This window comes from Larsenimonas suaedae, assembly GCF_023712105.1.
In the GTDB taxonomy this organism is placed as follows: domain Bacteria; phylum Pseudomonadota; class Gammaproteobacteria; order Pseudomonadales; family Halomonadaceae; genus Larsenimonas; species Larsenimonas suaedae.
On the sequence record NZ_JAMLJI010000003.1, the window covers coordinates 57,672 to 115,342 of the forward strand.

Annotated in this window: 54 protein-coding genes (2 of these 54 cut by a window edge); 23 read left to right on the forward strand and 31 right to left on the reverse strand. The window is 58.3% G+C overall.

Translation table 11 applies throughout. The features are described from left to right. Positions 1-337, reverse strand: the 5' end (the start) of a protein-coding gene (pdxB, locus tag NAT49_RS09835; protein WP_251593683.1) for a 4-phosphoerythronate dehydrogenase PdxB. Its footprint begins 812 nt before the window's first position; only the first 337 of its 1,149 coding nucleotides appear in the window; it begins with the start codon at positions 335-337; its stop codon lies beyond the left edge, outside the window. A 147-nt stretch (positions 338-484) separates the two neighbouring features. Here pdxB and NAT49_RS09840 point away from each other — a divergent pair, with 147 nt between their 5' ends. After that, positions 485-763: a hypothetical protein gene (locus NAT49_RS09840; RefSeq protein ID WP_251593685.1), complete on the forward strand. Its 279-nt coding sequence runs from the start codon at positions 485-487 to the stop codon at positions 761-763. Here NAT49_RS09840 and rlmKL read toward each other — a convergent pair. Next, positions 739-2,925 carry a bifunctional 23S rRNA (guanine(2069)-N(7))-methyltransferase RlmK/23S rRNA (guanine(2445)-N(2))-methyltransferase RlmL gene (rlmKL, locus tag NAT49_RS09845; RefSeq protein ID WP_251593692.1) on the reverse strand — a complete coding sequence of 729 codons (2,187 nt, stop codon included), beginning with the start codon at positions 2,923-2,925 and terminating at the stop codon, positions 739-741. The two genes, NAT49_RS09840 and rlmKL, sit on opposite strands and share 25 nt — an antisense overlap. Positions 2,926-3,141: 216 nt before the next feature. On the opposite strand from rlmKL, the gene rmf reads away from it, so the two are divergent. After that, on the forward strand, positions 3,142-3,348 hold the full coding sequence (rmf, locus tag NAT49_RS09850; protein ID WP_251593694.1) for a ribosome modulation factor: 207 nt from the start codon (positions 3,142-3,144) through the stop codon (positions 3,346-3,348). A gap of 148 nt (positions 3,349-3,496) precedes the next feature. On the opposite strand, the gene NAT49_RS09855 is transcribed toward rmf, so the two are convergent. The 6 genes from NAT49_RS09855 to murI all read right to left on the reverse strand — a co-directional run bounded on the left by NAT49_RS09855 (position 3,497) and on the right by murI (position 13,555). Further along, positions 3,497-4,510, reverse strand: a complete 1,014-nt coding sequence (locus NAT49_RS09855) for a quinone-dependent dihydroorotate dehydrogenase (RefSeq protein WP_251593696.1) — start codon at positions 4,508-4,510, stop codon at positions 3,497-3,499. Positions 4,511-4,601: 91 nt separating this feature from the next. After that, the gene (locus tag NAT49_RS09860; protein ID WP_251593697.1) at positions 4,602-5,627 is read right to left on the reverse strand and encodes a hypothetical protein; all 1,026 of its coding nucleotides are present in this window, start codon (positions 5,625-5,627) and stop codon (positions 4,602-4,604) included. Between the two features lie 70 nt (positions 5,628-5,697). After that, positions 5,698-6,549, reverse strand: coding sequence for an MOSC domain-containing protein (locus NAT49_RS09865; RefSeq protein WP_251593699.1), 852 nt, complete (start codon positions 6,547-6,549; stop codon positions 5,698-5,700). 111 nt (positions 6,550-6,660) lie between these two features. After that, entirely contained in the window at positions 6,661-11,502 is a 4,842-nt protein-coding gene (locus NAT49_RS09870) for an NAD-glutamate dehydrogenase (protein ID WP_251593701.1), read from the reverse strand. Positions 11,503-11,625: 123 nt separating this feature from the next. Further along, positions 11,626-12,741 carry a tRNA (uridine(54)-C5)-methyltransferase TrmA gene (gene trmA / locus NAT49_RS09875; RefSeq protein WP_251593703.1) on the reverse strand — a complete coding sequence of 372 codons (1,116 nt, stop codon included), beginning with the start codon at positions 12,739-12,741 and terminating at the stop codon, positions 11,626-11,628. A 10-nt stretch (positions 12,742-12,751) separates the two neighbouring features. Then, positions 12,752-13,555 (reverse strand): glutamate racemase, encoded by an 804-nt coding sequence (gene murI / locus NAT49_RS09880; RefSeq protein ID WP_251593705.1) that lies wholly within the window; start codon positions 13,553-13,555, stop codon positions 12,752-12,754. A 201-nt stretch (positions 13,556-13,756) separates the two neighbouring features. On the opposite strand from murI, the gene NAT49_RS09885 reads away from it, so the two are divergent. Beyond that, entirely contained in the window at positions 13,757-14,341 is a 585-nt protein-coding gene (locus NAT49_RS09885) for a DsrE family protein (RefSeq protein ID WP_251593707.1), read from the forward strand. A 128-nt stretch (positions 14,342-14,469) separates the two neighbouring features. On the opposite strand, the gene NAT49_RS09890 is transcribed toward NAT49_RS09885, so the two are convergent. The 4 genes from NAT49_RS09890 to NAT49_RS09905 all read right to left on the reverse strand — a co-directional run bounded on the left by NAT49_RS09890 (position 14,470) and on the right by NAT49_RS09905 (position 20,844). After that, complete coding sequence (locus tag NAT49_RS09890) at positions 14,470-15,012, reverse strand: hemerythrin domain-containing protein (protein ID WP_251593710.1); 543 nt, start codon at positions 15,010-15,012, stop codon at positions 14,470-14,472. 142 nt (positions 15,013-15,154) lie between these two features. Then, positions 15,155-16,489, reverse strand: coding sequence for a replication-associated recombination protein A (locus NAT49_RS09895; protein ID WP_251593711.1), 1,335 nt, complete (start codon positions 16,487-16,489; stop codon positions 15,155-15,157). Next, positions 16,486-17,118, reverse strand: a complete 633-nt coding sequence (gene lolA, locus NAT49_RS09900; protein ID WP_285836104.1) for an outer membrane lipoprotein periplasmic chaperone LolA — start codon at positions 17,116-17,118, stop codon at positions 16,486-16,488. Before lolA ends, NAT49_RS09895 begins: the two co-directional genes overlap by 4 nt. Before the next feature lie 21 nt (positions 17,119-17,139). Beyond that, positions 17,140-20,844: a DNA translocase FtsK gene (locus NAT49_RS09905; RefSeq protein WP_251593721.1), complete on the reverse strand. Its 3,705-nt coding sequence runs from the start codon at positions 20,842-20,844 to the stop codon at positions 17,140-17,142. A 217-nt stretch (positions 20,845-21,061) separates the two neighbouring features. On the opposite strand from NAT49_RS09905, the gene aat reads away from it, so the two are divergent. The 3 genes from aat to infA all read left to right on the forward strand — a co-directional run bounded on the left by aat (position 21,062) and on the right by infA (position 22,873). After that, on the forward strand, positions 21,062-21,769 hold the full coding sequence (gene aat / locus NAT49_RS09910; protein WP_251593724.1) for a leucyl/phenylalanyl-tRNA--protein transferase: 708 nt from the start codon (positions 21,062-21,064) through the stop codon (positions 21,767-21,769). Between the two features lie 24 nt (positions 21,770-21,793). After that, positions 21,794-22,531: an arginyltransferase gene (locus tag NAT49_RS09915; RefSeq protein ID WP_251593726.1), complete on the forward strand. Its 738-nt coding sequence runs from the start codon at positions 21,794-21,796 to the stop codon at positions 22,529-22,531. A gap of 123 nt (positions 22,532-22,654) precedes the next feature. Further along, positions 22,655-22,873: a translation initiation factor IF-1 gene (gene infA, locus NAT49_RS09920; RefSeq protein WP_251593728.1), complete on the forward strand. Its 219-nt coding sequence runs from the start codon at positions 22,655-22,657 to the stop codon at positions 22,871-22,873. A 107-nt stretch (positions 22,874-22,980) separates the two neighbouring features. Here infA and clpA read toward each other — a convergent pair whose 3' ends face one another. Continuing rightward, complete coding sequence (gene clpA, locus NAT49_RS09925; RefSeq protein WP_251593730.1) at positions 22,981-25,248, reverse strand: ATP-dependent Clp protease ATP-binding subunit ClpA; 2,268 nt, start codon at positions 25,246-25,248, stop codon at positions 22,981-22,983. Positions 25,249-25,278: 30 nt separating this feature from the next. Next, on the reverse strand, positions 25,279-25,647 hold the full coding sequence (clpS, locus tag NAT49_RS09930) for an ATP-dependent Clp protease adapter ClpS (protein ID WP_374708811.1): 369 nt from the start codon (positions 25,645-25,647) through the stop codon (positions 25,279-25,281). Positions 25,648-25,922: 275 nt separating this feature from the next. Here clpS and NAT49_RS09935 point away from each other — a divergent pair, with 275 nt between their 5' ends. The 13 genes from NAT49_RS09935 (at position 25,923) to brnQ (ending at position 37,341) form a co-directional block, all read left to right on the forward strand. Continuing rightward, complete coding sequence (locus tag NAT49_RS09935; protein WP_251593732.1) at positions 25,923-26,519, forward strand: pseudouridine synthase; 597 nt, start codon at positions 25,923-25,925, stop codon at positions 26,517-26,519. Continuing rightward, positions 26,516-26,983, forward strand: a complete 468-nt coding sequence (locus tag NAT49_RS09940) for an NUDIX hydrolase (RefSeq protein ID WP_251593733.1) — start codon at positions 26,516-26,518, stop codon at positions 26,981-26,983. The genes NAT49_RS09935 and NAT49_RS09940 overlap by 4 nt, the downstream gene beginning before the upstream one ends. A gap of 66 nt (positions 26,984-27,049) precedes the next feature. Then, on the forward strand, positions 27,050-28,180 hold the full coding sequence (mnmA, locus tag NAT49_RS09945; protein WP_251593736.1) for a tRNA 2-thiouridine(34) synthase MnmA: 1,131 nt from the start codon (positions 27,050-27,052) through the stop codon (positions 28,178-28,180). Then, on the forward strand, positions 28,177-28,791 hold the full coding sequence (gene hflD, locus NAT49_RS09950; RefSeq protein WP_251593739.1) for a high frequency lysogenization protein HflD: 615 nt from the start codon (positions 28,177-28,179) through the stop codon (positions 28,789-28,791). The genes mnmA and hflD overlap by 4 nt, the downstream gene beginning before the upstream one ends. Before the next feature lie 40 nt (positions 28,792-28,831). After that, on the forward strand, positions 28,832-30,199 hold the full coding sequence (gene purB / locus NAT49_RS09955) for an adenylosuccinate lyase (protein WP_251593740.1): 1,368 nt from the start codon (positions 28,832-28,834) through the stop codon (positions 30,197-30,199). A 50-nt stretch (positions 30,200-30,249) separates the two neighbouring features. Then, entirely contained in the window at positions 30,250-31,434 is a 1,185-nt protein-coding gene (locus NAT49_RS09960; RefSeq protein ID WP_251593742.1) for a cupin domain-containing protein, read from the forward strand. Beyond that, positions 31,424-31,861 (forward strand): GNAT family N-acetyltransferase, encoded by a 438-nt coding sequence (locus tag NAT49_RS09965; protein WP_251593743.1) that lies wholly within the window; start codon positions 31,424-31,426, stop codon positions 31,859-31,861. Before NAT49_RS09960 ends, NAT49_RS09965 begins: the two co-directional genes overlap by 11 nt. Positions 31,862-31,918: 57 nt before the next feature. Next, positions 31,919-32,389 (forward strand): outer membrane lipoprotein, encoded by a 471-nt coding sequence (locus NAT49_RS09970; protein WP_251593744.1) that lies wholly within the window; start codon positions 31,919-31,921, stop codon positions 32,387-32,389. A 112-nt stretch (positions 32,390-32,501) separates the two neighbouring features. Next, on the forward strand, positions 32,502-33,470 hold the full coding sequence (locus tag NAT49_RS09975) for a lipid A deacylase LpxR family protein (RefSeq protein ID WP_251593745.1): 969 nt from the start codon (positions 32,502-32,504) through the stop codon (positions 33,468-33,470). 116 nt (positions 33,471-33,586) lie between these two features. Beyond that, the gene (locus NAT49_RS09980; protein WP_251593746.1) at positions 33,587-34,324 is read left to right on the forward strand and encodes a lipopolysaccharide kinase InaA family protein; all 738 of its coding nucleotides are present in this window, start codon (positions 33,587-33,589) and stop codon (positions 34,322-34,324) included. Between the two features lie 147 nt (positions 34,325-34,471). Beyond that, complete coding sequence (locus NAT49_RS09985; protein WP_251593747.1) at positions 34,472-35,041, forward strand: OmpW/AlkL family protein; 570 nt, start codon at positions 34,472-34,474, stop codon at positions 35,039-35,041. Between the two features lie 235 nt (positions 35,042-35,276). Further along, positions 35,277-35,912, forward strand: coding sequence for an OmpW/AlkL family protein (locus tag NAT49_RS09990; RefSeq protein ID WP_374708812.1), 636 nt, complete (start codon positions 35,277-35,279; stop codon positions 35,910-35,912). Positions 35,913-36,024: 112 nt separating this feature from the next. Next, complete coding sequence (brnQ, locus tag NAT49_RS09995) at positions 36,025-37,341, forward strand: branched-chain amino acid transport system II carrier protein (protein WP_251593748.1); 1,317 nt, start codon at positions 36,025-36,027, stop codon at positions 37,339-37,341. A 17-nt stretch (positions 37,342-37,358) separates the two neighbouring features. Here the strand turns inward: brnQ and NAT49_RS10000 are convergent, their stop codons facing one another. Beyond that, entirely contained in the window at positions 37,359-37,688 is a 330-nt protein-coding gene (locus NAT49_RS10000) for a YqcC family protein (RefSeq protein WP_251593749.1), read from the reverse strand. Positions 37,689-37,875: 187 nt separating this feature from the next. Between NAT49_RS10000 and NAT49_RS10005 the strand changes: the two genes are divergently transcribed. The 4 genes from NAT49_RS10005 (at position 37,876) to NAT49_RS10020 (ending at position 40,854) form a co-directional block, all read left to right on the forward strand. Then, entirely contained in the window at positions 37,876-38,901 is a 1,026-nt protein-coding gene (locus NAT49_RS10005) for a DUF3549 family protein (protein ID WP_251593750.1), read from the forward strand. A 7-nt stretch (positions 38,902-38,908) separates the two neighbouring features. Continuing rightward, a complete protein-coding gene (locus NAT49_RS10010; RefSeq protein WP_251593751.1) occupies positions 38,909-39,346 on the forward strand; it encodes an ATP-dependent zinc protease family protein in 438 nt (145 codons plus the stop codon). 27 nt (positions 39,347-39,373) lie between these two features. Further along, positions 39,374-40,282, forward strand: a complete 909-nt coding sequence (gene rimK, locus NAT49_RS10015) for a 30S ribosomal protein S6--L-glutamate ligase (RefSeq protein ID WP_251593753.1) — start codon at positions 39,374-39,376, stop codon at positions 40,280-40,282. 77 nt (positions 40,283-40,359) lie between these two features. Beyond that, positions 40,360-40,854: a hypothetical protein gene (locus NAT49_RS10020; RefSeq protein ID WP_251593755.1), complete on the forward strand. Its 495-nt coding sequence runs from the start codon at positions 40,360-40,362 to the stop codon at positions 40,852-40,854. Positions 40,855-40,883: 29 nt separating this feature from the next. Here NAT49_RS10020 and NAT49_RS10025 read toward each other — a convergent pair whose 3' ends face one another. From NAT49_RS10025 to NAT49_RS10100, 16 genes are all read right to left on the reverse strand, one after another. Beyond that, positions 40,884-41,543, reverse strand: a complete 660-nt coding sequence (locus tag NAT49_RS10025) for a SanA/YdcF family protein (protein WP_251593757.1) — start codon at positions 41,541-41,543, stop codon at positions 40,884-40,886. Positions 41,544-41,584: 41 nt separating this feature from the next. Continuing rightward, positions 41,585-42,151: a putative Fe-S cluster assembly protein SufT gene (gene sufT, locus NAT49_RS10030; protein WP_251593759.1), complete on the reverse strand. Its 567-nt coding sequence runs from the start codon at positions 42,149-42,151 to the stop codon at positions 41,585-41,587. Between the two features lie 9 nt (positions 42,152-42,160). Further along, positions 42,161-43,405, reverse strand: coding sequence for an aminotransferase class V-fold PLP-dependent enzyme (locus NAT49_RS10035; protein WP_251593761.1), 1,245 nt, complete (start codon positions 43,403-43,405; stop codon positions 42,161-42,163). Then, complete coding sequence (sufD, locus tag NAT49_RS10040) at positions 43,402-44,733, reverse strand: Fe-S cluster assembly protein SufD (RefSeq protein ID WP_251593763.1); 1,332 nt, start codon at positions 44,731-44,733, stop codon at positions 43,402-43,404. The genes NAT49_RS10035 and sufD overlap by 4 nt, the downstream gene beginning before the upstream one ends. Further along, positions 44,730-45,482, reverse strand: coding sequence for a Fe-S cluster assembly ATPase SufC (gene sufC, locus NAT49_RS10045; protein WP_251593765.1), 753 nt, complete (start codon positions 45,480-45,482; stop codon positions 44,730-44,732). The genes sufD and sufC overlap by 4 nt, the downstream gene beginning before the upstream one ends. Positions 45,483-45,544: 62 nt before the next feature. Then, complete coding sequence (sufB, locus tag NAT49_RS10050) at positions 45,545-46,987, reverse strand: Fe-S cluster assembly protein SufB (RefSeq protein WP_251593768.1); 1,443 nt, start codon at positions 46,985-46,987, stop codon at positions 45,545-45,547. A 52-nt stretch (positions 46,988-47,039) separates the two neighbouring features. Beyond that, positions 47,040-47,507 carry an SUF system Fe-S cluster assembly regulator gene (locus NAT49_RS10055; RefSeq protein WP_251593769.1) on the reverse strand — a complete coding sequence of 156 codons (468 nt, stop codon included), beginning with the start codon at positions 47,505-47,507 and terminating at the stop codon, positions 47,040-47,042. A 206-nt stretch (positions 47,508-47,713) separates the two neighbouring features. Further along, the gene (locus NAT49_RS10060) at positions 47,714-49,009 is read right to left on the reverse strand and encodes an adenylosuccinate synthase (RefSeq protein WP_251593770.1); all 1,296 of its coding nucleotides are present in this window, start codon (positions 49,007-49,009) and stop codon (positions 47,714-47,716) included. A 48-nt stretch (positions 49,010-49,057) separates the two neighbouring features. Then, a complete protein-coding gene (locus tag NAT49_RS10065; protein ID WP_251593771.1) occupies positions 49,058-50,254 on the reverse strand; it encodes an ATP phosphoribosyltransferase regulatory subunit in 1,197 nt (398 codons plus the stop codon). Positions 50,255-50,430: 176 nt separating this feature from the next. Further along, a complete protein-coding gene (gene hflC / locus NAT49_RS10070) occupies positions 50,431-51,381 on the reverse strand; it encodes a protease modulator HflC (protein ID WP_251593773.1) in 951 nt (316 codons plus the stop codon). Beyond that, positions 51,382-52,608, reverse strand: coding sequence for an FtsH protease activity modulator HflK (gene hflK, locus NAT49_RS10075; RefSeq protein ID WP_251593775.1), 1,227 nt, complete (start codon positions 52,606-52,608; stop codon positions 51,382-51,384). 39 nt (positions 52,609-52,647) lie between these two features. After that, positions 52,648-53,955, reverse strand: a complete 1,308-nt coding sequence (gene hflX, locus NAT49_RS10080; RefSeq protein ID WP_251593784.1) for a ribosome rescue GTPase HflX — start codon at positions 53,953-53,955, stop codon at positions 52,648-52,650. 17 nt (positions 53,956-53,972) lie between these two features. Continuing rightward, positions 53,973-54,224 (reverse strand): RNA chaperone Hfq, encoded by a 252-nt coding sequence (gene hfq, locus NAT49_RS10085; RefSeq protein WP_251593788.1) that lies wholly within the window; start codon positions 54,222-54,224, stop codon positions 53,973-53,975. A gap of 121 nt (positions 54,225-54,345) precedes the next feature. Further along, the gene (gene miaA, locus NAT49_RS10090; protein WP_251593790.1) at positions 54,346-55,290 is read right to left on the reverse strand and encodes a tRNA (adenosine(37)-N6)-dimethylallyltransferase MiaA; all 945 of its coding nucleotides are present in this window, start codon (positions 55,288-55,290) and stop codon (positions 54,346-54,348) included. Next, positions 55,290-57,257, reverse strand: coding sequence for a DNA mismatch repair endonuclease MutL (gene mutL, locus NAT49_RS10095; RefSeq protein WP_251593792.1), 1,968 nt, complete (start codon positions 57,255-57,257; stop codon positions 55,290-55,292). The genes miaA and mutL overlap by 1 nt, the downstream gene beginning before the upstream one ends. A 6-nt stretch (positions 57,258-57,263) precedes the next feature. Further along, positions 57,264-57,671, reverse strand: partial view of an N-acetylmuramoyl-L-alanine amidase gene (locus tag NAT49_RS10100; protein WP_251593794.1) — the 3' end only. The gene runs 1,020 nt beyond the window's last position; the window shows 408 of its 1,428 coding nt (coding positions 1,021-1,428); the start codon falls outside the window, past its right edge; its stop codon occupies positions 57,264-57,266.

Genomic DNA, 57,671 nt, shown 5'->3' on the forward strand with positions numbered 1-57,671 from the left:
GACACTGCTCGCGCTGACACGCAAGCAACAGACTCGAGAGCACGTAGTCCACCACACCTTCCGCGTTGCAGCCCGGCGCGTGCACCGCAGGGATACCGGCGGCGCGCAAGCCCTCGAGGTCGAGATGGTCGGTGCCTATCGTGGCCGAACCGACAAACCGAACCGGCGTCCCCTCAAGCAGCGCCGGGTCGACCTGCGTCACCGAACGCACCAGCAGCACATCGGCGTGTAAAAGCTGGTCTCGGCTCACGTGGCGGCCATCCACACGAGTCACATGACCATGGCGCCCGAAGGTCGCTTCGATGCCGGGCATGTTCTGATCGGCGATGATGTTCATGGGGTTATCCTTTGCATGCGCAGGCTTGAATCGGTGTGCCGGCAGCTCAGGGTTTAGAGTGGCCGACAATGAAGTTACAATTCAGACGGTTATAATCAAAACGACGATGGCGACCCGCTGACGGCCCGCCCCTGTGGAGTGACTTGGGTGATTATTCGCTGGGAAAATGAACATGACTACGTGCTGGTGCATGTCCATCAGGACATGTTCGGCGACTGGATCGTCACCCGCGCCTGGGGCCAGATCGGCACGCAGTTCGGCGGCCTGAAGCATATGCTCGCCGACGGCTACGACCAGGCCATGCTGTGGGTGGAAGACATCGATCATATTCAGCTGTCGCGCCACTTCAAGAAGGTCCTGGAAACCCAGGACCACACGCCGGAAGCGCAGGACGCCATGCGTCAGCTCTCACTGCTCGACCCGTGACGAATGAAGAACACGTGATGAATGTTCGGCCGGCGCTTGAAGTCCGGGTCGAGCATCGAGGCCCCACCGGGCGTCACCGAGTACTGCCGCTCAATGGCTTCATCGAGCTTGAAGCGGCGAAGATTGTTTGAAAACAGCAGCACCCCGCCCGGCGCCAGCCGCGCCATCGCCCGCTTGATCAGTTCACCATGATCGCGCTGAATATCGAGCACCCCGGCCATTTTCTTGGAATTCGAAAACGTCGGCGGATCCATGAAGATCACATCGAATTGAGCCCGGGCACTTGAGAGCCACTCGAAGCAGTCAGCGCGCTCGAGCACGTGGCGCCTCAAATCCAATCGGTTCAGACGGTAGTTCTCTTCCGCCCAACTCAGGTAGGTATTGGACATGTCGACGCTGACCGACGACCGGGCACCGCCGAGAGCAGCATGCACCGTCGCGGTGGCCGTATAGCAGAACAGGTTCAACACGCGCGCGCCGTCGGCGTGCTCGCGCAGCCAGCGTCTGGCCGGACGGTGATCCAGGAAAAGCCCTGTATCCAGAAAGTCCTTCAAGTTGAGCTTGAATCGCGCGGGGCCTTCGGTTGCGATCACGCTGTGACGGCTTTTTCCCTGACGCTCATACTGCTCGCGGCCTTTCTGGGGTTTGCGGGTCTTCAAGTGGACGTTTTCAGGCGCCACCTCGAGTACCTGCGTCACGGCGCTGACGGCGTCCAGCAACCGGCGCTCGGCCTGAGCCGCATCAATGCTCTTGGGCGGGGCGTACTCCTGGATGTGCACGTGATCGCCGTAGATATCCACGGCCACCGCGAATTCGGGCATATCGGCGTCATACAGCCGGTAGCAGCCGATCTCCTTCGTGCGAACCCACTTCGAGAGCTGCTTGCGATTCTTGATCAGCCGATTGGCAAACATCTGCGCCTGCTCGCTCAGGCGCAGGCGGGGCGTCTCGGCTTTTTGAGCCGCGCCGTCCGTCTGGACAGGCTGCGGGCGCACGGAGCACAGAAGCAGCTTGCACTCGAGCGCGCCGTTTCGAAAGCTGTAGCGCTTGTCGGCCTTGAGCCCCATGCGGTGGCCAAGCTCGGGGTTGCCGGTAAAGACCGCCAGCTGCCAGTGCTCTCCGAGCGCCTTGGCCAACTGCCCCAGTGTTTCATACAGCGGAATCAGTTCGGGCACGTCACCGATACGCTCGCCGTAAGGCGGGTTGGTCATTATCCAGCCACTGCGTTCCTCGAGCCGATCCGGTGTCCACTCGGCAAGCGCACCGCGCTCGAACGTTACCAGGTGACTGACCCCGGCGCGCTTGGCGTTTGTACGGGCGGCCTCGACCGCACGAGGATCGCGATCAGCGCCGTGCAGCGTGAATCGGGCGCGCTTTAAATTACGCGAGGTGCTGGCCCGCGTTTCAGTCACGATCTCGGTCCAGAGCGCCGCGTCATGGCCTGCCCACTCGAGACAGCCAAACCGCTCCCGAAACGCGTTGGGGGCGGCTCGGGCCGCCATCAGCGCAGCCTCGATCACCAGCGTCCCCGAACCACACAGCGGGTCGAGCAAGGTGTCTTCCTCGCTCCGCGTCGGCCAGCCCGCCCGCACCAGAAGCGCTGCGGCCAGATTTTCCTTGAGCGGGGCCTGGCCGCCATCAAGCCGGTAGCCGCGAAGGTGCAGGCTGTCTCCGGCCATATCGAGGCCGATCATCAAACGCTCGCGATGAAAATGGGCGTAGATTCGGCTGTCGGCATGCTTGGGATCGACCTCAAGGCGCTCGTCGAAATGCGCGCTCCAGCGGTCATTGACGCCGTCCTTGATCTTTTGTGCGCCGAACATGGTGTGTCGAACTTCATCACTCTTGCCATGAAAATCGACGCGAATGCGCCGCCCGGGCAGCAGGACGTTTTCCCATGGAATCTGACGGCTGAGCGCTGTCAGGTCATCGCCGGTCACGGCGTCGCCATGGGCAAGCACCAAAATGATTCGATTGGCCAGGTACGAGCCGAGCAGCGCCTTGTAGAGCGTTGCCTGCGCCATCTGGGCAAAGACCGCCGCAGGCGCTGTACGCTCAACGGTTGCGCCCAATGCGGTCAGTTCATCGGACAGCAGTGATTCCAACCCCCAGGGGCAGGTCACGCAGTAAGTGTTAGAGTCGATCGAGGCGTCTGATGTCATGGTGCTAAGTTACCGGCTAAGAAAGGGTTTATCGATGTCGACCGCACGTATATTACAAAAAGAAGTAAACGGGCATATTCATATGACAATTTAATGTTCGACACTGGTTATCATTTTCGCTAAAGATGAAAGAGGTAGCTACCCAAACGCAAGTCGCGACGAACCACGCGATCGCCCCGAGGCGATCACTTTCTTGGTGACACAAGAGGTTATCCGATGAAACGTCAGAAACGAGATCGGCTACAGCGTGCTTTTTTCCAGGGCTACAAGGTCGGTGTGACCGGACGGTCTAAAGATTATTGCCCGAGCCAGGACGTCAACATTCGCGAGCAGTGGATGAGCGGTTGGCGTGAGGGCCGAGGTGACCAGTGGTCCGGCATGACCGGTATTTCCGGTATTCATAAAACCCCGATGGCGTATTGATTCCCTGAACCTCTACTCGTACACCGGCACGCAAGTGAACGCCAAACAAGGGTCCGCCTGTCAGCGGGCCCTTTCTTGTTGAGTGCACTTGCAAAGCGTTAAGCGCACTTGCACAGCACGGCCTGACCTGCGTCATTAATCGCGCTGATCACTCACCCAGTGCGCGACGACACTCTCCAACCAGCTCCGGCCCACGATAGATCAACCCCGAATAAAGCTGGACGAGATCGGCCCCGGCCCGACGCTTTTCGAGCGCGTCTGCGCCTGAGAGAATCCCGCCCACACCGATGATCGGCATGTCAGGCAACTCCGAGCGAAATCGTTCAATGATCCGCGTTGATGCTTCGCGCACCGGAGCACCAGACAGCCCACCCTGCTCACTGCCGTGCTCAAGCGTTGCCACCGTGCTTTTATCGACGGTGGTATTGGTCGCGATCAACCCATCGATCGCCTGCGCCTTGAGACACTGTGCAACCAGTACCACTTCCTCATCAGTCATGTCCGGCGCGATCTTGACCACCAGCGGTACTCGTCGGCCGGCCGCCTGGTCCAGTCGAGTGCACTGCTCGCGCAGCTGACCCAGCAAGCGGTCCAGATGATCGCCGAACTGAAGCGTTCGAAGCCCGGGCGTATTGGGCGATGAGATATTGACCGTAACGTAGTCGGCACTGCCATGAACCGCGTTCAAGGCGGTCAAATAATCGTGGACAGCGTCCTCGACCTCGGTGGTGAGGTTCTTGCCGATGTTGATGCCGATGACGCCGTCGTAGCGGCTGGCATCGACCTGGCGCACCAGATGCGCAACGCCTGCGTTATTGAACCCCATTCGATTGATGATCGCCTGACGCTCTGGCAACCGAAACAGTCGGGGTTTCGGGTTACCCGCCTGCGGTCTGGGCGTCACCGTGCCAACTTCAACGAACCCGAAGCCGAGCGCGCCGAGACCATCCAGATGATCGGCATTCTTGTCGAGGCCAGCGGCCAGCCCGACTCGGTTCGGAAAGCGCAGTCCCATGAGTTCGACCGGCGCACCGTCAGATTCGACGCCTGCCAGACGGTGACTCATGTTGAAACGATGCGCCTGATCGAGCATCGACAGGGTCAGACCGTGCGCGACTTCAGGGTCCAGACGAAATAGCCAGGGGCGTGCCAGCGAATACATGGCGGGAAACTCTCGGTTCAATGAACGAGCGCTGGAGTATACGGGGCCGAACGCCCGACGTCATCATCGAGCCGGCCCCGGGTACGCCCTGTCAGGACGCGTCTTGTTGACGAATGCGCAAGGTGAAGGAGTTGGTGCCGGAGTGCGCCGAGCCGTACTTCTGACCCTCGACGTGAACGGTATAGACACCGGGCTCGAGACGGGTCGTCAGATCGAAATCGCCATCGCCCCCGGTGCCGGCATCCTCGGCCACCACGCGACCGTTTTGGTCGAGCAGACGCACCTTGAGGCGGTAAGTGCCACGGTAACCGCCGAACGTGGCGCTTTCGACGTGCACCTGACCGGCCTTGACGACTTCGAACTTGAGCACATCGCCGTTGGTTCGAATCGGCACTTCGCGAACGATGGTGCGCTGCGCGGGCTCTGCCTCGGCATTCGCAGGCTGCGCACCTTCTGACTGAACAGGGGCGCTCGCGCGCTCGCGCTCGACGGAGGCGGCCTCGGGGGCACTTGCTGACGGCGCGCCCGCCTCACCAGAGCGTTCAGACACCGAACTGGAAGACGCCACGGCCGCAGACGAAGCCGCTGTAGCCGCCGGCGCCAGACGCGCGACCCGGTTACTGTCGGAAAGCCCCTGAGTGCGCCCGTCGTTTGACGCCATGTTGCGGACCCACACCGTGACCGACTGATTGCCATCACGGGCAGGGCTGAAGCGCTGGCCGGTAACCGTGACGGTATATTTACCGGGCGTCAGATGATGCGCGATGTCGAAACCACTCGAGTCATCGGAGCCCTCATCGCGTGCCAGCACATCGCCGTCTGCGTTCTTGAGCACCGCCGAAATACGGTAGTTGCCGCTTTCACCGGGGAAGCTTTGACTGCTGATTCGGTAGTCTCCGGCCTTGGCAACGTCGAAGTCGTGATCCACGGGGCGATCGCCCAGAAAGATGGTCTGACTCATGGCGTCACTGGACGGTTTCAAATAGCCCGAGACATCAACCTGACTCGCGGCATGCTCGGTTCGCTCAAGGGCCGGACTGTCGGCAAACACCGGTGTCGCCGCACTCAATACGCACATGCCGGCGCCCAGCATCCATGGAAAATAACGCACGTTCATGACTTCCTCACTGTTCGGGCCAAAGGGTTGGCGTTTTTATCGTACACCCGCAGATGACGCTGCCGACACCTTACTGGCCTCCCCCATCAAGCACAATGGCGTCGCCCACGTTGATCACATAACCCGCGCCGTGTTCAAGCACAGCATTTTCACCGAAAAAGGCCCCGGTCTGGTCGACGTTGCCCATTGTCGCGAGCGTCTTGAGTGGCTCCTTTCCAGCAACCACGCCGAGCGCCTGATCGACCGTTGTGATCTTGCAGCGCTTGCACGGCTTGCACAGCCTGAGAACGTACTGGCCGTGGCAGGCGGCAACGCCGGTCACGCCGTGTTCACTCCAGGCGGCCAGCTCATGACCCTTCAGCACGATGTTGGGCCGAAAGCGGTTCATCGAAAGGGGTGATTCTACGCCGATGCGCGCGTTGAGTGCCTCGAGCGAGGCCTCGAACGCCACCAGAAAGGGAAAGCCATCGGCAAACCCGGTACGGTGCACTTCGTCGGCTTTCAAAACATCGGGCTCAACCCGGCGCTGATTGTTCTCAGGCACCCGAATGAGCCTGAGCGCTTCCCCCTTGTGCGCCCCCAGCCGCTCGGTCAGCCAGCGCCCCACCTCATCGCCCTGGTCGATGCCCGTCACCCGCTCCTTGAAGAGCGTCGCCTCGACCGTTGGGCCATGGGCTGTCGTCGAAAGCTCAAACGTCTCGCCTCGGGCGTCGGAAAGCACAAGGCACTCACCCACAACGGACGCCGTGAGAGTGGCCATTGCCGGACAGACCCGCTGGGACATGAACTGACCCGACGTCTCAGTGATGACCATCCAGCGTCGGTCGAGCGCCAACCCCTCCCGGGTAAGCTCGGCCGACTCAAGCGCTACGCCCGCCATCGACTTCACCGGATAGATATAAAGTGCCGATACCTCCGCCATACCCGCCTCATTTTCCCGTTCAATAAAAACGGCGCTCACATGAGCGCCGTTGTTCACTTCGCATATCGACGCCCAGTATACCGGACGCGATTTGCGTTTTGGGCCAGGAGATTACTTGTCTTCGGCCAGCGCCGTCAGCGCGCGAAGCGCCACGGCGAACAGGGCGAAGTTAAGCTGGGTGCCCGCCTTGACCTCTTCGAGCAGATGGCACCAGCGCTGGACGTGGCGCTGATGACGTTCCATCCAGCACTTCACGCGCTCCTCGACGTTTTCAGGCGCGTCGTCGGCGCTCAGCACGCTCTTGGTCAGCGTTAGCTGCTGGCGATCCATGTCGTCACGCAGCACTTCGCGGGCCAGAGCTTCCCAGCCATCCTCGACCTCGAGGTTCTGAACCTGCTCGATCATCCAGGGCAGCTCGAGCCGCTCACCGATGAGGTAGTACGCCCGTGCCACTCGATCGAGGGAGCTGTCGTTCTGGCGCGAGGCCTCGATGATGCCAAGCCCTGCATAAAGGTGATCGATCGCCGCGATCGTTGACGCCACTTCGTCGGGCAGACCGTTGTCGAGGCAGCGTTCGCGTTTTTGCTCGAACTGCTCGAGCGCGTCGCCGCGCAGATGATCGCCGACTTCCTGACGCAGCTCCTTGAGCTTCGAGGAAGTGCGCTTGACCACATCCTGCACCGGCAAACCGCTGTTGCCGTGCTGGAGGAACCAGCGCGTGGACCGGCGAACCAGTTCCATCAGATCCCGCATGGCGTCGTACTGGATCTCGCTGGAGACGTCATAATCGAGCGCTTCGATGCTTTCCCACAGCTCAGGCAGTTCAAAGCCATCGCGCGCCATGACGTAGGCCTTGACCACATCGTCGGCGCCGCTGCTGGTGCTTTCCATCATCCGACGCACGAAGGCGATGCCCATGTGATCGACCACATCGTTGGCCACCTGTGTCGCCACGATCTCCTTCTTGAGGCGGTGGGCGTACATCTGATCCGGATAGCGCTCCTTGAGCGTTGCCGGGAACGCGTTCTCGACGAACGTTTCGATGTAGGGGTCTTCGGCGATGTCGGTCTTGTTGAGTGCGCTTTTCAGATCGCTTTTGGCGTAGGAGATCAGCACCGACAGCTCCGGATGGGTCAGCCCTTCTTCCTGCGCCGCACGTTCATCGAGCATCTCGTCACTTGGCAGCCCTTCAAGCTCACGGTCAAGCAGGCCCTCGCGTTCAAGCGCGTGAATAAAGCGCTTGTACGGGGCCAGATTGTCGCGGCTCATCTTGCTGGCAAGCGACAGCGCCTGGGTCTGGCGGTAGTTGTCCAGAATGACCAGATCCGCGACTTCTTCCGTCATGTTCTCAAGCAGCGAGTTGCGCTGTTTGTCGGTCATGTCGCCGGAGGCCACGATGTCATCGAGCAGAATCTTGACGTTGACCTCATGGTCAGAGCAGTTCACACCGCCCGCATTGTCGATGAAATCGGTATTGACGCGCACACCATGCATGGCAGCTTCACGACGGCCAAGCTGCGTCACGCCGAGGTTGCCCCCTTCACCGATCACGCGACAGCCGAGCTCGTTGCCGTTGACGCGAAGCGCGTCGTTGGCCTTGTCGCCCACGTCGGCATGCGTTTCCGCGCTGGATTTGATGTAGGTGCCGATGCCGCCGTTCCAGATCAGGTCGATCTGAGCCTTGAGCAACGCCTTGATCAGCTCCACCGGGGAAAGCCGGTCGGCCTCGATGCCAAAGCGTTCCTTCATTTCTTCGGTAATCGTGATCGACTTGGCGTCACGCGAGAACACGCCGCCGCCGTCCGAGATCAGATCGGTGTCATAGTCGTCCCAGCTCGACCGAGCCAGTTCGAACAGGCGCTTGCGCTCCTTGAACGAGGCGCTGACGTCCGGGTTCGGGTCGATAAAGATGTTGCGGTGGTTGAACGCCGCCACCAGCTCGATCTGCTCGGACAGCAGCATGCCATTGCCGAACACGTCGCCGGCCATGTCGCCGATGCCAAGCACGCTGAACGGGCTGGACTGGGTGTCATGCCCGAGCTCACGGAAGTGACGCTTGACCGATTCCCATGCGCCACGCGCGGTGATCGCCATCTTCTTGTGGTCATAGCCATGCTCGCCGCCGGAGGCAAATGCATCGCCCATCCAGAAGCCGTATTCCTCGGAAATCGAGTTGGCGATGTCGGAGAACGTGGCTGTGCCCTTGTCCGCCGCGACAACCAGATACGGGTCATCATCGTCATGGCGCACGACCTGCTTGGGTGGCGTGACCTTTTGATCGACCAGGTTGTCGGTGATGTCGAGCATGCCTCGAATCAGCGTCTTGTAGCAGGCGATGCCTTCCTTCTGGATCGCGTCACGGTCGCCACTGTCGGGCAATCGCTTGCAGACGAAGCCACCCTTGGCACCCACCGGCACGATGACCGCATTCTTGACCTGCTGGGCTTTAACAAGACCCAGGATTTCGGTGCGGAAATCCTCAAAGCGGTCGGACCAGCGCATGCCCCCGCGGGCGACCTTGCCACCGCGCAGGTGAACCCCTTCCATTCGCGGCGAATAGACAAAGATCTCGAACTGCGGCCGCGGCTTCGGTACATCGGGCAGCTTGCTGGTTTCGAGCTTGAAGGAAATATAATCCTTGGGCTGACCATCGTCGGTGGTCTGATAGAAGTTGGTGCGAAGCGAGGCCTGAATCAGCTCGACATAGCGCCGGAACAGTCGATCGTCGTTCAGGCTTGCGACGTCGTCGAGCATGCCTTCGATGTCCTCGACCAGCGAGGCTTCGTCCCGGTCTTCGACTTCAGGGTCAAAACGCACCTGGAACAGGGCCACCAGCTTGCGAGTAATGCCCGGGTAGTTGGTCAAGGTGTTGGCGATGTAGAGCTGGGACAGCCCGAAGCGCACCTGCTTCAGATAGCGGGCGTACGCACGCAGAAGCGCCACTTCCCGCCAGTTGAGCTCGGCGGCGATGATCAATCGGTTGAACGGGTCGCTTTCGGCTTCACCGGTCCAGACACGAGTGAACGCATCCTTGAAGGTGTCGCGCATCTTGTGCAGATCGACCGGCGTATCCTTGGGTCGTTCGAGATCGAAATCGTGAATCCAATAGGGGTGATCGGTGCGTTCGATGCCGTAGGGTCGCTCGCCCAGCACGCGAAGGCCCATGTCTTCAAGCAGCGGAAGCACATCCGACAGCGGCACCGGATGCGCCTTGTTGTAAAGCTTCAGGTTGACGCCCTGATTGTCTTCCTCGGCCTGGCGATAGATGCTCATCGCGACCGGCGCGCCCTCTTCGACTTCACTGATGTAGTTGATGTCGAGCACGGCAGCGCGCGGGCTGAAATCGTCCCGATAGCCCGGCGGGAACGCATCCTGATACAGGCCCATCATTTCGTTGGCCTGCTCTTCGCCCATACTTTCAACCATGGCGCTGTAGAGCTCGTCTCGCCAGCTGCGCGCCAGGTCGACCACTTTCTTCTCGAGCTGCTTGAGGTCGTATTCCGCCGGCTCGTCGCCATTGAAGCGCAGCATCAGCTGAATGCGCGCCAGCACCGACTCCGACAGATAGGTATTGAAATCGCCGAACGAGGCGTCGAGGTGCTCGCACAGCATTTCCTGGATCTTGACGCGAAGGTCGGTCGAGAACACATCACGCGGCACGAACACCAAACAGGAGTAGAACTTGCCGAACCGGTCTTCGCGAATGAACAGCCGAACCCGGCGACGCTCGCGGATGCTCAGGATCCCCATGGCCGTCTCGCAGAGTTCGGGCACCGACATCTGGAACAGGTCATCGCGCGGGAAGATTTCGAGAATCTGAAGCAGCTGCTTGCCGTTATGGCCCTTGGGATTGACCCCGGCTTCACGCATGACGGTATCGAGCTTGCGGCGAAGCACCGGAATGTTGCGCGGCGATTCGTTGTAGACCGAAAGCGTATAAAGCCCGAGGAAGCGGTGCTGACCGATCACGCGCCCCTGGTCGTCGAAGCGCTCGATGGTGATGTAATCGGGATAGGTCGGGCGATGGACCCGGGCATGGAAGGCGCTCTTGGCAAACGAAACCAGCTCCGGAATCAGCACGTATTCAGCGCTTCGCTGATCGATGTCCGGGTTCTTCGGTGGCGCTTCGCTGTAATGCGGCTTGTCCAGCGTCAGCACACCGAGCTCAGAGCCCTCAACCTTTTCAAGGCGGGGCACGTCGTCGTCATCGCGCACCACGTCATAGGCCTCATACCCCAAAAACGTGAAGCGGTCTTCAAGCATCCACTCAAGAAAGGCGCAGGCTTCATCGGCGTCTTTTTGGTCGATGTCACTCGGGTGTCGATCGCGCGTTTCCTCGATGGCCTTGTACACCTGCTCGCGCATGGCTTCAAAGCCATCAACGGCGCAGTGCACTTCATCGAGCGCGGCTTCAAGACTTTCCGCCAGATCATCAAGCGTTTCGTTGTTGCTGTGACGATCGATCTCGATGTAGATGACCGATTCCCGCGACACGCCCTCTTCTGCCTCTTCACGCGTGGCCCGAGTCAGTGACTCAAGCTGGCCATGCGCGTCACGCTCGACATCGAGCACCGAGTTGTGGATGGCGTGAACAGTGATGTTGCGGTGATTGAGTTCAATACGCACCGAGTCAACCAGAAACGGCATGTCGTGCTGGAGGATTTCGATGACCGTATGAGTCGATTGCCAGCCATGGCTTTCGAAGTTCGGGTTATAAACTCGAACCTTCGGCGAATTCGGGTCGTTGGCCCGAATGAAATGCCAAAGCGAGACGGTCGCGCCGTAGATGTCGTCCATACGCCGCTCGGACAGATCGTCGAGCGGCATGGTGGCGTAATAATCCCGAGCGAAGGAGACGACATCCTCGGCCTTATCGGCCGGGAGTCGTTCCCGAATACGCGACTCGAGATCCTTGAAAAACTCTTCCTTGTCTTTCCCCAGGACATGCTGCATCAGTCACCTCGATAGGGCTTGTGGGTGCGTGTATCACGCGATGTCCCTCAGCCTAATACAGACCAGCGTCAAGCCCCACCATTGATTCGATTTATCATGACCTATAACAAGGCGACATGGGGTCTAGCGCCGAATCAACAAAACGCCGCATTCGCAGTGATCGGTATAGGGAAACTGATCAAACAGCGCCATCCGCTCGATACGGTGCGTTTTTGAAAGCGCATCGAGGTTATCGCGCAGGGTGTCGGGATTGCAGGAGATATAAACAATGCGCTCGAATCGGGCGATTTCCTGACAGCTTGCCTCATCAAGACCCGCACGTGGGGGATCGACTAACACCGTGGTGAACTGATAGGTGTCCAGCGCCATCTCGCTGACGCGACGCCCGGTCTTCTCACCGGAAAGCGCCTGAGCGAAATCTTCGCTCGACATGCGTGCCACGTATACGTTCTCACACTCGTTGGCCGCAATATTGACCTGGGCCGAGGCCACCGAGGTGCGCGAAATTTCAGTGCCCAGCACGCGCCTGAACTTATCGGCAAGCGCAATCGTGAAGTTGCCGTTGCCGCAGTAGAGCTCGACCAGATCACCGTTTGCCTCGGCGCCACGTTCACATGTCGTCACCGAACGCGCCCACTCAAGCATGCGCTCACAGATGCGGGCGTTGGGCTGTGTAAAGCTATTCTCGACCTGCTGGTAGTGAAAGGTCTTGCCATCGACGGTGAGGTGCTCGGTCACATAATCGCGCGTCAGCACCAGGCGCTGCTTCCGCGAGCGCCCGATGATGGCCGCATCGAGGGCTGTTTCGAGCGCGCGGGCCTGCTCTGTCCAGTCGTCTCCAAGCTTTCGATGATAGACCAGTGTAATCAGCGCCTCGCCGTCGAGCGTGGTCAGGAATTCGACCTGAAACAGCTTGTGCCGCAGAACCGGGTTGTCGCGAACGGCGTCGACAAGCTGCGGCATCAGTTCATTGATGCGTCGGCTCGCGACCGGGTATTGGTCCATCCGTACGACCGTCTTGTTGCCACGATCAAGCGGGTCGACCTCGAACATGGCGTAATAAAGATCGTCTCCCTCGTGCCACATCCGAAATTCGGCGCGCATCCGGTATTCGGCGTCCGGGGAGGCAAATACTTCGAGCTCGGGCGGGTCGAACGGCTGGAACAGGGCCTCGATGCGCGCCGCTTTTTCAGCGAGCTGTTGTTCGTAGCGGCCGGGGTCAACTTGGGGAAGGGGCACGACAATAACCTCAATCGAAAAACATCAAACAGGGTTCAGAAAGCTTTAGAGCGCATGGAGGGCCCAGACCGGACCGACGACAGACGGCCCTTACGGTCGAGCGCTCGGCATCGGTTGCATACACCGACACTCGTTCAGCGTCACTGCGCGGGCCAGGCGGCAACAACGCCTCGACACGCCGGGCAATCGCAGCCCCGCTGTCGTACCAGATAATGTGGTCACCCAGAATCAGACGAAGTTGCGGCGTCAACAGCGGGAAATGCGTACAGCCGAGGACAACACCATGTAGGTCTTCGATGGCCTGCAAGGGCGCGAGCACGGCCTTGAGCGTATACGCAGAAACGGCGTCACCGGCCATGAACGATTCGGCTTCAGACACCAGCGCATCGCCATTGACCGGATGCACGATCGAGCGGCTTGAAAAACGCTCGATCAGGGTCTGAGTGTAGCGGCGCGACAGTGTGGCAGACGTTGCCAAAAGCGCAAGCGGTTTCCCGAGCGCCTGCTCGGCCGCGGGTTTGATCGCGGGCACGGTCCCGATTACGGGCACGGAAAGCCGCGCCCTCAGCGCCTCGAGCGCCAAAGTACTTGCGGTATTACAGGCAATGATCACCAGCTCGATCCGAAGCTCGGCGCAGGCCGTGCCGACCACCGCCAGAATACGCTCGGTAAGCCAGGCGTCCGGTTTAGTGCCATAAGGCAGCGCGGCGTTATCGCAAAGATAGTGCCAATGCTGACCCGGCACATGCGCTCGACAGGCCTCCAGCACGGACCACCCACCCATGCCGGAGTCGAACACTAAGATATTGGCCATGCTCCGATCGCGTCACATCAGAAGTTAAAGAAATGCGGGTCTTGACCGCGTACAGGCGGTGAAAGTTCTCGATCCGCGCTACTATTGTCGCTGCGCTGCACACAACGGCACAAGTACGCCTTTTAAGCAGTGACAAGATAACGCGCCGGCAAGCCCACCGCGCTTGCCGCAAAACGACCGTCACGACTACAGGGACAAGGCATGACCTTTCTTAAAAAATACGCCATCATCATCGCGATGGCTGTTCTGGCCGCTCTGGCCATCATTACCGCGGCAAATGTCGAGCACTCGGGTGCCTCGCATGAGTCGCCGAAACTCAGTCATTCATTGATCGAACAGTACGGCGGCACATTCCCGCGCCCGGACGCGGCCGAACAACCCGAACTCGACAAGACGTACAAAGTCATTTTCGACGTGGTAAGCCCTGTCAAGGACGCGACCAAGCCCCATGGCGGTCTGGAGCGTGTGGCGCGCGCGGTCAACATCTTCGGCGACGCCGGTGTTCCGCTCGACCATCTCGATTTCGTGGTCATCGTGCACAGCAAGGCCGCACCGTCGATCTTCAATGCCGACACCTACGAAGCCCGCGAAGGCGCGAAAAACCCGAATACCGGCTTGATCCAGGCACTGACCGACGCCGGCATCAAGGTGATCGTCTGCGGCCAGACCCTCAACCACCTGCGTCTTGAAGACGATCAAGTCGACTCCAACGTCATTATCGCTCCGGCGGCCCTGTCGACCCTTGCGATCTACGGCAACAAAGGGTATGCCTACGAGCAACTCTGAGTGTCTGAATGCCGATGCGCCCTCACCGGGGCGCGGTCGAAGCTACGCATTCACGAAAAAGGCCAGCGAATCGCTGGCCTTTTTTATGATCGCTCGTTTGCGAAAGTGATGCTGGGTTCAAGCATTCATCAGGCGGGTTCGGGCGCTTCCTTGAACTCGTGATAGAGCTCGGGGTAGTCCTGCTGCAGCTTTTCGAGGTAGCGATGGGCATTATCCGGCAGCGCTTCGCGAAGGCGCTCGTAGTCGGCTTCGTCGAGCTGTTCGATGATCAGGGGGAAAAGCTCGTGGCGTTCGCGGGTCAGGTAGTTCCGGTGCTCCTGCAGATAGGCCTTCAGATCATCGGAGAATTTGTCCATCGGCATGACTGCATCCATCAAAATCATGTCGAGGTCGTCGCTCAAGCGGCGAAGGTGGCGATACATGCGCTTGTAGTCGTCGGCCATGTCGCTTGCCAAGGCTTCGGTCGACGCATTCAACCCCTTGATGTGTTCACTGCAGAGGCTTTCCAAGGGGCTTGTGAATTCGCTCATGTAGTCAAGGATGTAATCCACCACTTCCCTGATCAGTCGAAAATCCGGGCGTTCACCTCGGGCCAATTTCTTTTGCTTCATCGATAAAACGCGAAGCAAGCGTGCCATGTTGGCGTGATCCCGGCGCAGTTGCATAAGCATGTCAGCGTCTCCTGGCTAGTGGCGTCCGAACCAGTCTAGGCCAGAAAAAATGAAAACTACATGACAGCCCCCTATCTTTTAGTAGGGGCAGCTAACGCTAGCTTTTCCGACAAGGCGTTATGAGTTTTCTCATCATTTTCAATTAAGACGTTCGCTGCCTCGGACTTTGGTTGTCCAGCGTTTCAAGCCAGGCCAACTTATCGCGAATGCGCTTTTCAAGCCCTCGATCCACCGGCTGATAATACCGGGTGCCGTAGAGCTCAGGCGGCAGATAGCGCTCGCCAGCGGCATAGGCATCCGGCTCATCGTGCGCGTAGCGATATTCTTCGCCGTGGCCAAGGCTGGTCATGAGCTTGGTCGGCGCATTTCGAAGATGCACAGGCACCTCGAACCCGGCCGTGGAGGCCACATGGGCTTTTGCCTGGTTATAAGCGGTGTAGGCGGCGTTGCTCTTTGGGGCGCACGCCAGATACAGGATGGCCTGGGCCACGGTGAGTTCGCCCTCGGGACTGCCAAGACGTTCCTGAACGTCCCAGGCATTAAGGGCAAGCGTCAACGCTCTCGGGTCGGCGTTGCCGATCTCCTCGCTTGCCATGCGCACGACGCGACGGGCGATATACAAGGGGTCGGCCCCGCCATCGAGCATTCGGCAGAACCAATAAAGGGCGGCATCCGGGGCACTGCCACGCACCGATTTGTGAAGTGCCGAAATCTGGTCGTAAAAAAGATCTCCGCCACGGTCGAGCCGACGCGTGCTTTCACTAAGCACCTCCTCGAGCACCGACTGATCAATGACTGACGCACCGGTCCCGCTGCGCGCCATGTCGACACTGATCTCGAGCAGATTGAGCGCGCGCCGGGCATCGCCATCGGCGGCCTGAGCCAGCATATTACGGGCATCTCCAGACGCCTCGACCGCAGCGGCAACCAGGTCCGGGTCGTCATCAAGGGCGCGGTCGATCACATGACGCAGCTCATCCTGAGTCAGCGCCTTTAGGACATGAACACGCGCTCGGGACAGCAGGGCGTTATTGAGCTCGAACGAGGGGTTTTCGGTGGTTGCGCCCACAAAGATGAACACGCCCTCCTCGATCCAGGGAAGAAACGCGTCCTGCTGAGCCTTGTTGAAGCGGTGCACCTCATCGACGAACAAGAGCGTACGAGAGCCTTGGTGACGGCGCTGCTGAGCCTGCTCGGCGGCCTGGCGGATTTCCTTGACCCCGGAGGAGACCGCGGACAAGGTCTCGAAGTGCGCACGTGTGTAGTGGGCCATCAGGCGGGCAAGCGTGGTCTTGCCGACGCCGGGTGGCCCCCAGAGAATCATGGAGTAGAGCTGATCCTGCTCGAGGGCACGCTTTAGCGGCTTGCCCTCGCCCAGAAGGTGGGTCTGTCCGATGTAGGCATCGAGATGCATCGGGCGCAGCCGGGCCGCCAATGGCTGACCCGGCGTCGGTGCATCGGCGAACAGATCGCTCATTGCCCCTCGCGGATCACATCGGCCCCGTCCGGCACCTTGAAATTGAATGTATCAGGCGAGATGCGCTCGTTGGGCGTCTGGTTGCTGAAGGTGATGTCGGTGCGTTGCCCGGTACTGTCTGAAAGGTCGAGCCCCGACAACGTCTCCCCCCGGAAGGTGAGCTCCATGCCTTCGAACAGACTATCGTTCGATTTCGGCGTCAGCGAAAAGATTTCAGTGCCGCCCTGCTGGCGCCTGGACACGCTGTAGTTTTGGGTCAGCTCGCTAGCCTGCCCCGAAAGCAACAGCGCCGGCGTATGAGTCACGCGCTCATCAAGCGGACGGATGGTGACCTGCTCCAGATCCGGGTCATACATGTAGACCTTCTGGCCATTGGATACAACGACCTGGCGATAGGGGGAGTTGACCTCCCAGCGGAATCGACCCGGACGGGACAGCCACATATGGCCTGACGAGTCCTGCTGGCTCGCGCCCTGTTCGTTCACGATATGCTGCTCGAAATCCGCCGAGTAACTGTTGAGTGGTTTGAGCAGTGTGGTCAGACGCTCGGCAGCGCTGTCGTCGGCAAAGGAGACAGACGACATCATCATCAGGCCCGCTGCTGCGGCCATGGTCAAAGTACGCTTCAAACTCTCACTCCTTAATATCGTTTAGTGGCCGCTGGACGGAGGTGACAACACTTCACGGCTGCCATTGGTGCCCATCGACGACACAACACCGGCCATTTCCATGGCCTCGACCAGTCTAGCGGCGCGGTTATAGCCAATCTTTAACTTGCGCTGAACCGCCGAGATGGAGGCCCGGCGCGACTCGATCACATACGCGACCGCCTCGTCGTACAGCGCATCCTGCTCGGCGTCATCGCTGTCACCGTCGGCTTCAAGCCCGGTCAGCGCATCGGCCGTTACTCCGCCGGAAAGAATCTCGTCGATGTACTCAGGTTCGCCTCGGCGCTTCCAGTCCTCGACAACACGGTGAACCTCGTCATCGTCCACGAAGGCGCCGTGGACACGAACGGGCATGCCTGCACCGGCTGGCAGATACAGCATGTCACCATGGCCTAGCAGGTGCTCGGCGCCGCCCTGATCAAGAATCGTACGCGAGTCGATTCGAGACGAGACCTGAAACGCGATTCGAGTCGGGATGTTCGCCTTGATCAGACCCGTTACCACGTCCACCGACGGGCGCTGGGTGGCAAGAATCAAATGAATCCCGGCGGCGCGCGCTTTTTGCGCCAGTCGTGCGATCAGCTCTTCCACTTTCTTGCCAACGATCATGAACATGTCGGCAAATTCATCGATTACAACCACGATGTAGGGCAGCTTTTCAAGCGTGGGCGGCGCCTGGTGCATTTCCCACGGCTGCGGCTCCCACAGGGGATCCTTGACCTGGGCGCCATGTGCTTCCGCCTCATCGAGCTTCGCATTGAAGCCTGAAATATTACGCACCCCCATGGCGGCCATCAGCTTGTAGCGCCGTTCCATTTCGGCAACGCACCAGCGCAGCGCGTTGGCGGCTTCCTTCATGTCGGTCACCACCGGTGCCAGCAGATGCGGAATGCCGTCATAAACCGACAGTTCGAGCATCTTGGGGTCGACCATGATCATGCGGACTTCTTCGGGCGTGGCCTTCAAAAGCATCGAGATCAACATGGCATTGACCCCGACCGACTTACCCGAACCAGTCGTACCGGCCACCAGCACGTGAGGCATCTTGTTAAGATCCGTCACTACCGAAGCGCCGCCGATGTCCTGACCCAACGCCATGGTAACCGGCGACGATGCGTCGGTATAAACCTCGGAATTGATGACCTCACGAAGCCGAATCATCGCGCGGTTCGGGTTCGGAATTTCGATGCCCACCGTTGGACGCCCCGGGATCACTTCGACGACGCGCACACTTTTGACCATCAAAGAGCGCGCAAGATCCTTGGCAAGGTTACTGATTTTTGAAACCTTGACACCCGCAGCCGGGCGGATTTCAAACCGCGTGATGACCGGGCCGGGCCATGTGTCCACCACTTCAGCCTTGACGCCATATTCCTTGAGGCGCACCTCGAGAAGCTCGGCCATGTCATCGAGCTGTTCAGGCGTATAGGTCGGCTCGTGGCTGTCCGGTGTTGTCAAAAGCTGATAGGACGGCAGCTTGCCGGTCGGCTCGGGCAGCCCATCGACCGTAGGTCGCTGGCTTTGAAGGTGCTCGACCGTCCAGAGCGTTGGCTGATCGTCAAGCGATGCGCGCTCTGGCTCGACAGCGCGAGGGGCCTCATCATATGGCTGTGGCTGTGGCTGTGGCTGTGGCTGTGGCTGTGGCTGTGGCTGTGGCTGTGGCTGTGGCTGTGGCTGTGGCTGTGGCTGTGGCTGTGGCTGTGGCTGTGGCTGTGGCTGTGGCTCAACCGAGTCTTGATCCCATGACGTCGATGCTTCAAATGGCGATGAAACCTCGTCATCGGCCGTGCTGACGGAGATTCGCTGATCGCTAGGCTCATCAGCGTCGTCTTTCGATACCGAAAACGGCGCAAACTCCGGCTCATCGTCAGAGGCACTCACCGAGACCATCGGGGATGATGCAGATGCGTCTTCATCGTCGGCATGGATCACTCGATCGGCGTACTGCTGCTCGGCCGCCTCGCCCTTCTCAAGCGACGGGGCCTCTTGAGGCTCGGACGACAAGTGAGAAGGTTCCGACGCAAACGACGACCGCAACGCCTGAACCGGTTCCGGGAGACCCTCTTCGACAGGCGTTGAAGCGCTACCCTGAGCACTGTCCAACTCATTATTTTCGTGTGCCTGATGCTCATCCGGGGCCTTCTCGGTCGGTGCGAGCATGGCATCAGGGATTCGTCGACGCGCCACATCGGCGTCCGGCTCACGACGCGGGCGAATGACAGGCGCATCGTTAAAGGCGTTCTCGTCCAGGGGTGTGGCTTCCGGCTCATCAGTCGCGTGGAAGGCATTACTTTTCACGCCAGGAGCCTCTGCGGGCTCAGACTCTGCGCTTTCAACTTCTCCGCGACCTGATTCAACAGTACGTGCTGATTTCCAAGTGCGTTCGGCGCCGGGTTCATGGTCTGAATCGCGCGCATCAGCAGCCGAGAACGGCAAGACAGATGCTTCGGCGCCAGACGAATCAAGACGGCTTGCAGTTATCGGTGAATCGAACCCCGCCGAGTCGCCCTCGTCACGCGTTGCCTTCATGCTGGGCCCGGTGGGCGCCTCTTCCCTGACAGAGCGCGCATGCTCGGTATCAGCGCGCGCACCTCGTCGCATCGAGGGCTTTTGAAGCGGTGCGTCCCAGGGAATATCGTCCTGATGCTCAGTAGCGCGAGCCTCGCCATTGCGTGCAGAATCGCTTGCCGGCGCGCTCAGTACGCGGCCATCGCCATGCGCCTCCCCTCTTGAATCACTCGAGGCCTCTTCACGCACTGGGTCTGCATGGCTGTCTTCAGCCTGATAAAGGTTTGGAACAGACCGTCGTGGGATCAACCGCTGCCATAGGGAGGGCTTGGCAGGAGCCAGCTCCGACTCGTCTTCCTCGTCGATCTGATCGTACGCTTCCTCAAGCTCCTCGTGAAAATCCCGCTCGGCATAGCTTGCGTAGCGAAGCTCTTCCTCTTCACGCTTGAGCCGACGCACTTCGCGCTTTTCAGCCATGCGATGTTGTAAAAGCCCAAGCTTCGATCTGGACCACCGAATAAACGCCACACTCTTCTTGCCGGTTTCATCGATGATGGTCCACCAGGACAGGCCGGTAAACAGCGGAAAACCACCCAGAAAGAACCCGATTGCGATCAGGGTAGCGCCATAGTGGCCGACCAGATCGTAGAGCCCCTGGGATAACCCGGTGCCGATAATGCCACCGGCGCCATTGGGCAGGTCGGCTTCAAGGGTATTGAAATGAACGGCACTCAAGGTGCAGGTGGCCAAAAGCACCAGTAAAAGCCCCGCCCCACGCGCGGCCAGCGCCGTCGGGTCCCAGGTGATGCGTGCCTGTTCCGTTCGAAGCAGACGCCAGGCGGCGTAGCCCAGCATACCCGGCCACCAGAGCGCGCTTAGGCCAAACAGGCTGTAAAGCACGTCCGATAACCAGGCGCCGATATGGCCCATCCAGTTTTGAACGTTGTCGGCATTACCGCTGTAGGACCAACTGGGGTCGGTCTGGGCGTAGCTGAAGAACGACAGCAGCAGAAACACACAGGCCAACAGCAACAAGATAACGATGCCTTCCTTGGTTGCCCCATGCAGGTGCGCTGTAAGTCGTTCAGCCTTTTGCCGTGCGCGAGCCGATCGTTCCCGGGTCTTCGCGCTCGACGTGCGTTGATTGGTACTGGACTGCTGTCGTTTCTTGGCGCTCAACCTGGCCATCCCCCTTTACACCACGATGCATCAAATGGATCGTAAACATCTTTATGCCGCAATCATACCGAGCCAGCTGCGCCCGGCACAGGCTTGATTCACTTTGCCAACCCGACAGTTACATGGTTTATTGCAATAAATACACACTGTTATCAATAGTTGACGCACTCGACAACTATTGTGGTTGCACCAGACGTCTCTAACGTCGGAGGTTTCAATGTTGCCATGGCTCGATTCGGACATCATCGAATTTCCGCCGGTTGATCAAGCGCTCGATGACCCCGATGGGCTACTGGCCGCGGGTGGCGCACTAACACCGGCCTGGCTTACCCAGGCCTATAGCCAGGGCATCTTTCCCTGGTTCAGTGACGGACAACCCATTTTATGGTGGTCACCAACCCCCAGGACGGTCTTGTTTCCCGCCGAGTTTCGACTTCGACGCAGTCTAGCCAAGCGCATTCGCAACTCAGGCTTCGATGTGCGAATAAATACAGCGTTTAATCGCGTCATCGACACCTGCGCTGCACCTCGCGCTGATGACGAAGGGACGTGGATTACCGATGAGATGCGCCTTGCCTACAAGCAGCTTCATACCCTGGGCATCGCGGCAAGCGTTGAAACATGGGATGGCGATCATCTCGTCGGCGGATTGTACGGCATCGCGCTCGGGGCGTGCTTTTTTGGCGAGTCCATGTTCTCGCTCAAACCAGACGCTTCAAAGATCGCTCTGGCCTACCTGACGCAGGAAGGGCCAAAACACGGGCTTGAACTGATCGACTGTCAAATGCATACCGCCCATCTGGCCTCGCTGGGCGCACGCCAAATCGCACGGCCAGAGTTTTTGAGATACCTTGATTCATGCACGCCTTCCAAAAGACAGGCGCGCTGGCTCTCAACTCTTGCCACGGCATCACAACAACAATAGTGGCCGATCAGGGGACAACGACTTGTGACCGATTCTACCCGCACGCTCAAACCTCAAGATCTGCGGTTCTTTCTGACAGCACCACACAATTGCAGTTATGTGGCCGAGCAGGAAGCGACCACGCTGTTCATGGATCCGGAACACGCCATCAACAAGGAAGTGTATAGCGCATTGACCCTGATGGGCTTTCGGCGAAGCGGCCAGCACTTGTATCGTCCCCACTGCGCCAGCTGCCAGGGATGTGTGTCCGTTCGTGTTCCAGTCGATGAGTTTTCACCAAATCGTACCCAGCGAAAGATCATTGGCCGTAACAAGGACTTGACCGTCCAATTTCGCGAAGCAAAATTCACCAACGAGCATTACGCACTATACAATCAGTACATTCGTGAAAAGCATTTCAACGGCGATATGTTTCCACCCTCGGTAGAACAGTACTGCTCTTTCCTTGCACGAGAGCATACCTTTTCGGCCTTCATTGAATTTCGCGATCAGGGCGTGCTGGTCGCGGTCGCCGCGATGGATTGCCTGTCGCATGGGCTATCCGCGATTTATACGTTCTATACGCCGGATCCTGCGTATGCAGCGCGCTCGCTTGGTACCTACGCCATTCTCTGGCAGATTCATGAAGCGCAACGCCAGGGGCTACCCTACGTCTATCTGGGCTACTGGATAGAGCAAAGCCGGAAGATGGCGTACAAGAAAAAGTTCACGCCGCTTGAGTATCTTGACGGTGGGCGCTGGAGAAAATTGCTCGAAACCTGACCCCTTTTTTGCCTAACCTGATCTCATCAGGCAAAATACCGCACGATAATTCAATACTCTTCATTTAATGAAGCGTTTGCTGCGTCTATACTATGAACGCAATTACTGGAGGAAATGCCAAACATGGCACGCGAAGATCATATTGAAATGGAAGGTGTCGTTGTCGACATGTTGCCAAACACCATGTTCCGTGTCGAACTGGAAAACGGCCACGTTGTAACGGCTCATATCTCGGGAAAAATGCGCAAAAACTACATTCGCATCCTGACCGGCGATAAGGTCAAGGTCGAACTGACTCCCTACGACCTGTCCAAGGGCCGCATCGTCTACCGCTCCCGCTAAGCCCCGCCGAAGCCCGGCCCCGGGCGCAGCCTGACACTTTATTCCAAGCATGCAAAAGCGCCCCGTCAATGACAGGGCGCTTTGTCGTTTACTTCTACTCTCTAGCGTCAGGCAACCTCGACCTCGGACGATAGGTTCAACCCTTCGTCGTCGACCGTTACGTGCACAGTACCGCCGTGGTCGGCGAGCTCTCCGAACAGAATCATTTCTGCCAGAGGTTTTTTCAGCTTGTCCTGAATCAGACGGGCCATGGGTCGCGCGCCCATCTCGGGGTCGTAGCCGTTCTCGGCAAGCCAGGAACGTGCCTCGTCCGACACATCAAGCTGCACCCGCTTCTCATCGAGTTGCGCCTGCAGTTCGACCAGGAACTTGTCGACCACGTTACGGACCACAGCCAGATCAAGTGCATGGAACTGGATGATGCCATCCAAACGGTTACGGAATTCCGGCGTAAAGGTGCGTCGAATCACTTCCATGGCGTCGGTTCGATGATCCTGCGTCTGGAAACCGATAGAGCGTCGAGATGACTCCTCAGCCCCGGCATTCGACGTCATGATCACGATCACGTTACGGAAGTCGGCTTCACGACCGTTGTTATCCGTCAACTTACCGTGGTCCATCACCTGCAGCAGAAGATTGAAGACTTCCGGATGCGCTTTTTCAATCTCATCGAGCAAAAGCACGCAATGCGGCGTTTTGGTGACAGCCTCGGTCAGAAGACCGCCCTGGTCGTACCCGACATATCCCGGGGGCGCACCAATCAAACGCGAGACGGCGTGACGCTCCATATACTCGGACATATCAAACCGAACCAGCTCGATCCCCATCAGATGGGACAGCTGACGCGCTACTTCCGTTTTACCTACCCCGGTAGGTCCTGCAAACAGGAAACTTCCTACTGGCTTATCGGGTGAGCTCAAGCCCGCGCGAGACAGCTTGATCGCAGAAGACAGGCTGGTAATAGCCTCATCCTGACCAAACACCAGCATTTTGAGGTCACGCTCGATGTTGGCCAGAAGCTTGCGATCAGAGCTAGTGACACTTTTCGGCGGGATACGCGCGATCGAGGCAACAATTGATTCGACCTGTTCCACGCCGATGGTATCGACACGTGCTTCTTGAGGCAGCAAGCGCTGATGCGCGCCGGCCTCGTCGATGACATCGATTGCCTTGTCAGGCAAATGGCGCTCGTTGATGTAGCGATCCGCCAGCCGCACGGCAGTCTCGATGGACTCATCGGTGTACTTGATCTGATGGTGCTCTTCGAAGCGGCCACGCAACCCTTTCAGGATACGAATGGCATCTTCGACCGAGGGCTCGAGTACATCCACCTTCTGGAAACGTCGCGCCAGCGCACGATCTTTTTCGAAAATACCTCGAAATTCCTGGAACGTAGTCGACCCGAGACAACGGAGCTCTCCGGAAGACAACAAAGGCTTCAGAAGATTCGAGGCGTCCATGACACCACCTGAGGCAGCACCCGCACCGATCACGGTATGAATCTCATCAATGAATAGAATCGAGTTCGGCTCTTTCTTGAGCTCATTGAGCAGGGCTTTCAAACGCTTTTCGAAGTCGCCGCGGTATTTCGTCCCCGCAAGCAGTGCCCCCATATCGAGGGAGTACACTACTGCATCGGCGATGACTTCCGGCACATCCTCTTCAACGATGCGCTTGGCAAGTCCTTCAGCGATGGCCGTCTTGCCGACGCCAGCCTCACCCACCAACAACGGGTTATTCTTGCGACGGCGCGCAAGGATTTGTACGACGCGCTCAAGCTCGTGATCTCGGCCAATCAATGGATCGATCTTGCCGAGCCGCGCCTGTTCGTTGAGATTGGTCGCGTATCCTTTCAGCGGATGAGAGCTGCTGTCGGAGCCACCCTCTTCAGCATCGTCGCTGGATTCTGTCGAACCCGGTTGCGGCTGTTCCTGATCGGAAACCTTGGAAATTCCGTGCGCCAGGTAGTTGACCGCATCGACGCGAGCAACGCTTTGATGCTTGAGGAAGTAGACCGCCTGGCTTTCCTGTTCAGAAAAGATGGCCACCAGAACGTTGGCGCCAGTGACTTCAGTCTTGCCAGACGACTGGACATGAAATACCGCTCGCTGCAGCACACGTTGAAACCCAAGCGTTGGCTGAGTTTCACGATCATCCTGACCCTCAGGAATCAGCGGCGTTGTGGAGTTGATGAAATCCTGTAAATCCGTGCGGAGCTTATCAATGTTGGCCCCACAGGCTCGGAGCACATCGGACGCAGAGGCATTATCAAGCAATGCCAGCAGGAGGTGTTCCACGGTCATGAACTCATGGCGCTTTGAGCGCGCCACGGTAAAGGCCGTATTCAGGGTCAGTTCAAGTTCTTTGCTCAACATGGCAGTCCCCTTCTTGCCGCACTCGGCGCTTCATTCGACCTGTTCGACATCGCACAATAGTGGATGTTGACATTCTCGAGCGTATTCGTTGACCTGATGACATTTGGTTTCCGCGACATCGCGCGTGTAGATTCCGCAGGTCGCCTGGCCTTGAGTATGGACGGCCAGCATGATCTGAACCGCTTTTTCATGATCCATGGCAAAAAAAGTCTGTAACACCTCAACCACGAACTCCATGGGAGTATAATCGTCATTGTGCAACACAACTTTATAAAGCGGTGGCTCCTTAAGCTCTGGATCACTTAACTGCTCTGCAACATCCTCTTCTTCGTTGCCGCCGGGTGTAGGGGGTGTCGTCATGGCAGCGTAGGTAGCGCCCTTAACTTTAAAGTCATGCATTTGAACGTATCTTCTTTGAACATAAGAGGCAAAATCGTTGAACACAAGCACCGATGACGCTCAGCTGCACCTATTCGTCGATCCTGCCAGGCGTTATCTAAAAGATGGTGGCCTACACTGCAAGATGCAACTGCTCTGAGTGAAATAAACATCGACGGCTTGATCTTGTTCGTCGCGATTGACGCTCGTTTTATCACACACCCACACGTTACATAAGCTGGATCAACACTCAGTTTGACCACGTTATCAAGGGACCGTTTCATTCGGACGCACCAGTGAGCACTCTTTATCTTTTACACAAGCCATTTCAGGTACTGTGCCAGTTTACTGATGACTCAGGCCGACCAACGCTTGCCGGGCTGATCGATGTGCCTGGCATCTATCCGGCCGGGCGTCTGGATTTCGACAGTGAAGGACTTTTACTGCTCACAGCCGATGGTCAGCTCAACCATCGCATCACTCACCCCGATCAAAAACAGGAAAAAACCTATTGGGTTCAGGTCGAAGGTGAGCCTGACGATCATGCCCTCAAAGCCCTCAAGCACGGCGTGATTTTGAAGGACGGGCCGACGCGCCCAGCCAAGGTCCGGCGATTGATTGCCCCCGAGGTCGGCGACCGACATCCGCCGGTCCGCCATCGGGCGAGCATCCCGACCTCCTGGCTTGAAATCACCATTACCGAGGGGCGCAACCGGCAGGTTCGCCGCATGACAGCTGCAATTGGCCATCCGACCCTGCGCCTTATTCGAACCCGTATCGGCCCGTGGTCGATCAAGGGCCTCGCATCGGGTGCCTGGCGCAGTGAAACACTGCACATGCCAACCACCCCCAAACGACGCGCCCACGCGCCTAAAAAAGGACTCAAACGATGACTCGCTGGCGCCCAAACACAACGGTTGCCGCCGTCATCGAGCAGGATGGCCGGTTTCTTCTGGTCGAGGAGCGACAGGGCGCGTCCACCGTCTTCAATCAGCCGGCCGGGCATCTTGAGGCCGGTGAGACCCTCATCGGCGCCGTTCACCGGGAAACGCTTGAGGAAAGTGGCTGGTCGATCGACATCGATCATTATCTCGGGCTTTATATCAACGAGGCGCCCAACGGCGTTACCTACCACAGCCATAGCTTTCTGGCGACGCCAAGGGCCGTTGAAACACACACGCTGGACTCGGTCATTATTGGCGTACACTGGTTTACACCTCAGGACATTCAAACCCTTCAACACCAAGGGCGACTGCGAAGCCCGCTCGTCTTGAGGCGCATTCAAGACACGCTCGCCGGCAAACGCTATCCGCTGGATCTCATCAATGAACCGCCCTACGCGCCGACGAGGGGTTAAGCCCGTACGCACCATCGGGTATAATCGCCCCAACTTCGCGTTCGAACCCGAGAGTATCTGTGCCTCATGACCTCTAGCTCCTCATCTCACCCGGCCCACACCAAAGTGATCGTAGGCATGTCCGGCGGCGTCGATTCGTCCGTATCGGCCTGGCTCCTGCTCGAACAGGGGTATCAGGTCGAGGGGCTGTTCATGAAGAACTGGGATGAAGACGACGGCACCGAGTACTGCACTGCCAAGGAAGATTTGGCCGATGCTCAGCGCGTGTGCGACACCCTCGGCATCACGCTTCACACGGCCAATTTTGCGGCCGATTACTGGGATAACGTCTTCGAGCATTTTCTTGCCGAATACAAGGCCGGACGCACGCCGAACCCGGACATCCTTTGCAACAAGGAAATCAAGTTCAAGGTCTTTCTCGAGTACGCAGAAATTCTGGGCGCGGACCTGATCGCGACGGGGCACTATGTCCGCCGCGGCGAGGCAGGCGGCCAAGCCGCACTGCTCAAGGGGCTCGATGCCAACAAGGATCAAAGCTATTTTCTGCACGCTGTGGGCAGTGACGCCATCGCACGCACGCTCTTTCCCGTGGGCGAGCTCGAAAAACCGGAGGTTCGTCGCATTGCCGAAGAGCAGGGTCTGGCCACCGCCCGCAAAAAGGACTCGACCGGTATCTGCTTCATCGGCGAGCGGCGCTTTCGTGACTTTTTAAGCCAGTATCTGCCGGCCCAGCCCGGCGTTATCGAAACCGACACCGGTGATCGCATCGGCGAACACATGGGCTTGATGTATTACACCCTCGGCCAGCGCCAGGGGCTCGGGATCGGCGGACTCGCCAAGTACAACGAAGACCCGTGGTACGTGGCGGCCAAGGATCTGGAACGCAATGTGCTTGTTGCCGTTCAAGGCAAGCACCATGACCTGCTGTACACCCAGGTCATCGTCACCGAATCCATCGACTGGGTTGCAGGTCACGCGCCCTCTGAGAACTTCGAAGCCACCGCCAAGGTTCGGTACCGCCAGACCGACCAGCCTTGCCGCGTAAGCGTCCATGACGACAACACTTTAACTGTTGTATTTGATGCCCCCCAACGTGCGGTCACACCGGGCCAGTCTCTCGTGCTCTATCAAGGCAAGCAGTGCCTCGGTGGTGGCGTGATCCAGAGCGCGTACAAACTCGAGAGCCAAGCGGCATGACGACTACCGAAGAACAGGCTCTGGCGCTTGCCGGTGTTTTCCAGGCCGCCGCCGTCGCCGACGAACTGGCCCGGACCGGTCACTGCGACGAGCGCGCCTGGCATACGCTACTGACCGCCACGCTCAATACCGACCCCAATACGTTCGAGGACGTCTACGGCGGTAATCACAACAATTTGAGACTTGGCATCAAAACGCTGTCGGAAGCCTTCACCCGCGCGCCACAGTCGCCCAACGTGATGCGTTACGCCTTCTCGATGGTGCTGCTGATGCAGAAATTTCAAAAGCACCCCGAAATGATGAATCAGGTCGGCCAGCGCCTGGAGCGCATTCGCGGTCAGGCCGACCACTTCGGGCTGACCCATGAAAACGTGGTGGCAAGCCTTGGGGAGCTTTATAAGGAAACCCTGTCGACGCTGAGCTACCGCATCGTTGTTCAAGGCGACCCCAGTCTGCTGCAAAGTCGCATGATGCCCGAGCGGGTGCGTGCGGTACTGCTGTCCGGCATTCGATTTGCTCTTTTATGGCATCAGCGCGGCGGACGTCGCTGGTCGCTTCTTTTTCAGCGTGGCAAGCTCAAGCGCGCACTCGATGCGCTGGACAGTCATTGACTGCGCCAGCCGACTTTCGTTTTCAAGACATGGAACAGACATGCACCTTTCATCTCTGACGGCCCTCTCTCCCATCGATGGCCGCTACGGCGACAAGACCGAGGCGCTTCGCCAACATTTCAGCGAGTTCGGCTTGATTCGAGCCCGCGTCATCGTCGAAGTACGCTGGCTCGAGCGGCTGGCCGACCACCCGAACATCCCCGAGGTAACACCCCTGTCCGACGATGCCCGAGCCTTCTTGAACCGCTTGATCGAAGAGTTCGACGAAGAGTCCGCCGCGCGCATCAAGGGCATCGAACGTACGACCAACCATGACGTCAAGGCAGTCGAGTACTTCCTTAAAGACCGTCTGGCCGAACACGATGAACTCGCACTCATTAGCGAGTTCGTCCATTTCGCCTGCACCAGCGAAGACATCAATAATCTCTCGCACGCACTCATGCTGAGAGGCGGACTCGACAGCGTGCTGCTGCCCTCGATGCGTGAAACCTACACGCGCATCAAGGCGCTCGCGCATGAGCACGCCGAACAGCCGATGCTTTCAAGAACCCATGGCCAGACGGCAAGCCCCACCACGCTCGGCAAGGAAATGGCCAATGTGGCAGCCCGCCTTGCCCGTCAGCTCGAGCAGATCGAGTCGATCCGCATGCTCGGCAAGATCAACGGCGCCGTCGGCAACTACAACGCGCACTTGACCACCTACCCCGATGTAGACTGGGCCGCCAATGCCGAAACGTTCGTGACGTCACTCGGGCTGACCTTCAACCCGTATACGACCCAGATCGAACCACACGATTACATTGCAGAGCTGTTCGACAGCATCTGCCGCTTCAACACCATTTTGATCGACTTCGATCGGGACGTCTGGGGCTATATTTCACTCGGTTACTTCAAGCAGCGCACCGTCGAAGGCGAAATCGGCTCCTCGACCATGCCGCACAAGGTCAACCCCATCGACTTTGAAAATTCCGAGGGCAACCTGGGGCTTTCCAACGCCATCCTGGGCCATCTGGCGCAAAAACTGCCCATTTCACGCTGGCAGCGTGACCTGACCGATTCCACGGTCCTCAGAAACCTCGGGGTCGGCCTGGCCCATGGTCTGATTGCCTATCAGGCGACGCTCAAGGGCATCGGCAAGCTCGAAGCCAATCCGGCGCGCCTGAACGAAGATCTCAACAACAGCTGGGAAGTACTGGCCGAACCGATTCAGACCGTCATGCGGCGCTACGGCATCGAAAAACCCTACGAAAAGCTCAAGGAGCTGACCCGTGGCAAGCGCATCGATCAGGCAGGTTTTGCCGCCTTCATCGATACGCTCGAGCTGCCTGATGACGTCAAGCTTGAACTGAAAGCGCTGACGCCAGAGCGCTATATCGGCAATGCCATTGCCCAGGCAAAAGCGCTTTAATGTTTCACCCCGCCGGGTCACCAAGGCCCGGCTTCACGCGACCGAAAACCATGACGTACGACGCCACCGCGCCATTGACCCTGCTTGGAAACCGCTCACCTGCTGAATTTCTGAGCGAGTACTGGCAGAAAAAGCCGCTTCTTATTCGAGGCGCCTATCCCGATTTTCAGGCCCCGCTCTCTCCCGATGAACTGGCAGGGCTTGCCTGTGAGGATGGCATCGAGGCTCGACTGGTAGAACAGTTCGGCCCGGACAAGACGTGGCAGCTCTCCCACGGCCCGTTCGATGAGGACACGTTCAGCCGCCTGGGCGAGCGCGACTGGTCGCTGCTGGTACAGGCCGTAGACCACTATGTGCCGGACGTTGCCGAGTTGATGGCGGATTTTCGGTTCATTCCCGCCTGGCGCCTCGATGACATCATGATCAGCTACGCGCCACCAGGCGGCAACGTTGGCCCTCACGTCGACAATTACGATGTCTTCCTGCTTCAGGCCAGCGGCACCCGGCGCTGGCAGCTGGGCGAATTCTGCGATGAAAACGCGCCCGTAATTCAGGGCATCGACCTCAAGATGCTCGAGCACTTTGAGGTAAGCGCAGGGCAGGACTGGGTGCTGGAGCCCGGCGATATGCTGTATCTGCCACCGAGGCTTGCTCATCATGGTGTCAGCGAAAGCAGTGACTGCATGACCATTTCAGTCGGCTTTCGCGCACCTTCCGCCGATGAAATGATCACCTCCTACGCCGATTTTCGAGGCGAGCAGCTCAGCGAGGAACAGCGTTACGGTGATGCTGACCTCACGGCGCCCTCGCATAGCGGTGAAATCGATGAACAGGCCCTCGCTCGCGCCCGCGAGATCATTCTTACTGCACTGGATGAGCCGTCAACGCTTGCCGCTTGGTTCGGGCGCTACATGACCCAGGCCCGCTACCCGGACCAGCTTGCCGAGCCGGAAACGACCACAACGGCCGACACGCTTCTAAATCGTCTGGAACAAGGCGAGGAAATCGAACGCAGCCTTGGCTCACGCTTCGCCTTTCATGGTCTTGATTCGACGCGCGCAACGCTTTTTGCCGATGGTGATGCCATCGAATGCGATCGTACGCTTGCAGAAGCAGTTGCCTCGACCGACCCACTGACTCAAGACCTGGTGCCAATGGATCATGGTGCTGCCGAGCTTCTGGCCGCACTGATCAACCGAGGTTCGCTTCACTGGCTCGACGACGATGACGCCTGACACCGTCACGATCGATCACGGCGATTGGGCAACCCTTGGCCACTGGTGTCGGCCGATTCGCACTGCGGTATTCGTTGACGAGCAAAAGATACCGCCTGCCGAGGAATGGGACGACGACGATCACACCGCCGTTCATTTCGTTTTGTTTGATCAGGGGGAAGCACTCGGCACGGCGCGCCTGCTGCCCGATGGTCACATCGGGCGCGTGGCCCTTTTGAAAAACAGCCGAGGCCGAGGGTTGGGTCACCGTTTAATGCATGACGTCATGGACCATGGAATGCGTCTTCACTCAAGGCTCGTTCTGTCAGCACAGACGCATGCGCTTGGCTTCTATGAACACCTCGGGTTTGTCGCAACCGGCGATGAGTTTTTGGAAGCGGGCATAGCGCATCGAACCATGGTCTACGCTGTCGAAGTGAACGATTGAGCAATCGGTGCGTCCAACTTCTGATGCATCGTTTATATCCGACCTGGAGCACACCTCATGAAACACTTGGCGACTACAGCCCTTGTCATCAGTCTTGCCGCACTCGGCGGTTGCGCCAATAGCGACATTTATTCCGGCGATGTATACAGCGGCCAGGACGCGAAGACTGCACGGTATGTGCACTACGGCACCGTATCGCAGGTACGTCCGGTCAAGATTCAAGCAGGCAACCAGAATGACAGCGGGTTTGGCGGTATAGGCGGCGCCCTGCTTGGGGGCGTGCTTGGAAGCCAGTTCGGTGGCGGCAGCGGACGCCTTTTAACATCGGCGGTCGGCGCGGTCGGCGGCGCAGTAGCCGGCTCGAAGATCGAGCAGTCTGCCAATCAGGTCAACGCCTACGAAATCCAGATCCAGCAGGATAACGGCGAGCAGGTCGTGGTCGTCCAAAAGGCGGATCATCCCTATTCAGTTGGCCAGCGCGTACGCTTGATCGGCTCCGGGAACGACCTTTCAGTCGCTCCCGAATAATCAGGGTCAAGGTGTAACTCCGCCTGGGGAACATGCGGACTGCGTAGGGCTTGTCCTATACTGGTTAGCCACCTAACCATAACGATCAGCCCACGCAGGAAAAGGACTCCCTATGCGCGCAAAGACTTTAGCTCTGCTGCTCCTTGCAGCCTCCCCATCGGCTCTGGCCGACGGCATTCTCACCCTGAAAGTCGATAACGATATATTTGCCAGCGGCGATGACGGTCATTACACCAATGGGCTGGAAGGTCAATGGACCTTCCGGCCCGCTGCCGACCACTGGACCCGCTCGTTGTCAGAGTCCCTTCCTGTATGGTCGCGCGGCACGCTGGATATGGCGAGTTACCGGTTCGGCCAACAAATCTATACCCCTGAAAATACCAGCGCGCACCAACTGATCGAAAGCGACCGCCCTTACGCAGGTTACTTGTATGCAGGCCTATCGCTTTTTCAGGACGAACGTGATGACACCCTTCGTCAAAGCGATTCCCTCTACATCGATATCGGTGTAGTTGGGCCGGCGGCAGGCGGTAAATTCATTCAAAACAACTTCCATCATTTGATCGACAGCGATAGAGCGGAAGGCTGGCATAACCAACTGAGCAACGAGCCAACGCTTGCCGTTGGCTGGAACCGCGCCTGGTGGCACCGTGGCTCGATAGGTAGCCTTGAAACCGAATATGGCCCCAACGTGGGCGTCACACTGGGCAATCTGTACGATTTTGCCGAAACCGGCTACATGGTTCGTGTCGGGCGTGGTCTATCCGATGTCTATGGTATTCCAAACGTTTCACCGTCACAGAGCGGGCGCACCTTCTTCACGCCAAACCGAGGCGGCTGGTACGTCTTTGCAGGCCTCACGGGGCGCTATGTTGCTCATAACATGCTGCTCGACGGCAATACCTTTGAAGACAGTGCCGAGGTCGACCGCCGCCCCTTAGTAGGTGACGCATTGACCGGGGTCGCGTTAACCTACGATCGCTGGAGTGTCGCCTTCACGGCCGTCTGGCGGACACATGAGTTTGAAGCGCAGGATGACAGCGACAAGTTTGGTTCATTGACCATCTCCACCTGGCTTTAAGTAACGCCCTCTGGCCTTAGGTGACAGCGCGGCAGGCACGTAACGTTGCTTACCGCGCTACGGCCAAGGCTCATGATTTAGCCACCCCTTATTATCTACCCTACTAGATTGCCCTCATGAACGATTACCATTCCCCGGCCTACGCCGACCTGTTTCAGCGCCATCAACTCGACGATTTCGAAGCCTTGTGGGCACTGTCTCTCACACCGGTCGATGCGCCCAACCTCGAGCGTGGCGGTCACTCTGAAGTATGCTTGCTGACGCTTGAGAATCAGCGTTTTTTCGTCAAGCGCCAAACAAACCATCTCGGTCGAAGCGTTCAGCGCCCTTTTGGCGAACCGACCTTCGCGCGTGAATTTAGAAACATTCAACTCTTTCAAAAACGGGGCATCCCGGCACTGGATGCGGCCTGGTTCGGTGAGCGCCGCTCGGGAAAATCCTGGCGTGCCATTCTGATCACACCTGCCCTGGATGGGCATGAAGACCTCGTCGATTTGAACGCGCGCTGGCAAACGCTCTCCGAGGAGACCCAATACGGCATCATCGATGCCAGTGCAGCTCTGCTACGCACTCTTCACGACAGCGGCTTGCTGCATGGCAGCCTTTACGCCAAGCATGTGTTCTTGGCGCAAACACCCTCAGGCTGGATCGCCCGCTTTATCGACCTCGAGAAATCCAGGCCCTTCTTTCGGCGCTCAGCAGAGCGTGTACGTGATCTTGATGTGTTCGCTCGCCGCCTTGATCAATGGCAAGAAAACGAGTGGCAGCGCTTTTTCAAGCATTACGCCGGGCCCGAAGGGCCCCAGTGGCGCCAAAAGCTCGATGCGCGCTTGGCACGTAAGCGTAAGAAATAACCTAGATCATCAAAAGCTATCAACCTGATAGTCAAAATCTTAGAAATAATACGTGACAGCACGAACACTGTTTCCTATGATGCACACATCGTTTAGAAACACCGTTCGCAAACACGATGACGGTGACCAGCATTCAAGGAGAACGACATGAAACTTTCTAAAATTATTTCTGTAACCATCCTCGCCGGTGCATCTACCGTTGCTGCGCAATCAGCACTCGCCTACGGCGCAGGCGACATCTTTGTTCGTGGTGATGTTTCCAAGACCGACGCAACTGCAACCGGTAACTACGAAGACGACACCGGCTGGACAGGTTCAATCGGCTACATGCCGATGGACAAACTGGGCGTGGCTCTGAGCACCAGCGACCGCACCAAGTTCGAGAACAAGGAAAACGGCTCCAGCTTCAAGGCGCGTCCTTACAGCCTGCTGGTCCAGTACTATCCGCTTGGCGGCACGGATGCCAAGGTTCAGCCTTATGTTGGTGGCGGTGCCACATACGTTCGCTTTAACGGCGAAGAAAATGGCCAGGCTGCTCTGGACGATTCCGAGTGGGGCTGGACTGGTCAGGCAGGTGTTGACCTCAACATCACCAACAACTGGGCTCTGAACGGTTTCGCTCAGTACACAGACGTAGATGCGACTGCCAGCAGCACTGGCAACCACATCGACATCGACCCGGTTACCGTTGGCGGCGGTGTTACTTACCGCTTCTAAGCCGGTCACATCGGTTATCGATCAAAGGCTGCCCCAGGGCAGCCTTTTTTTATGCGTATATTTTGACCGAGGCTTGCTCAGAGAAAAAGCTTGAGTAGAATGCTCAACTATCTTAACTAAATTTAATTTAGAAAAATGCGACAAAATGCCTCACGACATAATTCCCCCTAAACAGTAAGGTTATTTTTGAACAGCGTTCTTAAAAAAATGGCCTGTCATTCAAGGGGAATATATTGTGAAAATCGGTTCTATCGTACCGGCTCTGGCCGTGACCATTGGCGCAGCCGTCGTATCTCAGCCTGTCATGGCCTATGGCCAGGGTGATCTTTACACGCGCGTGGGTGTGGCCAAGGTGTCACCTAAAAGCGATAACGGTAACTTCAATGAACTAGCGCCCGGCAGCGACCTGGATGTCGACGACGAATCCGGCTTTGCCTTCACACTTGGCTATCGATTCCTCGATAAATGGGGCGTGGAACTTCTGGCCGCAGAGCGCTTCGAGCACGACATCAACTTAAATGGCGACAAGGTAGGCTCGACCAAGCACTTGCCCCCAACGCTGACGCTTCAGTACTACCCACTTGGTGGCACAGATGCACGCGTTCAGCCCTATGTCGGTGCAGGCGTCAATTACACACGGTTCTCAAGCGAGAAGCTCGAGGGCGGCGATCTGGACATGGACGACTCCTGGGGATACGCAGCTCAGGTCGGCGTCGATTTGCTGGTCAATGAGCACTGGGCCTTCAACGCCGCAGCCTGGTATCTGGACATTGACTCCGATACAACCGCAACCATCGGCGGCCAGAGCTATGACACCACGGTAAATATTGATCCGATCGTCGTCATGGGTGGGGTCAGCTACCGCTTTTAAGACAGCATTGCATATTATGAGGCGCTGAACATCAGCGCCTTTTTTGTCAGCGTTACGGCAATCTGAAATAATCGCGCCCCCTACGACCTTAGGCGCATGAACGATTACCGATATGCCTGATACTGCTTTGAAAACCGCTCTAAAACCAACAGATACTCTAGCCCTGGGGTTAATGACGTTTGCCCTGTTTCTCGGGGCTGGAAATCTTATCTTTCCACCCCAGGTCGGCCAACAGGCCGGTACAGACTTCTGGCCAGCCGCGCTTGGCTTTTTAACCACCGGGGTCGGCCTGCCCGTGCTTGGCATCGTGGCCGTCGCTGTGGCCGGCGGTGGGCTTGATCGTATTCTGTCACCCATCCCCAAGGCGGCAGCTACGCTTTTCGGGCTGTGCATTTATTTAAGCATCGGCCCGATGTTCGCCATGCCACGCACAGCAACCGTTGCCTATAACATGGGCGCAGCCCCTTTTCTGGAAGACCCTTCAGCTTACGTCCAGCCTTTGTACGTCGGCGTTTTTTTCCTGATCGCGGTTTCACTCTCCCTGATGCCCGGGCGATTGGTGGACGTCGTCGGTAAATGGATAACACCCATTCTGATTGCGCTTCTCGCAATTCTCGCCGGTGCCACTCTTCTCTTCCCACAGGGTGATTTCGGCTTGCCCTCTCCCGACTGGCATAGAAGTCCATTTGCCAAGGGAGTACAAAGCGGTTACCTGACCATGGATATGCTGGCCTCCATGGTGTTCGGTATCCTGATCACCAATGCCATTCGAAACAAGGGCATTGAAGCGCCGGCTCGGATAACACGGTATACCCTCTCGGCCGGCGCGATCGCAGGCGTGTGCCTGGCCGCGGTTTATCTGCCGCTCGCATTCATGGGCGCAACCAGCCATGAGGTGGCCCCCAATGCAGAAAGCGGCGCTCTGATTCCCGCCTACGTCGACGCGCTGCTTGGCCCTACCGGCGGCATTATTCTGGCGGTCGTGATCACACTGGCCTGCCTGACAACCGCAATCGGCCTTCTAACGGCCTGTGGCGAGTACTTCAATCGGTTAATGCCTGCCGTGCCCTACCGCGTCATTATCGTTGCGCTGGGAATTTCGGGAATCGCAGTGGCACTCCAGGGGCTTGGCACCTTGATCCAGGTGTCGGTTCCGGTATTGAGCGCACTTTATCCACTGGCCATCGTCGTTATTGCGCTGTCTCTGATTCGCCCATGGCTATCGCACCCCGCTCGGATGTTCAACACAGCGCTGGCGATCACGTTGCCCTTCGGGGCTCTGGAAGGCCTTCACGCCGCAGGCAAGCTCTCAACGCTTGGGCTGGCCTCGATGTATGAAGCATTGCCCTTGAGCGACGATCAGACCGTATGGCTTCTTCCCGCACTTGTCGGCATTGGCCTGGGCCTGGCTTTACAGAGACGGGCCTAGGGCGGCCCTGAATACCATCAATGCGTGCCGTTCATGACACCGTCGATACGCTCCAACGCCTGAATCAATGAAATACGAGTACTGTAGCGGTACTCCTTGAGGTACAGTTCCGCTGCAGGCGCAATGCTTGATGAGGCTGGAAGCGCGGCGTTGGCGTCCAACAGCGCATTGAGCTTTGGAATCAGTACAAAACGAAGCCATTGCGGCAGCGACATGGTGTCGACGCAAAACGGTGTCTGGCTTGCGAACGCCTGTGCAGCAGGTTGCTCAAGACGCCATAGATCAGCTGCCTTCATGGCCGCTTCAAGCGCCTCAACGGCCTGCTTCATTGAATCCTGTTGAGTCATCATTGTCCTTTAAATAGAAAGTTATGCACTGTCATGAACCATTCACAGTTATCCTGAATGAGCGTGTGGATAACTCGGGGAAAACCGGTCTCAGGCGAGCTCTGATGGCCCTTGGCGCGATCTGGTCATTTTTTAAACACTCAATGAACGCCGCGACCGGCGCTTCATCACTACAGGAGCATGCATCATGAGTTCCGCCCCTGTGACGCTTGGCAGCCTGTTCGAACAGGCTGGCATCGAGCCGCTCTACATTCATCTGGGCCGCGAGATCAGCCGATGCGATCACGCAACGTTTGAAGCGTTCGAGACCCAACAGGCCCCCTGGCCCTCACCCTGGCAACAGCGCGCTCATCTTGGCATCGTCTTCGAGCTTGAAGGCGCCTCTGCGTCAACTACCGTTGTCTGGTTCCTGGCGTTTCCGCTGGATGAGCAAGGCTTTCTCGACCCGGCGATGCGCGATGGGTTTATCCACCGCCTGCTGCATACGCTCGGCCAGCAGCCGCTGGATACGCTGGCCGCCTCCGAGGAGGTCGTGCCGCTGATGAAAGACAACCCACTTGCCTTCGAGCCCAGCGACCTATCGCTTGCTCTCTTTCATGCGCTGGTTGCTCGAGAGCAACACCGCCCAGCCAGTAGTCACTGTGAAATGGCCGAGGCCTATTTTAACGGCTCCATGGCCGATAGGCACTGGGAAGTCTTGGGTTGGCAGGGCGTGGCTGATTACGTCATGCGCCGAGACGGCGACAGTGAACGTCACCTCGCGCCCCGCCTCGATACTCTACCCGACCCGGCACTGGTTGCGCTCAATGCCTGTCTCGAATTTTGCCCCCCACTAAGCGGCGAACTGATCGAGGCCTTGAAACAGCGAAGCTTAAGCGCCTCGTCTTCGGAGGTAAGACAGAGCTGTCTCCGAGCGGGACTTGCAAGCGCACGACCCGAGGCGGCCGAGTGGGCCAATGACGTGCTCGAGAAAACGTCAGTAGACGATGAAACACTCGCTGTCCTTGCCGTACGCGGCTGGCATCATCTTGAGCATGAGACGAGGCTTCACCGGTTCCTCGACCAGCTGAGCAAGTCGTCTACACTGGATATGGCACAGTGGCTCAAATCGCTTGCTCTACTGCCAAGACTTCGCTTACCGCTGTTGATGATGCTGAAAAACGCACCAGATGACTCTTTGCTGGCACGCCGACTTGATCAATTGACGACGTGAGATCGCCATGACTTCACTGCCCTATGAGCCCCGTGCCATTGTTGGACGCCGGGAAATAGTCACGCTCCCCGAGCTTGAGCTTCGCCTACCCTGTAAGGTCGATACCGGTGCACGCACCTCGGCGCTCCATGCCGAAAACATTACGCCGTTTGAACGCAATGGCCATTGGTATGTCCGTTTCGACAGCTGGAGCGGCGATGGAGAAGGCGCATCTCGCCATTTCGAACTGCCGCTTTATGATCGACGTCAGGTTAAAAGCTCGAATGGCCACAGCGAAAATCGCTGCGTTATTCGCACTCTGATGGAATTGGGCGAGCTTTCCTACGATATCGAACTGACCCTGGTCGACCGTCAGGACATGCGGCACCCAATGTTATTGGGCCGGCGCGCCATGCGCCGTCTTTTAGTGGCGCCCGGCGCTTCTTTTCTCCATGGCTCGCCCTGACAGGCGTCCATTTGCAGGAGACGTACCATGCATATCGCTATCTTGTCTCGCAATCGCTCGCTGTATTCCACCAAACGCCTTGAAGAAGCGGCTCTGGAACGCGGGCATACGGTACGCATCATCGATACCCTGCGATGCTACATGAACATTGCCTCTCATCGCCCAACCATTCATTACAAGGGCGAGGAGCTCGAGCCCTTCGATGCGGTCATTCCTCGTATCGGAGCCTCGGTCACGTTCTATGGCTGCGCGGTTCTACGTCAGTTCGAGATGATGGGCACCTATGTTCTAAACGATTCGGTCGGGATCACCCGTTCGCGCGACAAGCTGCGCTCATTGCAGCTGCTTTCACGCAAGGGGTTGGGCCTGCCCGTGACCGGGTTCGCGCACTCACCGGATGATATTCCGGATCTGATCAAGATGGTCAAGGGTGCACCACTGGTCATCAAACTGCTCGAAGGCACTCAAGGCATCGGCGTGGTTCTCGCCGAGACCAACCAGGCGGCCGAAAGCGTCATCCAGGCCTTCATGGGCATGAAGGCCAACATCATGGTCCAGGAGTACATCAAGGAAGCGAAAGGCGCCGATCTGCGCTGTCTGGTCGTGGGCGAGAAGGTCGTTGCCGCGATGAAGCGCCAGGCCGCCGATGGGGAGTTTCGCTCCAACCTTCACCGCGGAGGAACGGCAAGCAGCATTCGAATCACTCCCGAAGAGCGCTCGACCGCCATTCGAGCCGCCAAGGCCATGGGGCTCAGAGTTGCCGGCGTGGATCTTTTACGTGCCAACCACGGCCCGGTCATCATGGAAGTGAATTCCTCACCAGGGCTTCAGGGCATCGAAACCACCACGCAGCGTGATATTGCCGGGCTGATCATAGAGCACATCGAGAAAAACGCATCGCACAAGCAAAAAGCACCGCCGAAACCTAAAGGTTAGGTTTTTCTTAATGGCGGGGTCTGGCAAACTATCCATTACTCGCCTTCATACTACTGCGTCACCGGAGGTGGCCGCGCATGTTTCTCGATAATCGCCAAGTGGCGATGGATAGCTTGCTGGAAGCTCTGGCCGACAGCCTCGATTATTTTCAGGATAACGTGGAGCGTTTGCGCCCCTCGATCAAGGACGCTCTAAAGCCTTATTTCGAACAGCGCACCGCCGATCTGAAGACGCTTCAATCCCAGAGCAAGACCTACCTGAATCTGCTGCCGCGCGATGCCGATGTCGAGCGCGATGACTACATGTGGCTATGGAGCCGACTCAAAAGCTTCGTAGGGGATGACAGCCAGGTCTTGATTAACGAGCTGCTCGAGCAGGAGCGCGTGTTGATGCAAGCCATTTCAACCGCTTTCACGCATGATTTGCCCGAGCAGATTGACCCGACGCTCGAGCGCATCTGGTCGGATTGCCGAGCACTTATTCGCGAATTGTATCAGCAGCAGAAAAAAGAGCGCGGCGAACGCCCACCTCGACAGCGCAGAGCCGGAAGACGGCGCTCGCAACAGCAGTAATCCTTCAATGAGCTCAATCGACCGATAATTCAATTATCGGTCGATTCGATCGGAAGCGCGGGCCCCAGAAAATGAGGCACCCGGTGCCATAGAAACAGATCCCCTACCGTGGCCGCTCGAGCAAGCCACTCTCTGACTCGCATTGATGCATCAAGGCGAGGACGATTCGCCTCAGCCACACACCCATACGCATCCAATCCGAGATGATTGGCAATGAACAATGCCCGTGGCAAGTGCCAATCCTGGGTAATCAAAACCGCTTTTGAGACCCTGAAGACCGAATGGGCGCGATACACGGTTTCAAAGGTACTGAAACCTGCAAAATCCATGGTCATTGAATGAGCGGGAACATGTTGAGCATGAAGCGCACGCCACATATAGCGCGGCTCATTGTAATAGCGGGTGCGATTATCGCCGGAAAGAAGAAGGTGATCGACGGTGCCAAGCCTTAAAAGCTGTGCGGCGGTATCAATCCGAGCATGAAAATGAGGATTCGAACCACCGCCTTTCAAGCCGTAGGAAGTACCGAAGACAACGCCGACAGGCGCGTGGGGGCATTCAAGCGCATCCTGTGTAATCTGGTCGCGTGTCGACAGAATGACCCAGGCGTTTAGGGCTGTCAGCACCGCAAACACGGTCATAAGCGCCCATGAGCCGCCCTTGACCACCATTACGGTCAGTCTTTTCATGCCGCCCTCACCCGCACCATGATCTGTCTACCGCGCTGGACTCAGAACATGCCCAGTTCCAGACGCGCCTCCTCGCTCATCATGTCACGGGACCACGGGGGACTAAAAACGATTTCGATATTGACCTTGGAAATTTGAGGCGCCCCGAGAATCTTGTGACGTGCATCTTCAGCAATGACCTCGCCCATACCGCAGCCAGGCGCCGTCAGCGTCATGCGAATATTAACCACGCGCTCGCCTGAAATCAGAGTATCAAGGCGACACCCATAGACAAGGCCAAGTTCAACGATATCGACCGGGATTTCCGGGTCAAAGCACGTATGAAGCTGCTTCCAGATAAACGCCTCGATCTCATCGTCGGTGGCGTCTTCATGAAGTGTGGGCCTTGGAAGAGAATCAAGGCCAAGTGCATCGAGCTTGTAGCCTTCAATCAGGTAAAGCCGGCCTTCCAGCAACACACTGACGGATGAGCCCATGGCCTGCATGACCTGTACAACCGCATCCTCTTCAAGGACAACCGGCTTTCCAAACGGAATCGAGATGGCTTCGACGGCACGCTGCAGAGGCATTTGCTGCCCCTTGGATACCCCATCCAGCGGGTTACTCATTGCCTCTCCTCAGCGCAGCATCTTGATGACGCGCCCAAGCGCATCGACGAATTGATCCGCTTCTTCGAGCGTATTGTAGACACCAAACGACGCTCGGCAGGTGGCATCAAGTCCGAACTTTTGCATCAGCGGCTGAGCGCAGTGATGCCCGGTACGAATTGCCACGCCGAACTGATCGATCAGAAGCCCGATGTCCTGCGAGTGCGCCCCTTCGACCACAAATGAAATCACGCCGCACTTGTTTGGCGCCGTACCAATCAAGGAAAGACCATCGATGGACTCAAGGCGCTGCGTGGTATGCGAAAGAAGCGTCTGCTCCCACTCGGTTACCAGCTCGAAATGCAGGTTGGTCAGCCACCGAATGGCCCGATCAAGTGCAATCGCCTCGCCAATGGCCGGCGTTCCAGCCTCGAACTTGTGAGGAGGTGCCGCGAACGTGGTGCCTTCCGTAAGCGTTACCTTGCTGATCATCTCACCGCCGCCTTGCCAGGGCGGCATCGCCTCGAGCAGCTCAAGACGACCGTATAACGCACCGATGCCGGTCGGCCCGTAAATCTTGTGGCCGGAAAAGGCGTAGAAGTCCGCGCCCAGCGCCTGTACATCGACACGCGCATGGGCCACCGCCTGGGCGCCATCGACCAGAATCAGCGCCCCCTGTGCATGAGCAAGCGCGGCAAGCTCACTGACAGGGTTGATGGTCCCAAGGGCATTGGATACATGATTGACCGCCACCAGTCGTGTCCGCTCATCGATCAGCGAACGCGCAGCGTCCAGGTCCAGAACGCCTCGCGCGTCGACAGGAATGACGCTTAGCGTGAACCCGAGCTCCGTCGATAACATCTGCCACGGCACGATGTTGGAGTGATGCTCCATCTCACTGATAACGACGCGATCACCAGCACGCAGGTTCGCACGGCCCCAGGTATTGGCCACCAGATTGATGGCCTCGGTGGTGCCGCGCGTGAACACGATTTCCTCAACGCGTTCGGCGTTCAGAAACTCCCGCACCGTATCACGCGCCCGCTCGAACGCCGCCGTGGCTTCATCCGCCAGGGAATGCAATCCCCGGTGAATGTTGGCGTTATAACGATTGAAGTAATCGCTGTAGGCCTCGAGCACCGGGGTCGGCGTTTGAGTGGTCGCTGCGTTATCGAGGTAAATCAGGGGCTTACCGTCATGCAGCAAACGCGAAAGTATCGGGAACTCGGCGCGAATCTCTTCGACATCCAACGCCAGCGTTGAGTCCATCGTCATGCGTCCTGTGCCTCCACCAAATCCTGAAGATTGAATCGGTCCGGCAACTTGCCGGCAACGGCCCGCTCAACGCGCAGGGCGATGTTCGGCTCGTTGACGCTATCGAGTACTTCACCGGCGAAGGCAAGCGTCAGCAAACCACGCGCCATGGCTTCATCGAGGCCACGGGCACGCATGGCGAACACTGCACGTTCATCGAGCTGACCGGTGGTCGTACCGTGCGAGCATAGAACGTCGTCGGCGTAGATCAGAAGCTCCGGCTTGGTGTCGATCTCGGCGCGATCGGAGAGCAACAGGTTGGCGTTGTTCTGATAGCCGCGCACCTGCTGGGCATCGCGCTTGATGTGCACCAGGCCGTTGAACACACCCCGGGCACGATCATCGAGAATACCCTTGTAGTTCTCGTTGGAATACGTACGCGGCGCGTTGTGATGCACCTTGGTGTGGTTGTCCATATGCTGGCGCCCACGGCCAAAGAACAGCCCATAGTAATCACAGACGGCATTTTCATCGTTGAGCTCGGCCACCAGATCGTTTCGCGCGATCGACCCGCCCAGATTCAGGTTGAACGAGCGGTAATGGCTGTCTCTCGCCTGCTCGATATGCACGCTTGCGATATGAAATTCCTGCGTACTGGCTTCCTGAAGCTTGTAGTGCACCAGGTGCGCTGCCTTCTCGACGAAAAGCTCACTGACCACGTTGGTCAGGTTGGCCGCGCCCTCTTCACCGATATAGTGCTCGATGATGGTGGCCTCGCTCTGGGAGCCCGCCTCGATGATCACGCGAGGGTGCGTCATGATCGGCGCATCCTGCTTTCGGGATACGAACAGCAGGTAGACTGGCTTGTCGAGCGCGACACGCCGGCCGATACGCACGATGGCGCCTTCGGCGGTGAACGCCGCATTCAGTGCTGAAAACGCAGAGAAATCAACGTTATTCAACCGCCCGAGCGCGCCACCGACGGCTTCGTGATTGCTGGCCAATGCCTGTGACAACGGCTCGACGCTGACGTCGCCTTCAAGCCCATCAAGGGAGGAAAGCTCGGCGCTGAACACACCATCGACGAACACCATCCGATACGCATCGATCTCAAGCATCATGGCATCGAGCTGAGCGCGATCGAAATCCGCATTATCGGTCAGCGCAAACTGCTGTTTGGCGATCGCTGAAACGTCGGTGTACTTCCACTCTTCGTTCTTGCGATTCGGAAAGCCGACCGCTTCGAAACGAGCAGCGCCGGCCTGGCGTCTTGCGGCGATCCAGCTCGGCTCGGCGTCAAGCTGCTTGCGGGCACCGAGCTGGTCGAGAAAGCCCTGTACTCCAGTCATGCAACGCTCCCTTCGGTGAGCCAGTCGTAACCGCGGTCTTCGACTTCAGTAGCAAGCGTCTTGTCGCCACTTTTGACGACGCGGCCGTCCATCAGAATATGCACCACATCGGGCTCGATGTGATTCAGAAGCCGCTGATAGTGGGTCACCATCAAGATGGAGCGGTCTTCGCTTCGAAGCGAATTGACGCCCTGAGACACGACCTTCATGGCATCGATATCGAGGCCGGAATCGATTTCATCAAGCAGGGCAAGCTTTGGCTGCAGCACCAGCATTTGCAGAATTTCGTTGCGCTTTTTCTCGCCGCCGGAAAATCCTTCGTTGACCGCGCGCTGCAGGAAGCTGTTGTCCATTTTCATGTAGGCAAGCTTTTCACGCACCAGCTTCATGAACTCCGGCGCCGGAATTTCACCTTCACCGCGCGCTTCGCGCTGTGCATTGAGCGCTGCTTTCAACAGATAGACGTTCTTGACGCCCGGGATCTCGACCGGGTACTGAAAGCCCATTAGAAGTCCGGCCCGCGCCCGGTCTTCCACCGCCATTTCCAGCAGATCCTCGCCTTCAAACGTGATGGTGCCCTGGGTCACTTCGTAGCCTTCATTGCCGGCCAGAACCGCGGAAAGCGTCGATTTTCCGGCACCGTTCGGCCCCATGATGGCGTGCACCTCACCCGGGTTGATGGTGAGGTTGATGCCCTTGAGGATCTCCGTGCCGTCGATGCTGGCGTGCAGGTCTTTAATCTCTAACATGTTCAAGCCTTGAATAGGGTGGCAACGCGTGCCGTTGAAACAGAAAATTGATGACGCGGCGATTAACCGACCGAGCCTTCCAGCGTCACGCTCAGAAGTGCTTCGGCCTCGACGGCGAATTCCATCGGCAACTCCTGGAACACGTCCTTGCAGAAGCCATTGACGATCATGTTCACAGCGTCTTCTTCATTGATGCCGCGGCTCTGGCAATAAAAGAGCTGATCTTCACCAATCTTCGAGGTTGTCGCTTCGTGCTCGACCATCGATTTACTGTTGCTGATTTCCTGATACGGGAAGGTATGCGCCCCGCACTGGTCGCCAATCAGCAAGGAATCGCACTGCGTGAAGTTACGCGCGTTCTCGGCTCTCGGCAGAATCTTGACCAGTCCACGATAGGCCTGATCGCTTTTGCCGGCTGCAATGCCTTTCGACACGATGGTCGATTTGGTGTTCTTGCCGATGTGAATCATCTTGGTACCGGTATCGGCCTGCTGACGCCCGTTGGTAACGGCCACCGAATAGAATTCACCGACGCTGTCATCACCGCGCAGCAGACAGGACGGGTACTTCCAGGTGATTGCAGAGCCTGTCTCGACCTGAGTCCAGCTGATCTTTGAACGATCGCCCCGGCAATCGCCGCGTTTGGTCACGAAGTTATAGATGCCGCCCTTGCCGTCCTCATCGCCGGGATACCAGTTCTGGACGGTGGAGTATTTGATGTAGGCATCGTCGAGGGCCACGAGTTCGACCACGGCCGCATGCAGCTGGTTTTCATCACGCTGGGGCGCGGTGCACCCTTCGAGGTAAGACACCTGAGCCTGCTTGTCGCAGATGATCAGCGTACGCTCGAACTGGCCGGTATTGGCGGCGTTGATACGGAAATAGGTCGAAAGCTCCATCGGGCACTCGACGCCTTCCGGCACGTAGACGAACGAGCCATCGGTGAACACGGCCGAATTGAGTGCTGCAAAGAAGTTATCGCCGCGCGAAACAACAGTGCCCAGGTACTGTTTGACCAGCTCTGGATGCTCACGGATGGCCTCTGAAATCGAACAGAAGATAACGCCCGCTTCAGCAAGCTTATCCTTGAACGTGGTCGTTACCGACACCGAATCGAACACCGCATCGACGGCAACACCTGCAAGCGCTGCGCGCTCATGCAGCGGGATACCGAGCTTTTCGTAGGTTTCGAGCAGTTTCGGATCAACTTCATCCAGACTCTGAGGCCGGTCTTCAGGCTTTTTTGGCGCACTGAAGTAGGAGATCGCCTGATAGTCGATTGGCGGATAGTCAAGGTGAGACCAGTCCGGCTCGCTCATTTTTTTCCACTGCTCGAACGCCTCGAGCCGCCAGTCGAGCATCCACTGGGGTTCTTCCTTTTTCTTCGAGATAAAGGCAATGGTGTCTTCGTTCAGTCCCGGCGGGGCCGTGTCGCTCTCGATGTCGGTCACGAACCCTTGGGTATATTCGCGCCGAACGAGCTGTTCCATTTCTTCGCTAGCCATGGTGCTCTCTCTCCCTGTCGGACGCGGCGGCCCGACCATCGTCTTACGTTGCCTAGGCGTCGCTGATGCTTGCCAGGGAAACACTTTGAATAGGCAGCATGACAGGCATCTTGATCGGCGTTTTCTGCGCCAGATCCGCCAGGGTCACGCTGTCCAGAAACTGTCTGATTGCCATGGAGACGCGTTGCCAGTTATCGGCCACGCCACAGGTGGCAGCAAGGCCACACTCGCCTTCTGCCTGACTGCATTCCGTCATGGCAACGGGCCCTTCTATGGCCTCGATGATCTCGCTGACCGAAATCTCGATGGGCGTTCGGGTCAACCGATACCCGCCCTGAGCACCCCGCCGTGATTGCAACAACCCTGCATGCATCAGCATCTTGAGCGTCTTGCTGACCGTGGGCCGAGGCACACCGACCGCCTCGGACAACTCGGCCGCTGCATGCGCCTGCTCGGGATAGCGCGCAATGTGCGCCATCACCACCGCAGCGTAGTCACTCATTTTGGAAAGTCGCAGCATGCGAAGTACCTCTCACAACATTGAGGACCATTCTAGTCCCCATTAAAAATGATGTGAAGGCGAATACGCATTATCGGACCGATAGACGCACGTTAATCGCACGTTCATGACCGTTAACCGAAATAAGAATACGTTTCAATTATATTTGCATCTTTGCCACAACAAAAAAATGCCCCGCAAGCGGGGCATCTTTGAAGCCGAATGGCTTATTCAGAGAACGGGTTACGCAGCACGATCGTTTCGTTGCGATCCGGCCCGGTCGAGATAATATCGATCGGGGTGCCAACCTGCTCTTCCAGATACCGAATGTACTGGCGCGCGTTGTCAGGCAATTCCTCGAGGCGCTTGATGCCGAGGGTCGACTCGCTCCAGCCCGGGAGATCCTCATACACCGGCTCGATGGCGCTGTAGCCTTCGGAATCGACCAGGTTATCGGTCAACTCGCCATCCTTGGTGCGATAGCCGATGCACACCCGAATGTTTTCAAGCCCGTCGAGTACGTCGAGCTTGGTCAGGCAAATGCCTGAAACCGAGTTGATCGCGACCGCATGGCGAAGCGCAACCGCGTCGAACCACCCGCAACGGCGTGCACGGCCGGTGGTGGCACCGAATTCATGACCTTTCTCGGCCAGGTGCTGACCGAACTCATCGAACAGCTCGGTCGGGAACGGGCCGGAGCCGACGCGTGTGGTGTAGGCCTTGGTGATCCCGAGCACGTAATCCAGATACAGCGGGCCAACACCAGACCCGGTGGCAGTGCCCCCGGCGGTAGTGTTGGAACTGGTCACGAAGGGATAGGTGCCATGGTCGATGTCAAGCAGTGAGCCCTGCGCGCCCTCGAACATGATGTTCTGACCGGACTTCCGAACCTCGTGCACCAGACTTACGGTGTCGCACACCATCGGGCGAAGCTCTTCGGCCATGGCCATGGCGTGATCGAGCACCTGCTGAAAATCGACAGGCTCTTCGCCGTGATAGTGCTGAAGCACGAAGTTGTGATAATCAAGCACCTCGCCGAGCTTGCTGGCAAAGCGTTCACGGTGAAGGATATCCCCCAGGCGCAGGCCACGGCGAGCGACCTTGTCTTCATAGGCCGGGCCAATGCCACGGCCGGTGGTGCCGATCTTGGCCACACCGCGTGCCTTTTCACGCGCCTGATCAAGCCGCACGTGATACGGCAGGATCAGCGGGCAGGCCGGCGACAGACGCAGGCGCTTTCGAACCGGCACGCCCTTTTCCTCGAGCTCCTTGATCTCATCGATCAGCGCCTCGGGCGACAGTACGACGCCGTTACCGATCACGCAGGTAACGTCATCGCGCAAGATGCCGGACGGAATCAAATGAAGCACGGTCTTCTCGCCGTCAATGACCAGCGTATGGCCGGCGTTATGACCGCCCTGGAATCGAACCACCGCAGCGGCGGATTCCGTGAGCAGGTCAACAACCTTACCCTTGCCTTCATCGCCCCACTGCGTGCCGAGTACTACAACGTTCTTGCCCATGACGTTCATCTCTACCGTTTGCTTGGTTAAAAAAAAAACGTTTGGCGTTTACTTCATCTCACTGATCGGCACGATGCCCCACTGTCCATCGCGCTTGATCAACGCACGATCGCAGCGATAGTGCGTCTCGAGTGCGCTGCCATCCTGACCCGGAAGTGCCTGCACCACGCGGACGCCTTCGCCTCGAAGCGTGCGGATGCGCGCCTGAAGCTCAGCATCGTTCTCGGCAGGCGCCCATACGCCATCCGCTGGCGGCTGCTGCTCGCTGAGCGAGGCGAGAAGCTTCAGATCCATGGAGCACCCTGTTGCCGGGCGTGGCCGGCCGAACGCACGTCCCGTGCCATCGTAGCGCCCGCCCTTGGCAAGCGCCTGACCATAGCCTGAAACGTGGGCAGCGAAGACCATACCGGTGTGGTACTGATAGCCACGAAGCTCAGCGAGGTCGAAATAAAGCGCCACGTCGCCGTGGCTCGCTTCGAGCCGTTGCTGGAGCTGAACCAGATAATCGAGCGCCGCCATGACCGAGGCCGACGCACCTGCAAACATCGTGCGCGCCTGATCGAGAATCTCGACGCCCCCATGAAGCCTTGGCAGCGCCTTGAGCATCGCCGCTAAAGCCGCATCAGCCACCTGCGCCTCGATCAGAGCGTCGCTGTCTCCGAGTGCCTTGCGTTCGATCGCCTCGAAGATGCGGCCGCGCGCCTGGGCGTCAAGACCGGCTTCTTCCATGAGCGCGCGATAGATGCCGATGTGGCCAATGGCGAGGTGGATATGACTCGCACCCGCAACGTCGAGACTTTCAAGCACCAGCTGAAGAATTTCGACGTCGGCATCGATACCTGAGTGCCCGAAGAGTTCGAGCCCGACCTGAACCGGGCTGCGTCCGCCCTGGTACTCATCGGCCTGCGCCCTGAGCACGTGCGCGCAGTAGCAAAGGCGAACCGCACCCTCGCGGTGAAGCGAGTGCGCATCCATGCGAGCAACCTGAGGCGTTACATCGGCACTGATGCCCATCATGCGGCCAGTATGCTGATCGGTCAGTTTGAAGGTCTGTATATCAAGATCGGAGCCCGTTCCGGTCAAAAGCGAGTCAAGAAACTCGACCGGCGGTGGTACGACCATGTCGTAGCCCCATCTGTAATAGGTATCGAGCAGCGTGCGCCGGAGCGATTCCATGCGCAGGGCTTGAGGTGGCAGTACTTCATCCATGCCATCAGGAAGAAGCCAGCGATCGGCGATGGTCATATGCTGTGTCCTGCTTTGAAACGTGGCCGTTGCCTCGATGCCGGCAACGCCCTCCCCTTGTTACTGGGTCTTTGTTCGTGAAGGCGCTTTTAAACGCACAAAAAAACCGGGCTGAAAGCCCGGTTTCGCTAAGAGTCTACCATGTTTTAACGGCAGGTGAACCCTTGAACGCCCATTCAGGGAGCGCTTGGTTGTTCGCCATTGGCGCCGTTGAAATACTGGAAGAACTTGCTGTCGGGGCTCAGCACCAACATGTTGTTGCTTTGCTTGCCGAAGCTGTCTCGATAGGACTCGAGCGAGCGGTAGAAGCGGAAGAAATCCTCGTTTTGCGTGTAGGCATTGGCGTAGATCGTTGCCGCCTGAGCATCGCCCTGACCGCGAATGGTCTCGGACTTCTCACGCGCATCAGCAAGCAGGGCCTTGCTCTGCTGATCGGCCTTGGCCTTGATTTCCTCGGCCTCCTGACGCCCTTCAGCGCGGTAACGCTGCGCCTCACGATGGCGCTCACTGCGCATTCGCTCGTAAACGGCCTGTGATACCTCACTCGGCAGGTCGATCCGCTTCACACGAATATCAAGGATGGCGACCCCAAGCTCGTTGCGCATGGCGGCATCGAGATCGTTGGTCGGCTTGTCCATGGTCTCTTCCTTGGTCGCCTCTTCCGTTTCCGGCTTGGCTTCCTTCTTCTGCTGGGCCGCAGCCACCGAGCGGTCAGCGACGATGTCACTGAGCTCAAGCTTACCGAACTCGTTACGAAGCCGCTCATCCACACGTGGCGCAATCAGGCGTTCCGCCATCTGCTCATCGCCGCTGGTCGCTTCGTAGTAGCTTTGCGGATCGATGATTTTCCACTTGACGTAGGAATCAACGATGACGGCTTTCTTGTCTTTCGTCAGGTAACGGCTGGCCGAGGCGTCAAGCGACATCACACGGCCATCGAACGTACGGACCGTATTGAGAAGCGGCCACTTGAAATGAAGTCCCGGCTGAATGTCGGCCTGAACCACCTCGCCGAAGCGCAGCTTGATGGCGCGCTGCGTCTCGTTGACGATGTACATGCTGCTGTTGGCGATCCAGGCCGCGACGGCCAGCACCGCGATGATCACCAGGGCGCGGTTGTTAAGCATTTAGCGGCCCTCCCGAAGCGTGGAGTTTCGGCTTGAAGACGAGTTGACGACATCGTTGGCAATTGACTTCAGCGCGGATGCATTGTCAGAGCCATTGATCGAGCCGGACGCGTTGGAACCACCGGCGTTCTGCCCAAGCTTATCAAGCGGCAGATACATCATGGCGTTACCGCCGCTGACATTGACCAGCGCCTTGTTGGTATGACTGAAGATATCGCTCATGGTATCGAGGTAGAGACGCTCACGTGTGATATCGGGCGCTTTTACATACGCCTCGTTGAGGCTCAGGAAGCGGTTGGCTTCACCCTGGGCCTGGGCGGTGGCGTTTCGGCTGTAGATATCAGCTTCACGCTCCATCCGATACGCTTCACCACGGGCTTGCGGCAGAACCGAATTGGCATAACCGCGCGCTTCATTGATCGACCGCTCGCGGTCTTCACGGGCGCGAATGACATCGTCGAAGGCATCCTGAACCTGATCCGGCGCAGACGTGCTTTCCACGTTGACGGCCTTGAGCTGGAGCCCAACGCCATAAGCATCAAGATAGGACTGAAGACGGGTGGTGACGTTGGAGGCGAGAAGCTCACGCCCGGACGTCAAAATGTCGTTCATCTCGGTTTGACCGGCCACGTAACGAAGGGCCGAATCGGTCGCGTTCTCGAGGCTCATTTCCGGTGCACGAACGTTCAGCACGTAATCACGCGGATTGGATACCACATACTGAACGGACATCTTCACCTTTACGATGTTCTCATCCTGCGTGAGCATCGAGGCCGTCTGCGTCAGCGAACGCACCTTGGTCACATTGACCTCGCGCACTTCGTCAACGAACGGTGCATTCCAGTGAAGGCCGGGCCCAACGGTCTCTGTGTACTCGCCGAATCGGAGCACAACGCCTCGCTCCGATTGGTCGACCAGATAGAATCCGGAGGCAAACCAGACGCCGGACAACACGACCACCACCAGTGCCGGAAGCGCAAACGCATTGCGTTTGTGATCGCCCCCATCGCCGCCCTGCTGGCCATTGCCATTATTGTTGCCGCCGCCATTTTTCTTGCCGAACAGGCCACCAAGCTTGTTCTGCAGGTCCTTCAGCGCCTCATCGAGATCCGGCGGGCCACCGTTGCCATTATTGTTCGGCCGGCGATCACCATTGTCATTGCGGCCACCGCCACCCCAGGGGTCGTTTGAATTGTTCTTGCCACCACCTGGCTCATTCCAAGCCATAGTCAGTCTCCACTAAACGAGTTGCCGGACGAAACGTCCTCAGAATGCGTCTTCGAAATACGATTGAGGCAGGTAGTCCTCGGGGTCTTCACCAGCCCTGGAGAGTAGCTGCAAGAAGTCCCGTTTAGGAAGGCGTATGGCCAATTGGGCATTTCCCTGCTCGTCGAACGCTTCCTCGCGCACGGCGTTGATGTCATGCAATTGAGCTCGTAACCACCCTTGCTTCGGCGTCAGAGACACCGAAACATCGACGATATCGACCCCAAGGCGCGCGGACAACGCTTCAAGAAGCAGATCCAGGCCCTGATTGTCGCGCGCCGAAAGCCAAACCGACTGCGGATCATGGTAATCGTCATGCTCAATGCGTGGGGACGAGCCTAACAGATCAATCTTGTTCATAACCTGAAGTTGAGGCACTTCGTTGGCCCCTATTTCGGTCAGAACCTTATTGACTTCTTCGATATTGGCTTCACGCTCCGGATCGGCCGCATCCACGACATGGATCAGAAGGTCCGCCTGAGCCGCCTCTTCAAGCGTTGCCTTGAAGGCTTCGACCAGCTTGTGTGGGAGGTGACGAATGAACCCGACCGTATCGGCCATGACCACAGGCCCCACGTCAGCGACTTCGAGCCGCCTGAGGGTTGGGTCGAGCGTTGCAAAGAGCTGGTCGGCTGCGTACACCTCGGAATTCGTGACGGTATTGAACAGCGTCGACTTGCCCGCGTTGGTGTAGCCAACCAGTGAAATCGATGGAATTTCACCGCGCTCACGCGCCCGACGATTCTGCTCGCGCTGCTTTCGAACCTTGTCGAGACGCTTGTTGATCGCCTTGATCCGCCCTCGAAGCAGCCGCCTATCGGTCTCGAGCTGGGTTTCACCGGGACCACGAAGCCCGATACCGCCCTTTTGCCGCTCAAGGTGCGTCCAGCCCCTGACAAGACGAGTGGACATGTACTCGAGCTGAGCGAGTTCCACCTGAAGCTTGCCTTCGTGCGTTCGAGCGCGCTGCGCGAAGATATCCAGAATCAGGCCGGTTCGGTCGAGTACGCGACATTTGAGCTCGCGCTCGAGGTTACGTTCCTGAGACGGGGACAAAGCGTGATTGAATAGAACGAGTTCCGCCTCATGGGCGGCGATGGTATCTCGAAGCTCATCGAGCTTGCCGGTACCAAGGAAGGTTTTGGGGTCGGGGTGTCGACGAGTGCCATTGACAAGTGCGGCGGGAGTCGCTCCCGCCGACCGCACCAGCTCCATGAATTCGCCGGCATCCTCGAACTGTTCTGCCGCCTGAAAATCGATATGAACCAGTACGGCTGTTTCACCTGAACCAGGACGTTCAAAGAACAAGTAAGCGCCTCTCTAAATCAGCTTTCCTGCCCGGGCTGCAGGGGAGTTTCCTGCGCCGGCAGGCGAACGTTACGGGACGGAACAACTGTCGAGATGGCGTGCTTGTACACCATCTGGCTGACCGTATTGCGCAGCAGGATAACGAACTGGTCAAAAGACTCGATCTGGCCTTGAAGCTTGATGCCGTTGACCAGAAAGATCGAAACCGGGATACGCTCTTTGCGCAAAACATTCAGGTACGGGTCTTGAAGGGATTGTCCTTTGGACATGTTGCTCTCCCAGTAGTAATTAGATTTTATGTGTTTTGGTAGTAATCGTGTCGACTCGCGCGCAAAGCGATTCACGTTGAAGTGACAGCATCACATGATGAGCGTGACCACTCATAGTACGCTAAGTGCCGGCACCACGCACGATTTTCAAGGCTGACGCCTCAACATCTTCAGCCTGAGGATCAATCCAGTGAGCGTGCTGCCAACGTCTGAGCCACGTCAACTGACGTTTGGCCAGCTGACGCGTAGCGACAACGCCCCGCTCCCTTAGCGTAGACCGATCGAATCGGCCGTCCAGGTATTCCCAGACCTGACGGTATCCCACGCTTTTCATGGCCGGCAGATCCGCATGAATCTCAGGGCGCGCTTTCAGTGCTTCGACTTCCTCGATAATGCCAAGTTCAAGCATCTGATCGAAACGCATGGCGATGCGCTCATGCAAAAGCGCCCGGCTACCGGGACAGACCACGATCGGCAGCGGCTCGAACGGAAGCGCCACCGCACTCTGGTCCTCCCAGTGCGATGTCAGGCTCCTGCCGGTCAGGCGATACACCTCAAGCGCCCGTGTCAGCCGCTGCGGGTCGTTGGGGTGAATACGCTCGGCGGCAACCGGATCGACGCGGGCCAGTTCCTCGTGAAGCGCACTCAGACCGCGCTGCTCGATATCACGCTGCAACTGCTCTCGCACCGCCGCGTCGGCCCCCGGCATGCTGGCAGCCCCATCGACCAGCACCTTGAAATACAGCATGGTGCCGCCTATCAATAACGGCGTTTGTCCGCGTTGCCACAGGGCATCGATCAAACCGAGCGCGTCGTCTCGAAACTCGGCCGCACTGTAAGGCTCAGAGGGGTCGCGTATGTCGATCAATCGGTGCGGCGCCCGGGCCAGCTCGTCTGCCGTGGGCTTGGCTGAGCCGATATCCATACCCCGATAGACCATGGCCGAATCAACGCTGATCAGCTCGAAACCGAGCCGCTCATGCAGCGCAATCGCTAGATCGGTCTTGCCGGCCGCCGTTGGCCCCATGATGAACGGTACATAGGGTTTGCCTGAGGGTGCACGCATCATTGCCCCCTCAGGAAAAGCTTATCGAGCTGACTCATCGTAAGCTCGGTCCAGGTCGGTCGACCGTGATTGCATTGGCCGCTGCGCTCGGTACGTTCCATATCGCGCAGCAGCGCGTTCATTTCAGGCACGGTCAACCGGCGATTGGCACGAACGCTGCCATGACAGGCCATGGTGGAGAGAATCTCGTTTAGATGCGCCTCCAGACGGTCGGAACGCCCGTAGCGGTCAAGCTCGGCCAGCATGTCGCGCACCAGCGGCTCCGGGTCGGCCTTGCCAAGCAGCGCCGGCGTCTGACGCACCAGAAGCGTTTCCGGCCCACCGGCGTCGAGCACGACACCGAGTCGGGCGAACGTGTCGACAAAGGTTTCGGCCACCTCGACCTGCGCCTCACTCACCGCGATCGAGACCGGCACCAGCAGCGGCTGCGCCTGAAGCTCGCCGGCAAGCCACTGGGTTTTCATCCGCTCGTAGGTGATGCGCTCATGCGCTGCGTGCATGTCCACCACCACCATGCCTCGCGCCGTCTGCGACAGGATGTAGACCCCGTGCAGCTGCGCAACGGCATACCCCATCGGAGGCACGTCGGGCGTGCTGTCCGACGCGTCATCGGCTCCATTGGTATTGCCCGGACTGATTCCAGATTCCAGATTGCCTGGAATGCCCGTTGAACGTGGCATTGCCGGTGGCTCTGATGCCTCAGATCCCTGGGATGTCTGGGGCGTCAGCAATCGGTCCTCGTGATCCGGATGCAACGCCCGGTAGCCCGCCATGAACTCACGCACCTTGCGCTCACCGAAGGGCCGTTCGGGCGGCGCGTCTCGAAGCGCCATCGACTGCTGATGCCCTTCGCCCGAGGTGGCCGAAGATGCCGGCGGCGACGTCTCTCGCTCGGTGGGCGCCTCGGCGGCCGCCAGCGTGTCCGGTGACTGGTTCGGGCGCACCTCGGCCAGCGAGCGATGCAGGCTCGAGAACAGAAAGTCATGTACGAGCCGACCGTCTCGAAAGCGAACTTCGTGCTTGGTCGGATGCACATTGACATCAACGACCGCCGGGTCGAGCTCCAGGTACAGCACAAACACCGGGTGGCGCCCGTGAAACAGCACATCGCGGTACGCCTGACGCACCGCGTGCGCCACCAGCTTGTCACGCACGATGCGCCCGTTGACGAAGAAGTACTGCTGATCCGCCTGAGCCCGAGTATGCGTGGGCAACCCCACCCAGCCACGCAAGCGAAGACCGGTAGCCTCTATATCGACACTCAGCGCATTTTTCAAGAACTCGCGCCCGAGCAGCTTGCCGATACGTTGCTCACCGGCCAGGTCACTATCACAGGCGGGCAGTTGATGCACCGGCTTCTGGTTGTGCGAAAGCGTCCAGCCAATGTCGAACCGCGATAGAGTCAGACGTCGGAAGACTTCTTCGATGTGATTGAACTCGGTCTTTTCGGTACGTAGAAACTTGCGCCGGGCAGGCGTGTTGAAAAACAGATCACGCACCGTAATGCTCGACCCACGCGGATGCGGGGCCGGGGTTACGCTTGAGGTCATCTCGCGGCCTTCGGCCACGACGCGCCACGCCTGACTGGTGTCGGTGTGGGTGTTGGAGAAAAGCTCCAGCCGCGAGACCGAACTGATCGCCGCCAACGCCTCGCCCCGAAAGCCAAGGCTTGCCACACCTTCCAGGTCATCAAGCGATTCGATCTTGCTGGTGGCGTGCCGTGACAGCGCCAGTGGTAGATCCTCAGGACCGATGCCACAGCCATTGTCACGCACTCTAAGAAGCTTGGCGCCGCCGGCCTCGATCTCGATATCGATGCGGGTTGCCCCGGCATCGATGGCGTTTTCGACCAGCTCCTTGAGCACCGACGCCGGCCGCTCCACCACCTCGCCGGCCGCGATCTGGTTGGCCAGTCGCGGCGGCAGCACCTGGATGCGGCGCTGGTGTTGCTGGGTAGCTGTACTCATAAACCCTCAGGGAATGTTCAAAATCTGACCGACCCGCAGCACATCCGAACTCAACCGATTTGCCTGCTTGAGGGCGAGAATCGATACGTTGAATCGGCCGGCAATCGACGACAGCGTATCGCCGGCGCTGACGCGGTACTCATCCCGAGCGCCGCCGCGCGCCTGATCACGCTGCCAGGCCAGTAGGCTGTCCGGCGGGGGCTGACGCTCGAAATGCGCCCGAATGCCGGCGTAGACCGCGTTCATCAGCTGTTGCTGGTGGCTGGCCTGTTGCAGAAGCCGCTCTTCGCTCGGATTGGTGATAAAGCCCGTCTCGACCAGAAGCGAGGGGATATCGGGGGATTTGAGCACGACAAACCCGGCCTGTTCGACCCGACCGTGACGAATCCGATTGACCCGCTCGATCTGGCGGAA

Excerpts from the sequence above, each read along its gene's own strand:
- rlmKL (WP_251593692.1), bottom strand. The coding sequence starts at position 2,925 with ATGACATCAGACGCCTCGATCGACTCTAACACTTACTGCGTGACCTGC.
- rmf (WP_251593694.1), top strand. The coding sequence starts at position 3,142 with ATGAAACGTCAGAAACGAGATCGGCTACAGCGTGCTTTTTTCCAGGGC.
- NAT49_RS09855 (WP_251593696.1), bottom strand. The coding sequence starts at position 4,510 with ATGTATTCGCTGGCACGCCCCTGGCTATTTCGTCTGGACCCTGAAGTC.
- NAT49_RS09860 (WP_251593697.1), bottom strand. The coding sequence starts at position 5,627 with ATGAACGTGCGTTATTTTCCATGGATGCTGGGCGCCGGCATGTGCGTA.
- NAT49_RS09865 (WP_251593699.1), bottom strand. The coding sequence starts at position 6,549 with ATGGCGGAGGTATCGGCACTTTATATCTATCCGGTGAAGTCGATGGCG.
- NAT49_RS09870 (WP_251593701.1), bottom strand. The coding sequence starts at position 11,502 with ATGCAGCATGTCCTGGGGAAAGACAAGGAAGAGTTTTTCAAGGATCTC.
- murI (WP_251593705.1), bottom strand. The coding sequence starts at position 13,555 with ATGGCCAATATCTTAGTGTTCGACTCCGGCATGGGTGGGTGGTCCGTG.
- NAT49_RS09885 (WP_251593707.1), top strand. The coding sequence starts at position 13,757 with ATGACCTTTCTTAAAAAATACGCCATCATCATCGCGATGGCTGTTCTG.
- NAT49_RS09890 (WP_251593710.1), bottom strand. The coding sequence starts at position 15,012 with ATGCTTATGCAACTGCGCCGGGATCACGCCAACATGGCACGCTTGCTT.
- NAT49_RS09895 (WP_251593711.1), bottom strand. The coding sequence starts at position 16,489 with ATGAGCGATCTGTTCGCCGATGCACCGACGCCGGGTCAGCCATTGGCG.
- aat (WP_251593724.1), top strand. The coding sequence starts at position 21,062 with ATGTTGCCATGGCTCGATTCGGACATCATCGAATTTCCGCCGGTTGAT.
- infA (WP_251593728.1), top strand. The coding sequence starts at position 22,655 with ATGGCACGCGAAGATCATATTGAAATGGAAGGTGTCGTTGTCGACATG.
- clpA (WP_251593730.1), bottom strand. The coding sequence starts at position 25,248 with ATGTTGAGCAAAGAACTTGAACTGACCCTGAATACGGCCTTTACCGTG.
- clpS (WP_374708811.1), bottom strand. The coding sequence starts at position 25,647 with ATGCATGACTTTAAAGTTAAGGGCGCTACCTACGCTGCCATGACGACA.
- NAT49_RS09940 (WP_251593733.1), top strand. The coding sequence starts at position 26,516 with ATGACTCGCTGGCGCCCAAACACAACGGTTGCCGCCGTCATCGAGCAG.
- mnmA (WP_251593736.1), top strand. The coding sequence starts at position 27,050 with ATGACCTCTAGCTCCTCATCTCACCCGGCCCACACCAAAGTGATCGTA.
- hflD (WP_251593739.1), top strand. The coding sequence starts at position 28,177 with ATGACGACTACCGAAGAACAGGCTCTGGCGCTTGCCGGTGTTTTCCAG.
- purB (WP_251593740.1), top strand. The coding sequence starts at position 28,832 with ATGCACCTTTCATCTCTGACGGCCCTCTCTCCCATCGATGGCCGCTAC.
- NAT49_RS09960 (WP_251593742.1), top strand. The coding sequence starts at position 30,250 with ATGACGTACGACGCCACCGCGCCATTGACCCTGCTTGGAAACCGCTCA.
- NAT49_RS09965 (WP_251593743.1), top strand. The coding sequence starts at position 31,424 with ATGACGCCTGACACCGTCACGATCGATCACGGCGATTGGGCAACCCTT.
- NAT49_RS09970 (WP_251593744.1), top strand. The coding sequence starts at position 31,919 with ATGAAACACTTGGCGACTACAGCCCTTGTCATCAGTCTTGCCGCACTC.
- NAT49_RS09975 (WP_251593745.1), top strand. The coding sequence starts at position 32,502 with ATGCGCGCAAAGACTTTAGCTCTGCTGCTCCTTGCAGCCTCCCCATCG.
- NAT49_RS09980 (WP_251593746.1), top strand. The coding sequence starts at position 33,587 with ATGAACGATTACCATTCCCCGGCCTACGCCGACCTGTTTCAGCGCCAT.
- NAT49_RS09985 (WP_251593747.1), top strand. The coding sequence starts at position 34,472 with ATGAAACTTTCTAAAATTATTTCTGTAACCATCCTCGCCGGTGCATCT.
- brnQ (WP_251593748.1), top strand. The coding sequence starts at position 36,025 with ATGCCTGATACTGCTTTGAAAACCGCTCTAAAACCAACAGATACTCTA.
- NAT49_RS10000 (WP_251593749.1), bottom strand. The coding sequence starts at position 37,688 with ATGACTCAACAGGATTCAATGAAGCAGGCCGTTGAGGCGCTTGAAGCG.
- NAT49_RS10005 (WP_251593750.1), top strand. The coding sequence starts at position 37,876 with ATGAGTTCCGCCCCTGTGACGCTTGGCAGCCTGTTCGAACAGGCTGGC.
- NAT49_RS10010 (WP_251593751.1), top strand. The coding sequence starts at position 38,909 with ATGACTTCACTGCCCTATGAGCCCCGTGCCATTGTTGGACGCCGGGAA.
- rimK (WP_251593753.1), top strand. The coding sequence starts at position 39,374 with ATGCATATCGCTATCTTGTCTCGCAATCGCTCGCTGTATTCCACCAAA.
- NAT49_RS10020 (WP_251593755.1), top strand. The coding sequence starts at position 40,360 with ATGTTTCTCGATAATCGCCAAGTGGCGATGGATAGCTTGCTGGAAGCT.
- NAT49_RS10025 (WP_251593757.1), bottom strand. The coding sequence starts at position 41,543 with ATGAAAAGACTGACCGTAATGGTGGTCAAGGGCGGCTCATGGGCGCTT.
- sufT (WP_251593759.1), bottom strand. The coding sequence starts at position 42,151 with ATGAGTAACCCGCTGGATGGGGTATCCAAGGGGCAGCAAATGCCTCTG.
- NAT49_RS10035 (WP_251593761.1), bottom strand. The coding sequence starts at position 43,405 with ATGACGATGGACTCAACGCTGGCGTTGGATGTCGAAGAGATTCGCGCC.
- sufD (WP_251593763.1), bottom strand. The coding sequence starts at position 44,733 with ATGACTGGAGTACAGGGCTTTCTCGACCAGCTCGGTGCCCGCAAGCAG.
- sufC (WP_251593765.1), bottom strand. The coding sequence starts at position 45,482 with ATGTTAGAGATTAAAGACCTGCACGCCAGCATCGACGGCACGGAGATC.
- sufB (WP_251593768.1), bottom strand. The coding sequence starts at position 46,987 with ATGGCTAGCGAAGAAATGGAACAGCTCGTTCGGCGCGAATATACCCAA.
- NAT49_RS10055 (WP_251593769.1), bottom strand. The coding sequence starts at position 47,507 with ATGCTGCGACTTTCCAAAATGAGTGACTACGCTGCGGTGGTGATGGCG.
- NAT49_RS10060 (WP_251593770.1), bottom strand. The coding sequence starts at position 49,009 with ATGGGCAAGAACGTTGTAGTACTCGGCACGCAGTGGGGCGATGAAGGC.
- NAT49_RS10065 (WP_251593771.1), bottom strand. The coding sequence starts at position 50,254 with ATGACCATCGCCGATCGCTGGCTTCTTCCTGATGGCATGGATGAAGTA.
- hflC (WP_251593773.1), bottom strand. The coding sequence starts at position 51,381 with ATGCTTAACAACCGCGCCCTGGTGATCATCGCGGTGCTGGCCGTCGCG.
- hflK (WP_251593775.1), bottom strand. The coding sequence starts at position 52,608 with ATGGCTTGGAATGAGCCAGGTGGTGGCAAGAACAATTCAAACGACCCC.
- hfq (WP_251593788.1), bottom strand. The coding sequence starts at position 54,224 with ATGTCCAAAGGACAATCCCTTCAAGACCCGTACCTGAATGTTTTGCGC.
- miaA (WP_251593790.1), bottom strand. The coding sequence starts at position 55,290 with ATGCGTGCACCCTCAGGCAAACCCTATGTACCGTTCATCATGGGGCCA.
- mutL (WP_251593792.1), bottom strand. The coding sequence starts at position 57,257 with ATGAGTACAGCTACCCAGCAACACCAGCGCCGCATCCAGGTGCTGCCG.